The 56,016-nt window shown below is 59.9% G+C and carries 57 protein-coding genes and 2 pseudogenes (2 of these 59 only partly in view); 20 read left to right on the top strand and 39 right to left on the bottom strand.

Translation table 11 applies throughout. The annotated features are described in order from the left end of the window. From C5J24_RS12075 to C5J24_RS12085, 3 genes are all read left to right on the top strand, one after another. Positions 1-6, top strand: the 3' portion of a protein-coding gene (locus C5J24_RS12075; RefSeq protein WP_105403634.1) for an AraC family transcriptional regulator. The gene continues 930 nt to the left of window position 1, outside the view; 6 of the gene's 936 nt are visible here — the last part of the coding sequence; the start codon falls outside the window, past its left edge; it ends in the stop codon at positions 4-6. Between the two features lie 273 nt (positions 7-279). Next, a complete protein-coding gene (locus C5J24_RS12080) occupies positions 280-495 on the top strand; it encodes a hypothetical protein (RefSeq protein ID WP_105418135.1) in 216 nt (71 codons plus the stop codon). 89 nt (positions 496-584) lie between these two features. After that, positions 585-833 carry a hypothetical protein gene (locus tag C5J24_RS12085; protein WP_105403636.1) on the top strand — a complete coding sequence of 83 codons (249 nt, stop codon included), beginning with the start codon at positions 585-587 and terminating at the stop codon, positions 831-833. Between the two features lie 52 nt (positions 834-885). On the opposite strand, the gene C5J24_RS12090 is transcribed toward C5J24_RS12085, so the two are convergent. Beyond that, the gene (locus C5J24_RS12090; protein WP_105418137.1) at positions 886-1,635 is read right to left on the bottom strand and encodes an SDR family NAD(P)-dependent oxidoreductase; all 750 of its coding nucleotides are present in this window, start codon (positions 1,633-1,635) and stop codon (positions 886-888) included. A 97-nt stretch (positions 1,636-1,732) separates the two neighbouring features. Between C5J24_RS12090 and C5J24_RS12095 the strand changes: the two genes are divergently transcribed. Beyond that, on the top strand, positions 1,733-2,623 hold the full coding sequence (locus C5J24_RS12095; protein WP_105403638.1) for a LysR family transcriptional regulator: 891 nt from the start codon (positions 1,733-1,735) through the stop codon (positions 2,621-2,623). Positions 2,624-2,716: 93 nt separating this feature from the next. Here C5J24_RS12095 and C5J24_RS12100 read toward each other — a convergent pair whose 3' ends face one another. The 15 genes from C5J24_RS12100 to C5J24_RS32335 all read right to left on the bottom strand — a co-directional run bounded on the left by C5J24_RS12100 (position 2,717) and on the right by C5J24_RS32335 (position 16,253). Continuing rightward, positions 2,717-3,454: a hypothetical protein gene (locus C5J24_RS12100; RefSeq protein ID WP_342588857.1), complete on the bottom strand. Its 738-nt coding sequence runs from the start codon at positions 3,452-3,454 to the stop codon at positions 2,717-2,719. A gap of 44 nt (positions 3,455-3,498) precedes the next feature. Continuing rightward, positions 3,499-4,467, bottom strand: a complete 969-nt coding sequence (locus tag C5J24_RS12105) for an MBL fold metallo-hydrolase (protein ID WP_105418139.1) — start codon at positions 4,465-4,467, stop codon at positions 3,499-3,501. 343 nt (positions 4,468-4,810) lie between these two features. Beyond that, entirely contained in the window at positions 4,811-5,176 is a 366-nt protein-coding gene (locus tag C5J24_RS12110) for a response regulator transcription factor (protein WP_105403641.1), read from the bottom strand. Positions 5,177-5,206: 30 nt separating this feature from the next. Continuing rightward, positions 5,207-7,846, bottom strand: a complete 2,640-nt coding sequence (locus tag C5J24_RS12115; RefSeq protein ID WP_105418141.1) for a PAS domain-containing protein — start codon at positions 7,844-7,846, stop codon at positions 5,207-5,209. A 250-nt stretch (positions 7,847-8,096) separates the two neighbouring features. Next, positions 8,097-9,587 carry a mechanosensitive ion channel family protein gene (locus C5J24_RS12120; protein ID WP_105403644.1) on the bottom strand — a complete coding sequence of 497 codons (1,491 nt, stop codon included), beginning with the start codon at positions 9,585-9,587 and terminating at the stop codon, positions 8,097-8,099. Positions 9,588-9,610: 23 nt separating this feature from the next. Then, entirely contained in the window at positions 9,611-10,042 is a 432-nt protein-coding gene (locus C5J24_RS12125) for a CBS domain-containing protein (RefSeq protein ID WP_046627836.1), read from the bottom strand. Between the two features lie 132 nt (positions 10,043-10,174). After that, the gene (locus C5J24_RS12130) at positions 10,175-10,588 is read right to left on the bottom strand and encodes a cupin domain-containing protein (protein WP_046627748.1); all 414 of its coding nucleotides are present in this window, start codon (positions 10,586-10,588) and stop codon (positions 10,175-10,177) included. Between the two features lie 75 nt (positions 10,589-10,663). Beyond that, a complete protein-coding gene (locus C5J24_RS12135; protein WP_105403645.1) occupies positions 10,664-11,422 on the bottom strand; it encodes an SDR family oxidoreductase in 759 nt (252 codons plus the stop codon). Between the two features lie 53 nt (positions 11,423-11,475). Next, on the bottom strand, positions 11,476-12,261 hold the full coding sequence (locus tag C5J24_RS12140; protein WP_105403646.1) for an alpha/beta fold hydrolase: 786 nt from the start codon (positions 12,259-12,261) through the stop codon (positions 11,476-11,478). Between the two features lie 329 nt (positions 12,262-12,590). Further along, positions 12,591-13,241: a response regulator transcription factor gene (locus tag C5J24_RS12145; RefSeq protein WP_046627744.1), complete on the bottom strand. Its 651-nt coding sequence runs from the start codon at positions 13,239-13,241 to the stop codon at positions 12,591-12,593. Positions 13,242-13,450: 209 nt separating this feature from the next. Next, positions 13,451-14,167, bottom strand: a complete 717-nt coding sequence (locus tag C5J24_RS12150; protein ID WP_371674177.1) for an Rrf2 family transcriptional regulator — start codon at positions 14,165-14,167, stop codon at positions 13,451-13,453. After that, on the bottom strand, positions 14,118-14,867 hold the full coding sequence (locus C5J24_RS12155) for a sensor histidine kinase (RefSeq protein WP_172723931.1): 750 nt from the start codon (positions 14,865-14,867) through the stop codon (positions 14,118-14,120). The genes C5J24_RS12150 and C5J24_RS12155 overlap by 50 nt, the downstream gene beginning before the upstream one ends. 593 nt (positions 14,868-15,460) lie before the next feature. Then, positions 15,461-15,697, bottom strand: a complete 237-nt coding sequence (locus tag C5J24_RS12160) for a hypothetical protein (protein ID WP_105418145.1) — start codon at positions 15,695-15,697, stop codon at positions 15,461-15,463. 38 nt (positions 15,698-15,735) lie between these two features. Further along, positions 15,736-16,032: a hypothetical protein gene (locus tag C5J24_RS32330; RefSeq protein ID WP_105403697.1), complete on the bottom strand. Its 297-nt coding sequence runs from the start codon at positions 16,030-16,032 to the stop codon at positions 15,736-15,738. A 38-nt stretch (positions 16,033-16,070) separates the two neighbouring features. Further along, entirely contained in the window at positions 16,071-16,253 is a 183-nt protein-coding gene (locus C5J24_RS32335) for a hypothetical protein (protein WP_105403698.1), read from the bottom strand. A 553-nt stretch (positions 16,254-16,806) separates the two neighbouring features. Between C5J24_RS32335 and C5J24_RS12175 the strand changes: the two genes are divergently transcribed. The 9 genes from C5J24_RS12175 to C5J24_RS12215 all read left to right on the top strand — a co-directional run bounded on the left by C5J24_RS12175 (position 16,807) and on the right by C5J24_RS12215 (position 26,908). Continuing rightward, a complete protein-coding gene (locus C5J24_RS12175) occupies positions 16,807-17,376 on the top strand; it encodes an RNA polymerase sigma factor (protein WP_172723932.1) in 570 nt (189 codons plus the stop codon). 105 nt (positions 17,377-17,481) lie between these two features. Continuing rightward, on the top strand, positions 17,482-18,420 hold the full coding sequence (locus C5J24_RS12180; protein ID WP_105403700.1) for a FecR family protein: 939 nt from the start codon (positions 17,482-17,484) through the stop codon (positions 18,418-18,420). Positions 18,421-18,537: 117 nt separating this feature from the next. Next, entirely contained in the window at positions 18,538-21,030 is a 2,493-nt protein-coding gene (locus C5J24_RS12185; protein ID WP_105403701.1) for a TonB-dependent siderophore receptor, read from the top strand. A 58-nt stretch (positions 21,031-21,088) separates the two neighbouring features. Further along, entirely contained in the window at positions 21,089-22,066 is a 978-nt protein-coding gene (locus C5J24_RS12190; protein WP_172723933.1) for an iron-siderophore ABC transporter substrate-binding protein, read from the top strand. Then, positions 22,063-23,052: an iron ABC transporter permease gene (locus C5J24_RS12195; protein WP_105418151.1), complete on the top strand. Its 990-nt coding sequence runs from the start codon at positions 22,063-22,065 to the stop codon at positions 23,050-23,052. The genes C5J24_RS12190 and C5J24_RS12195 overlap by 4 nt, the downstream gene beginning before the upstream one ends. A 74-nt stretch (positions 23,053-23,126) precedes the next feature. After that, positions 23,127-24,098 (top strand): iron chelate uptake ABC transporter family permease subunit, encoded by a 972-nt coding sequence (locus tag C5J24_RS12200; RefSeq protein ID WP_245437550.1) that lies wholly within the window; start codon positions 23,127-23,129, stop codon positions 24,096-24,098. Next, positions 24,098-24,883 carry an ABC transporter ATP-binding protein gene (locus C5J24_RS12205; protein WP_105403705.1) on the top strand — a complete coding sequence of 262 codons (786 nt, stop codon included), beginning with the start codon at positions 24,098-24,100 and terminating at the stop codon, positions 24,881-24,883. The genes C5J24_RS12200 and C5J24_RS12205 overlap by 1 nt, the downstream gene beginning before the upstream one ends. A gap of 8 nt (positions 24,884-24,891) precedes the next feature. Further along, positions 24,892-25,947: a siderophore-interacting protein gene (locus tag C5J24_RS12210; protein ID WP_105403706.1), complete on the top strand. Its 1,056-nt coding sequence runs from the start codon at positions 24,892-24,894 to the stop codon at positions 25,945-25,947. Positions 25,948-26,305: 358 nt separating this feature from the next. Then, positions 26,306-26,908 (top strand): hypothetical protein, encoded by a 603-nt coding sequence (locus tag C5J24_RS12215; protein ID WP_105403707.1) that lies wholly within the window; start codon positions 26,306-26,308, stop codon positions 26,906-26,908. A 316-nt stretch (positions 26,909-27,224) separates the two neighbouring features. On the opposite strand, the gene C5J24_RS12220 is transcribed toward C5J24_RS12215, so the two are convergent. The 9 genes from C5J24_RS12220 to C5J24_RS12260 all read right to left on the bottom strand — a co-directional run bounded on the left by C5J24_RS12220 (position 27,225) and on the right by C5J24_RS12260 (position 34,513). Continuing rightward, on the bottom strand, positions 27,225-27,644 hold the full coding sequence (locus C5J24_RS12220; RefSeq protein ID WP_105403708.1) for a type II toxin-antitoxin system VapC family toxin: 420 nt from the start codon (positions 27,642-27,644) through the stop codon (positions 27,225-27,227). Then, a complete protein-coding gene (locus tag C5J24_RS12225; RefSeq protein ID WP_105403759.1) occupies positions 27,641-27,895 on the bottom strand; it encodes a plasmid stabilization protein in 255 nt (84 codons plus the stop codon). The genes C5J24_RS12220 and C5J24_RS12225 overlap by 4 nt, the downstream gene beginning before the upstream one ends. A gap of 220 nt (positions 27,896-28,115) precedes the next feature. Beyond that, positions 28,116-29,189, bottom strand: coding sequence for an ABC transporter ATP-binding protein (locus C5J24_RS12230; RefSeq protein WP_105418153.1), 1,074 nt, complete (start codon positions 29,187-29,189; stop codon positions 28,116-28,118). Positions 29,190-29,213: 24 nt separating this feature from the next. Continuing rightward, a complete protein-coding gene (locus tag C5J24_RS12235; protein WP_105418155.1) occupies positions 29,214-29,594 on the bottom strand; it encodes a cupin domain-containing protein in 381 nt (126 codons plus the stop codon). Between the two features lie 14 nt (positions 29,595-29,608). Beyond that, on the bottom strand, positions 29,609-30,700 hold the full coding sequence (locus C5J24_RS12240) for a Gfo/Idh/MocA family protein (protein WP_105418157.1): 1,092 nt from the start codon (positions 30,698-30,700) through the stop codon (positions 29,609-29,611). 2 nt (positions 30,701-30,702) lie between these two features. Beyond that, positions 30,703-31,530: a carbohydrate ABC transporter permease gene (locus C5J24_RS12245; RefSeq protein WP_105418159.1), complete on the bottom strand. Its 828-nt coding sequence runs from the start codon at positions 31,528-31,530 to the stop codon at positions 30,703-30,705. Continuing rightward, positions 31,527-32,447, bottom strand: a complete 921-nt coding sequence (locus C5J24_RS12250) for a carbohydrate ABC transporter permease (RefSeq protein WP_371674252.1) — start codon at positions 32,445-32,447, stop codon at positions 31,527-31,529. The genes C5J24_RS12245 and C5J24_RS12250 overlap by 4 nt, the downstream gene beginning before the upstream one ends. 61 nt (positions 32,448-32,508) lie before the next feature. Then, positions 32,509-33,762, bottom strand: coding sequence for an ABC transporter substrate-binding protein (locus C5J24_RS12255; RefSeq protein WP_105418163.1), 1,254 nt, complete (start codon positions 33,760-33,762; stop codon positions 32,509-32,511). Between the two features lie 85 nt (positions 33,763-33,847). Beyond that, complete coding sequence (locus C5J24_RS12260) at positions 33,848-34,513, bottom strand: GntR family transcriptional regulator (RefSeq protein ID WP_105418165.1); 666 nt, start codon at positions 34,511-34,513, stop codon at positions 33,848-33,850. Between the two features lie 131 nt (positions 34,514-34,644). On the opposite strand from C5J24_RS12260, the gene C5J24_RS12265 reads away from it, so the two are divergent. Both C5J24_RS12265 and C5J24_RS12270 read left to right on the top strand, forming a co-directional pair. Next, a complete protein-coding gene (locus tag C5J24_RS12265; protein WP_105418167.1) occupies positions 34,645-35,841 on the top strand; it encodes a Tm-1-like ATP-binding domain-containing protein in 1,197 nt (398 codons plus the stop codon). A gap of 100 nt (positions 35,842-35,941) precedes the next feature. After that, positions 35,942-36,778 (top strand): phosphoenolpyruvate hydrolase family protein, encoded by an 837-nt coding sequence (locus tag C5J24_RS12270; protein WP_105418168.1) that lies wholly within the window; start codon positions 35,942-35,944, stop codon positions 36,776-36,778. 197 nt (positions 36,779-36,975) lie between these two features. Here the strand turns inward: C5J24_RS12270 and C5J24_RS32340 are convergent. From C5J24_RS32340 to C5J24_RS12325, 11 genes and pseudogenes are all read right to left on the bottom strand, one after another. Next, positions 36,976-37,215, bottom strand: a pseudogene (locus tag C5J24_RS32340) (hypothetical protein); the annotation flags it as partial. Between the two features lie 298 nt (positions 37,216-37,513). After that, positions 37,514-38,419, bottom strand: coding sequence for a TonB family protein (locus C5J24_RS12280; RefSeq protein WP_105418170.1), 906 nt, complete (start codon positions 38,417-38,419; stop codon positions 37,514-37,516). Positions 38,420-38,504: 85 nt separating this feature from the next. Continuing rightward, a complete protein-coding gene (locus C5J24_RS12285; protein WP_105418172.1) occupies positions 38,505-39,821 on the bottom strand; it encodes a hypothetical protein in 1,317 nt (438 codons plus the stop codon). Between the two features lie 277 nt (positions 39,822-40,098). Next, a pseudogene (locus C5J24_RS12290) lies at positions 40,099-40,575 on the bottom strand (LLM class flavin-dependent oxidoreductase); the annotation flags it as partial. A gap of 68 nt (positions 40,576-40,643) precedes the next feature. Next, a complete protein-coding gene (locus C5J24_RS12295; RefSeq protein ID WP_371674254.1) occupies positions 40,644-41,537 on the bottom strand; it encodes an ABC transporter substrate-binding protein in 894 nt (297 codons plus the stop codon). A 109-nt stretch (positions 41,538-41,646) separates the two neighbouring features. Next, positions 41,647-42,585 carry an ABC transporter substrate-binding protein gene (locus tag C5J24_RS12300; RefSeq protein ID WP_105418178.1) on the bottom strand — a complete coding sequence of 313 codons (939 nt, stop codon included), beginning with the start codon at positions 42,583-42,585 and terminating at the stop codon, positions 41,647-41,649. A 31-nt stretch (positions 42,586-42,616) separates the two neighbouring features. Beyond that, positions 42,617-44,407 carry an amino acid ABC transporter permease/ATP-binding protein gene (locus C5J24_RS32625; RefSeq protein WP_105418180.1) on the bottom strand — a complete coding sequence of 597 codons (1,791 nt, stop codon included), beginning with the start codon at positions 44,405-44,407 and terminating at the stop codon, positions 42,617-42,619. Between the two features lie 9 nt (positions 44,408-44,416). Further along, complete coding sequence (locus tag C5J24_RS12310) at positions 44,417-44,959, bottom strand: GNAT family N-acetyltransferase (RefSeq protein WP_105418182.1); 543 nt, start codon at positions 44,957-44,959, stop codon at positions 44,417-44,419. Positions 44,960-44,978: 19 nt separating this feature from the next. Beyond that, positions 44,979-46,166 (bottom strand): M20 aminoacylase family protein, encoded by a 1,188-nt coding sequence (locus tag C5J24_RS12315; RefSeq protein WP_105418184.1) that lies wholly within the window; start codon positions 46,164-46,166, stop codon positions 44,979-44,981. Positions 46,167-46,228: 62 nt separating this feature from the next. Beyond that, complete coding sequence (locus C5J24_RS12320) at positions 46,229-47,566, bottom strand: LLM class flavin-dependent oxidoreductase (RefSeq protein WP_105418186.1); 1,338 nt, start codon at positions 47,564-47,566, stop codon at positions 46,229-46,231. Positions 47,567-47,589: 23 nt separating this feature from the next. Next, positions 47,590-48,585: an MsnO8 family LLM class oxidoreductase gene (locus tag C5J24_RS12325; RefSeq protein ID WP_105418188.1), complete on the bottom strand. Its 996-nt coding sequence runs from the start codon at positions 48,583-48,585 to the stop codon at positions 47,590-47,592. A gap of 335 nt (positions 48,586-48,920) precedes the next feature. Between C5J24_RS12325 and ssuD the strand changes: the two genes are divergently transcribed. Genes ssuD through C5J24_RS12345 form a run of 4 tightly spaced genes read left to right on the top strand, consistent with a single transcriptional unit; the run spans position 48,921 to position 52,788 of the window. Then, on the top strand, positions 48,921-50,093 hold the full coding sequence (gene ssuD, locus C5J24_RS12330) for an FMNH2-dependent alkanesulfonate monooxygenase (protein WP_105418190.1): 1,173 nt from the start codon (positions 48,921-48,923) through the stop codon (positions 50,091-50,093). Between the two features lie 51 nt (positions 50,094-50,144). Further along, a complete protein-coding gene (locus C5J24_RS12335; RefSeq protein WP_105418192.1) occupies positions 50,145-51,149 on the top strand; it encodes an ABC transporter substrate-binding protein in 1,005 nt (334 codons plus the stop codon). Positions 51,150-51,152: 3 nt separating this feature from the next. Next, positions 51,153-51,959 (top strand): ABC transporter ATP-binding protein, encoded by an 807-nt coding sequence (locus C5J24_RS12340; protein ID WP_105418194.1) that lies wholly within the window; start codon positions 51,153-51,155, stop codon positions 51,957-51,959. Beyond that, positions 51,952-52,788, top strand: a complete 837-nt coding sequence (locus C5J24_RS12345) for an ABC transporter permease (protein ID WP_105418196.1) — start codon at positions 51,952-51,954, stop codon at positions 52,786-52,788. Before C5J24_RS12340 ends, C5J24_RS12345 begins: the two co-directional genes overlap by 8 nt. Before the next feature lie 299 nt (positions 52,789-53,087). Here the strand turns inward: C5J24_RS12345 and C5J24_RS12350 are convergent, their stop codons facing one another. From C5J24_RS12350 to C5J24_RS12360, 3 genes are read right to left on the bottom strand one after another with little or no spacing between them, the layout of a single operon-like run. Continuing rightward, positions 53,088-53,927, bottom strand: a complete 840-nt coding sequence (locus tag C5J24_RS12350) for a type 1 glutamine amidotransferase domain-containing protein (RefSeq protein WP_105418198.1) — start codon at positions 53,925-53,927, stop codon at positions 53,088-53,090. Between the two features lie 53 nt (positions 53,928-53,980). Next, positions 53,981-54,283, bottom strand: coding sequence for a putative quinol monooxygenase (locus tag C5J24_RS12355; RefSeq protein ID WP_105418200.1), 303 nt, complete (start codon positions 54,281-54,283; stop codon positions 53,981-53,983). Between the two features lie 12 nt (positions 54,284-54,295). Then, the gene (locus tag C5J24_RS12360) at positions 54,296-55,087 is read right to left on the bottom strand and encodes an SDR family NAD(P)-dependent oxidoreductase (protein ID WP_105418202.1); all 792 of its coding nucleotides are present in this window, start codon (positions 55,085-55,087) and stop codon (positions 54,296-54,298) included. Between the two features lie 98 nt (positions 55,088-55,185). Between C5J24_RS12360 and C5J24_RS12365 the strand changes: the two genes are divergently transcribed. Continuing rightward, positions 55,186-56,016 carry the 5' portion of a LysR substrate-binding domain-containing protein gene (locus C5J24_RS12365; RefSeq protein WP_105418204.1) on the top strand. Its footprint extends 90 nt past the window's final position, so 831 of the gene's 921 nt are visible here — the first part of the coding sequence; the start codon lies at positions 55,186-55,188; its stop codon lies beyond the right edge, outside the window.

Genomic DNA, 56,016 nt, shown 5'->3' on the forward strand with positions numbered 1-56,016 from the left:
GGATAGACCGCAATCCCTCAACATTCCGAGCAACTCTGAAATGTCATCGACATCTCCTTTGCCGTATTTTTTGAGTATCAACAACCACACCTAAGGAGATCCGATGATGAATCGACAGTAATTAGCCCTTACCTATCGCCAAGATCCACCGACATTCCATTCGTGATGGTGTTCAGCTCAGGAAGCAGTCCTGTACTACTTTCAGAGCCGATGTGCACGCTATGATAAGCGATGGACTCCATCACTCGAATACGGATGTAAACTCAAAAGGAGAATGACATGCTGAGAGAAACCACTCTCTACGCTCTGTCCGGACTGCTCGTTTCGTCGGTCCTCGTCGGAACGCCCGTCGATTTCGGCAAGGAGCATCGTGAACCGTCTGGCCGGTCGGCGCTCACGACTGCTGCAGTCGCTGCCAACTCAAAAAAACCCGCCGCAGTTCGTCCTCATACGTCTCGCGACAATCGAAAGCCGGGCGACGAAGACATCAACTAACTCCGTATCGCAGCTCATGCAATCCACCGAAACAATCCGCAGGTGAGGTCGCAACCCAGCACCTCGGACGACTCTGAAGGAGATCAACCATGCCAACCCTCAAAACCACTTTCGCTCTCGTACTGATTGCCACAGCAGGCTTCGCCAGTGTTACTTACGCAGAGGGAGATTATTACGAAGGCGCCCAGAAGAATTCCGTCAGGCAACAGCGCCGCCCGCCGGTCGACCGGAACTATACCGGTTCGGTGTCGCACACAGCTCCCGTTTACGGCCGTCTCCCGGACGAGAAGACCATCGATAGCGGCGATTACTATGAAGGAATTCAGCGTCCAAACTGAGGAACTATAGTCGTCCTGAGCAGCCAACCCTGGGGTTGGCTGCTTCAATCCTTCAGGCCACCGTCATGCCGCCATCGACATGCAATTCGACGCCGCTGACGAAACTTCCCGCTGCCGAAGCGAGGAACAGGGCCGCGCGGGCGACTTCTTCCGGACGCCCCATCCGCCCCGCAGGGATATGGGATGCCATGTAGTCCACGAACGCCGGGCGATCGGCTTTCGAAATGCCCAACTTGCCGAGGATGGCGGTTTCTACCGGTCCCGGACTCAGCACATTCACGCGGATCTTCCGTTGCTTAAGCTCGATCGCCCAGTTCTTCGCGAACGCGGAAACGGCCGCTTTAGAGCCGGCATAAACGATGTGATTTGGCAGGACCTTGGTGGCGGCGAGCGAACTCGTGACGATGATGTTGCCGCCGACCCGGATCAGCGGGGCGATCGCTTGCACGCCAAAGAAAACACCGCGGGTATTGGTGGCAAAGTGCCGGTCGTAGTCGTCCGGTGTAACGGTGTCAGAGGCGGCAAGGTTGATGACGCCGGCATTAGCCACATAGATGTCCAGCCCGCCAAAGCGCGTCTTCACCACGTCTGCAAGCTTTTGATGATGTTCCAGATCGGCGACGTCGCCGACGAGGCCAAGTGCGCCGTGGCCGATCTCGCCGACCGCCTGATCAACGATATCCTGACGTCGGCCGGTGATAATGACCTGAGCGCCTTCCTCTGCAAACAGTCGGGCAGTTGCCTTACCGATACCGCTATTGCCGCCTGTGATTACGGCGACCTTGTCTGCAAGACACTGCATTTTGTTTATCTCCTTTTCTTTCGGGGATGAGATAAATGCTAGCGGTGCGAGCTATTAGCCCCCTGTCGGGCACATGATCTGTGCCACGGAGATGTAAATGCCGAACCTGCTGGATGAGACGTCGGGCCTGATGGCATTCGTGAGGGCCGTGGAAGCAGGTTCGTTTACGGCGGCGGCGCGCGATCTCAGCACAACACCATCGGGGGTTTCGAAAAGCGTGGCACGGCTGGAGAAGAAGATCGGTACGCGGCTTTTCCTGCGCTCCACTCGAGCGCTGACCCTAACGCAGGACGGGCAGGCGTTCCTTGAGCGCGTCGCTCCTCTGCTGCGCGAGCTGGATGCGAGCGATGAAACCATTCGACCGCAAGCGACTCCCTCTGGCAGACTGCGGATCAGCATGCCCGGCGAGCTTGCGCCGCTGCTACTCCCCCGTCTGTTCGGCACGTTTGCGAAAGATTATCCGGACATCCAGCTCGATCTCGGGCTGACCGATCGTTTCGTCAATCTAGTTCGGGAGGACTACGATGTCGTCCTGCGCGCCGGCGCGCCGATGCAGGAGGACCTGATCGTCCGCCGCCTGGTGGATCTACCAATGGCGATCGTCGCCTCCCCGGCTCTTCTTGAAGTGACCAGGCGATCAGTGGAAGACCTCCCCGACCTGCCTTTTGCGCGCTACACCATGAATGGTGCGGTGCAGCCTGTCCGACTTGCGGACGGCACGACTTTCATTCCAAGGGGACGGGTCGATTGCGACACAGGCTCGGCCCTGATCCATGCTGCATTGAGCGGGCTCGGCGCTGCCTATCTTCTGCGATGCCTCGTTGTGGACGAATTGCGAGCCGGCACGCTGGTCGATCTCGCACCGGAAATCGCACTTCCAAAGCTGCCGCTTAGCCTACTGCATGCTTATGGGCGGACTGTTCCGGCGCGTGTAAGACTATTTGGCGATTATATAGCCGGTGAGGCCAGAGCCCTCGCCAACCTGTAATTTGGGCGGGAGATAACCGCTGTCCCGCCCGGTCCTTCGTCGCCGTACTAGATGGGCGTAGTGCCGTTCTGCACCAGGCCGCAAGAATGCCAGTCACTCGTCGAAGGGAGCAGCTGCAACGAGATCGACCGAGGAAGGAACCGTATAGCCCGGAACGAAACGCTCACCGAAGTCCCGCACGAAATTGTCATAGGTGGTTTCCGGCTGCGTTTTCGCGATGTGGCAGAAACAAGAGGTCATTTTTCGCTTCATTCCGAGCCGCGGGAATTCGGCAACGATCGTGCGCACGTCAGATGATGGGATGAAGCTATATTTCAGGCCGACCACATCAAAACAGATGCCGGTAGTACAAAGGCCCACTTCGGCCTCCTTGTAGAGCCCGATCGAAGGCGTCGAGTTGAGCGCAACGCTGTCCCAGATCAACTGGGCGCGCCGTCTGTTGAGCCCCGCGTCCGTCGCAAAATCTCGGGCAAGATCGGCTGCCTCCACTTCGAAGCGGCGAGGCCCCGCAAATCGATCGTTGAGGGTGATGTCATGCAGCAGCGTGCCCACGGCGAGCACTTCGGCGTCATGGGCTACATTCTGCAGTTCAGCGAGCTTTACCGCAAAAAGCCACGAGCGCATGACATGATTGAAGAGATAGGGCTCGTAGGCATGGTGCGCGTGCTCTATCGCGCGCTCTACGAGCCGGCTGTGAGGAACCGAAATACCCGCAACTATGCGCGTTTCCATCGCAGTCATGTCATCACCCTTTCTGCAACTTTTGCGGTAGTATTGATGATCGCGCCGTGCACGCATCCGTTGATGCGATATTGCGACGGAACGCTGCATGCGATCTTCTGAATGTCGGATCGCATGCAGTCGCCGATAGGCCGTTAGTAGTCCCAGAAAACCGGAACCCAACGGAAGGCGTCGCCGTCGACTGCGACATGCCCGACCGACGGGAATGGCATATGGGTGGCTACCAGCAGTTCGCCCGTCTCCGCCAGCTCCCGCAAAAGCCGAACGCGAACGCGAGCAGCTTCCTCGGGGTCATGCTCAAAGCCATTGAACCAGCCGGGGTGTTCGAATCCGACCGCAAAGACGGCATCGCCTGCAAACATCAGCCGGTCTTTCCCGGAAGCGACGCGGACCACGCTATGCCCCGGCGTATGGCCACCGGTGCGGGAGACGACGACGCCCGGAGCCACCTCTTGTTCCTCATCGAAAAGGCGCAGCTGGTTGTGGTATTCCTTGGCGAACCGTTTGGCCGTCGCCCGAAGCGCATCCGGGAAGCCGGGAGGCATGTTTACGCGCGAGAAATCAGGTGCTTCCCAGAATTTAACCTCGGCTGCGGCAACGTGAATCCGCAGGTCGGGACGTAGCCGCTCCTTCACGCCATCGACGAGCAGCCCGCCGACGTGATCCATGTGCATGTGGGTCAACACCACGTCGGTCACCGACCCGAGATCGATGCCGGCGCTTTCCAGTCGCTTGACCAGCTGCCCGGCCCGCGGGAGGTTCAATTCGGGATCCAGCCCCAGGCCGGCGTCGATGAGGATGACCTGTGTGCCGCTGCGCACGACAACCGCATTCAGCGCCCAGTCGAAAGCTTCCTGCGGCAGAAACATACTGTCCAGCCAGACAGCGCGTTCTGCGGCGTCGGCATTGTGGCCCAACATCTTGGTCGGAAGGGGCAGCACGCCATCGCTGATTACCAGCACTTCTATCTCGCCAATGTTCACCGCATAACGCGACGGAACAAGTTCTTCAGTTGCCGGCCTGCCGGAGCGTGAAGTGTTCTCTATATTCATTTTTGTCTCCGGCCGATCCATCATGGGGGGATTTGCTTCTGCCTGCGTCATAGCGCGCTCCTGTTGTGCGGGATTGGAACGTGGGGGGCACGAACCATGCGAAGGAGTGTATTGGGGCGCTTCATGGCGGTCGATTGAGCCTAGGGAGAGGGAGGGCTACACCCAAGAACAGGGCATGCTCTCCCGTTCGTCTATGAGAGCGAGGATTAAGTTATGGCTTCGCCGTCATGAGGATCAAGACGCAGATGTTGTGAGGACAGAAGTTGAACGAGCGGTAATCGCTGATTTAACAAACAGACGCTCCAGGCCGATGCCTGGGCCAATCGGACCGGCCACGTCTACGGTGAGACAGCCGTGATCTCGTGACCAGGAAAAACGATTGAAACCCCAGCCCTCAGCCCTGCCGCTCGCCCAGCGCGTCACGAACGGCCGCAAGCAGAGCATGTCCATCAAAGGGTTTTCGCAGAAAACCGCCAATGCCTCTGGCTCGGTCTCTGTCCGTTATCTCGTGCCGCCCGGTGACCAGGAATACGGGAAGTTGCGGGTTCTCCCGCCTGGCAAGGTCGCGCAGTTCGAACCCATCGGGACCGGGCATGCCGATATCGGTGATCAACACATCCACCCCCTTAAGACCGGAAGCGAGCAATGCCTCTCCCGATATGAAGCTGCGGATTTCATATCCGGCCGACTCCAGGAGTTCCACCAATGAAGCAAGCACCCTTGGGTCGTCGTCGACGATCGCTACCACAGGCTTGTTCATATCGTCTTACCTCCTGCGCCGGCTAATGGATCATGGCATCTTCGCTACGTCGAGCGGCAGTGTGAAAACGATTTTCGCGCCGTGCGGTTCATTCTTTTCCGCCCATAACTGCCCGCCATGCGCTTCGACGATCGAGCGGGAAATTGCGAGGCCCATGCCCATGCCCTGGTCCTTGGTCGTAAAGAAGGGCTCGAAGATCTTGTCAGGGAACTGGATACCCCGGCCCCTGTCGCTGACCTCTATCCGCACCATATCGCCCGCCCGAAAAGCGCGGATCTGAAGGACACGTTCGTTTGGCACGGAAGCCATCGCATCCATGCCGTTGCGCATCAGATTGACCAACACCTGCTGGATCTGCACCCGGTCGAACGGAACGAGCCGAAGACCACTCTCGCCTTCGATATCCATCCGGATGCGCCGCCGCGCTGCCTCCTCCGCAAGCAGGTCACGCGCCTGTCTGACGACGGCGCCGAGCTCAGTGCTATCCCGTTTGTCCGTCGATTGCTTGAAGAGAGCGCGAATGCGGCTGACGACATCGGCCGCGGAATTGGCACTATGGACGATGCGATCCAGCGTTTTCTGGGCACGCTCGATATTCGGCGGCTCGGCCGTGAGCCAGCGCTGGCAGGCGCTGGAATAATTCATGACGGCTGCAAGCGGCTGATTCACCTCATGCGCAATAGACGCCGACAACTCCGCTAAGCTTGCCGCCTGACTGGAGCGGGCGAGATTTTCCTGGGCACGGCTAAGCTCCTCCTGCGCGCGCACCTGATCCTCAATATCGAGGCAAATGCCATTCCATTGCACAATCTCGCCGTCGCCGTTGCGCATGGCTGAGGCCCGGGTCTCCACCCACCGATACACACCGTCGAAGCGCCGCAGCCGATGCCTCAGCAAATACGGATCGCCGGTAGCAAGCGAATGAGCATACTGCTCCTTCACGGACGCAAGGTCATCAGGATGGATAACAGCGTCGAGCGTCCCGTCCAGCCGGGATTTTCCCAGATCATCCGTGTCTTCGAGGTTGAAGCCGAGATATTGGCGAAGACGCTGGCTGCGATAGATCGGCTTGCCATTTGGCAGAGCGCAATAAATCAGCGCAGGCAGCGTTTCGACCAGCTGTTGGAGGTGCTGCTCGCTTTCGCGCAACGCCTCCTGGCTGGTTATGAGATCATGGATATCGGAACTCACGCCATACCATTGGATGATCGTGCCTGCTTCATCGCGCGATGGTTCCGCCCGCGTTTCAGTCCAGCGATAGGTGCCGCCGGCTCGGCGTTGGCGGTATCGCCTAATGTATGGGATGCCTGTTCTCACCGAATGCAGAAAGGCCTCGCGGGCCGCCGCCCTATCATCGGGATGCACAACGCCAAGCGAAGCCGAGCCATCCGGTGCCGTCATGTCTTCAAGCCTAGCCCCTGTCACCTCCGTGAAGCGCTTGTTCACAAAGGCTGGCGTTCCATCCGCCATCGTACTCCAGATCAATGCCGGCACGGTGTCGATGAGCTGCTGCAACTGCCGTTCGCGTTCTCGGAGAGCCGCCTCGGTTTTTTTATACACGTCAATATCCAATGCTGTTCCATACCATCCGGTGATACGCCCTTGCCCGTCGCGCGTCGGGCGGGCCGCGGCCCGATGCCAGACAAAGGCGCCGTTGGCGCGCAGGACCCTATATTCGAAATTCCAGTGCTCGCCCGTCTTGAGCGCGCGGCGCAGCGTTTCTCCTGCCCTTTCGCTGTCGTCGGGATGCGCGCCGCGCTGCCAGCCTTGCCTACCGCCTTCGAGGAAAGGCTTTCCGTCCAGGAGAACGTTGAGGTCCTCAAGCGTCATCGCGATCGAGGTCTGGGCCGTGGGGGTTGCGTAGGTGAATTGCCCGATGGTGTCGATCGCCCACGCACCACCATAGAGTTTCTCGATGGCAAGCGCGGCTTGAACCGCGTCGCCCGTCTCGCCGAACGAGCTTGCCATCGTCCATGGCTCGTCTTGCCGCGCCACTGCCGGGTCGACATCGACGCTGATGCTGTAGTCCGGCTCCACGAGGAATTCGATCCAGCGGTAGCTGCCATCCTCCTGGAGCTGCCGATAACTGCTAACCTGAGGAATGCCGTGAAAGAAGGCTCGCGCCGCTGCCTGCTCCACGGCTGGCCTGTCGTGTGGATGAACCGCGTCCATTGATAGACGTGGATCCTGCGCGGGTTGATCGGCAAGTCGGTCGTCGCAGTCGTTCGGGCGCGACGGGACGGCTATATCGATCACCGTGCCGTACCATCCGGCTACCGAACCATCCCTGTCGCGTACCGGCTGTCCCGTGCTGCGCGCCCAGACATACACACCAGTCGCCCGCAGCATCCGGTGCTCGACGTTGTAATGCTCCCCCGTCCGCAAGCAACGGCGCCATGTCGCAGCTGCCGCATCGTAGTCTTCAGGATGGATCACATGTTTCCAGCCAAGCGTATGTTCCTCCGGCTGCGCATTGAGGCTTTCCAGGCTCGTGCCGAAAAAGGCGAGTGCCGCCGGCGTCACATAGATAAAATTGCCGCCGGCATCGGTTGCCCAGGCATTGCCGGTGATCCGCTCGACGATCTTTGCCGCCTGTACGGCATCGATATCGGGGGAACTTGCCGATCCCCCACTTCTACCCATCCCCGAAGCTCCGGCGGACTTCGACATGTCTCAACCCGATCCCATTTCATTTGAGATCACCATGGTTCGCTTGACACTATGCCACGGCCTCTCCACCAGGGACGGTATATGGGAGCTTGCAACAAAAACACCTGTTCCGAAGGATAGGGCGAAGATCCGCGGGCCGATTCAGCTTACGACTGTGGCTAAGCATACCGTAACCGCCAGCAGATATCCGATCCAAGTGCGGCGCAAAGAGGCAATGCCGGGGTCTTGCGGCCCGCCGTGCTCTCCATATTCAGCTGCTGAAGATCGTCCGAATTGACTTCAGAAAAGCGGTGGCAGTCCGCTCGTGTTTCTCTTCTGCAAGCCGTAGATCGCCGACGTCGCCAGAACCCGAGGATAGCATTGCCGCGATCTCCTCGGCTATTGCCGGTCGTTCGGCGATCAGCTGCGCAAAACTCTTCTGGTCGATCTCGTAAGCAGTGACGCGCGTCAGGGCCTGCAGCGTGTAGGCCTCCTCCGTTCCCACCAGAAGGCCGGTTTCCCCAAAGAAATCGCCCGAGGAAAGGCGTCTTTTTTCCTGCTCCTCGTGCTGCATCGATACGACGCCGGTGCGGATGATCATCATCCAAGGTAGCGCCTGTCCCTGGGCGACGATGACGTCACCCTCCCGATATTCGCGCTCGATTCCCGACTGAGCCAATTTCTCTCTTTCGGATCGCGTCAGCCTGGAGAGGATCGGATTTTCATCGACAACCTCCTGCAGTATCGCTTCAGGAGGTGCAGAGATTTCCTGCAAGTAAGTTCCGTCCATGATGGCGATCGCCGAGGGCGGCATCGCAAGATGCAGCCCGGACGATCGGCAATGACGGTAGACTCGATCGATCACCTCGTTTTGAGCCCTTATTCTCAGAAGTGGATTGCTCACGCGGAAAAAAAGACGGATTTCCAGCGCGGTGGCATCGAGGCCGCCGAACGAGACCAGTGGCGGTGGCTCGCGGATGATCGAATTGCAGCCGGCCAGAACCGTCAACATGGCCTCCTCGACAATTGAGGGTGCGTGCGTCGGGACCAGCCGTACTGTCATCTTTAGGAGATGCGTTTCATCGGGCCGGCTGACATTGGTCAGCTTCAGCTTTGCAAGGACACTATTAGGCACCACGACGATGTTGTTGGCGCCCGTCAGAATTTGCGTCGAGCGCCAGGTGCTTGCTGTAACTCGTCCTTCCGTGCCGTCTTCAAGGAGAATCCAGTCGCCTAGCGCAAAGGTACGCCCGAGATTAAGGGCGACACCGGAAAAGACGTCGCCGAGTGTATTCTGAAGGGCAAGACCAAGCGCAATGGCGATGACGCCGGACGTCGCGATCAGCGTTCCAACAGGAGCGCCGAAAACAAAAGCCAGGGCGGCAAGCGTGACACACATGTAGACGACACCGACGACAATGTCCTGCAGCAGGCGGGCCTCGCGGGGCCGACCTTCCAATACAAGATAGATGCGCACGAACCCGATGACGGCCCAGGAGAGATGGAGCCACCACAGCAATTGGCCGAAAACGATGAACACGGCACGCTCGTCGCCGATCCGCAGGCCTTGAGATTCACCGAGCGGAATATCTTCGAGAAAGAGGACGGAGGTCATGGCCGTGAAAAAGACGATCTGCACCACGAGCCGCAGGTTGGAGTGTAACGGACCGATGAGCTTCCAAACGGCCATCCCGGTCAAACCTAGAATGATCAGCCATGCGAGCGGCGCGGCGGCGATTTCACCCACATATGCCTGAAGCATGATGATCGTCCCGTATTCGGAGGTCAGTAGCCGATGCCGGCGATGTAATTCGCCAGCATGTGTTCCTGCAACTGCTCCTGCTCGAAGAGAACCTTCAGGGCGTCGCGGATATCTAGAACGCCGAGCGGCTTTGCGTCTGCGCCAAGGATCGGCATGTTCTGGATGCGGGTTTCCACCATGACCTGCCATGTCGCCTGTAGTTCATCTGCCGGGCTGCAGGAAATGATGTTGCGGCTCATCAGCGCCTCGACGCTTGCATTCGGCTCGCGGTCGGCAAGATGGCGAATAAGATCGGATTTGCTGAGTACCCCAGCTGCCTTTCCGTGTCCCTCGCTGACGACCACAAGTCCAATCCCCGGGTTGGAAAGCGTCAGGGCGGCGGCCTGCAGTGTGGCGGCGACATCGATCACCATCAGGCGGGCCGATGTCATGGGATAGAGCTTTTCGATGCGCATGATTTCCTCCTGACGGCGCTCGCAGGCACAGCCGGACATGTCGGTATCAACTGTAATCGGAACCGGAATGGCGCCGGCTAGGGGCGCCGTTCCGTCATTTATTCAGGCGAGAACCGCCTTTCCCGTTCGAGTTTACTTTTCGTAGGTCGTCAGATTGGTCTCGTTCGTGTCGACGACGAACACGGCAAGGAGGCGAGCACGCTCCGTCTTGCTTGCATTTTCGCTAACGGCGTGATGGTCGCCGGGAAACTCGGAAAAGTTCTCGCCGGCATGGTAGACCGTCACCGGCCCACCATTGACCCTGCTGGTTATCGCTCCTTCCAGAACCGTCGCGTAAATGAAGGCGGACTTGGGATGCGTGTGAGCGGGCGAGGAGCCGCCGGGCGCATATTCGACAAGCACGCCCTTCATGCTCTTACCGGGCACGTTGGGCAGTGGCTGGTCGTAGACCACCGTTACCTTCTCATCGCTGTGGTCATCATCCGCCGAAACCGCAGCCGCGGAGGCAAATACGAGAGCCGTCGCGCAAAGAAATGTCCTGATCATCTTCGTCTCCTGGGAAATGAGGCTTGCCGGCCCTGAGAGACCGGTGAAGCCGGGAGGAATTTGCGAGTGAGCCGCTTACTTTTTCTGGGCGGCAGGGGACTGGAGCCAGTCCTCGAAGCGAATCGCGCCAAGGCGAGCGCCGGCATCCGGAACCAGTGTCCGGTCGTCGATCTCGACCTCGAAATAGCGGGCATGCGGATCGGCGAGGATGGTTCTCGGATCATTGGTGGCCTTGAGGTAGCGCTCAATGAATTCATTCATTGGTGCGCGCTCGGGCCCGGCGATCTCGATCATACCGTTCGCCGGTTTAGCTAGAGCGGCGTCAGCCATGGCGTCGGCGACATTGTCCGCTGCGATCGGCTGAAAAGCGCCCGTCGGCACGCGAACACTCGTTCCTTCGGTTGCCGACTGGGCGATGGCACCCACGAACTCGAAGAACTGGGTGGCATGGACGATTGTGTATGGCACTCCTGAGCTGCGGATATGCTCTTCCTGACGCAGTTTGGCTCGGAAATATCCCATCGCCTGCATACGATCTGTGCCGACCACCGACAGCGCGACATGATGACGAACGCCTGCGGCCTTTTCCGCCGCAAAGAGGTTGCGACCAGCTGCATCGAAGAATTCCATTGCGACGTTCTCGTCGAAGGACGGCGAGTTCGCCAGATCGATAACCACCTCGGCACCGGCCAGAGCTCCGGCAAGACCTTCTCCAGTCACTGTGTTCACGCCCGAATTTGGAGATGCGGCAAGCACCTCATGTCCCTTCTTGCGAAGCCGTTCGACGGTTTTCGAACCAATGAGGCCCGTGCCTCCAATTACGACGATCTTCATGTCCTATCTCCTGGTTTCAAGTTTGATATTGAGTTGCGGGTCTGCTGCCGGCGTTATTCCGCCGAAGCTGCTTCCTCGATTAGAGAGGCTATTTCCTTGGGATGTGACACCGTCAGGGCATGCGAACCGCCCTCGATGACGACGGTCTTCAACGCATGCGCGCGCTTGGCCATGAAGCTCAGCACGGCTGGCGGGATATTGCGATCTGCGGAACCGTAAATGGAGTAGGACGGCAGCGTCTTCCAGGAGGCGGCGCCCGACGGTTCGGCCAACGCGGCCTGAGTGATTGGGCGCTGGGTGGCTGCCATCAACCGCGCCTCGTCTTCGGCCACATCGGCGGCGAACTGATCGTGGAAGCGGTCCCGTCGAATGTAGAGGTCCTGCCCGCCGCCCGGCAGCGCAGTCGTAGTCAAAGCGTCCGCCAGCGTGCTGCCGGGATATTTTCCCGAAAGGCTCGCGCTTGATTCACCGGCCTCCGGAGCGAAAGCGGAGACATAGACCAAAGCCTTTACATTCGAATTTCCGTTCGCCGCTTCGGTGATGACCGGCCCGCCGTATGAATGACCGACCAGCACCACCGGTCCCGAAATCGAGCGGAGGACACTTGCGACAGTCGCGGCATCGCTGGCGACGCTGCGGAGCGGGTTGGCAGCGGCGATCGCCGTATAACCGTCCCTGGCAAGCGCGCTGATAACACCGTTCCAGCTCGACGAGCCGGCGAATGCGCCGTGCACCAGCACGATCGTCGGTTTGGCGGGCGGTTCCGCGGCATGTGCGAATGCTGCAACTGCCGTACCCACCATTGCGGCAAGCGACAGAGTTTTGATGATATCGCGCATCTTACGTCTCCTGTTAAAGCCTCTTCGACTGGTCAGGAGAATGCGCTACGCCGGGCCGCCAGCCTATCGAACAGAGGCATCGACCATCTAGTCCCAGAGTACAGGTAGGATAGATCGGGTGATTAGGTTATCCCGCCTGAACTCAGGGCAACCGCCCCCGTGAAAAGGGAGGGCCTCATGCCTCGCCAATAATCGGCGGCTAAAGCTCGAAGACAATCCCAGCTTTCCGGGTTGTGTCAGATGGCGAAGGAAGGGGCGTACGGCGCTGACGCGCCAAGACCAATGCCTCGGGGAGCAGCTTTTGGCTGTGAGGACAGTATTGCGCAGGCTCAAGCCTGCGGCGTCTCGCGAAGACTGGAAGGCAATGAATCCCAGGCGCGAATGAGTTCGCCGATAGAAATAGTCCGCATCTTACGCATTACATTGCTGCGGTGGAGTTTTACCGTGATCTCGCTGATGCCGAGCTCGAAAGCGATTTGCTTGTTGAGGCGGCCGCGCGCAACTTCACGAAGCACCTGACGTTCGCGCGGCGTCAGCGTCGCGAACCGGCTGGAATGCTGATGGATGTTCTCCGCCTGCGCCCTCTGCTCCACGTCCCGCTGAATGCCCGCAATCACGGCGTCCAACAACGTCTGGTCGCGAACCGGTTTCGTCAGGAAATCGACGGCGCCGGCCTTCATGGCTTGCACCGTCATCGGAATGTCGCCGTATCCTGTGAGAAAGACAATGGGTTTCGTAATTCCGCGCGCCGAGAGTTGATGCTGCAAGTCAAGACCACTCGCGCCGGGCATTCGGACATCTAGCACCAGGCAGCCGGGCCGATCGGGGAGACCGGCGCTCAACAGTTCCCGGGGCGACGGGAAACAGACGACATCAAGCCCGACAGATTCCATAAGTTCCTGAAGGGAGTTGCGAACGTCTTCGTCGTCGTCGACGACGAGGACCAATGGACTATCCGCAGTGACGGTTAAGGTGTCCATCGGATCACCTCTCGAAAAGGCGGGAAACAGGCTTCACGAAGCGTCTCCCGCCAACCGAATCGTCTCCCGGCTGAATGGGCAACAGCGAGTGAGAAGCAGCGCTGCCTTCTAGGACGATTGTATCCTTCATTGCTCTACATCCCCATCTACCCGAGCGGCCGCGTTTTCAGCCCGCCAGCCGCAACTTCACGTCCTGCTTCGCCTGCAATTCAGGGCAACGCTCCATCTTCCGCAGCAGGCCCCCGGGTCCTGGTCCTTGCCCTGTCGACAAGCCATTTGCGAACATCGTCGGAGAACGCTGGCGGCGCCTTGCGCGCCAAATCACCGGCAATATCCGCCAACGTCTGGCTCGCGAGCGAATCTCGCATAGCTTTCTCAGCACGCAACATCACCGCATGGATCGCGCATACGCCTTTCGTTGCCCATGACGGTGGCCGCTCCCGATATACAGCGCAGCGGCTACGAATCTCTTGGCAGTCAAACAAGGGCTTTCTGCCTTCGATCGCGTCAACAACCTCCAGAACGGTGATATCTTGGGGCTGCTTTGCAAGCAGATATCCTCCTTTGATGCCCTCGGATGCGGTCACGATCCCCGCCTTCTCCAGCTTCGGAAATACCTTCGCCACAAAGCTAGGCGAAATCCCCTGAAAGTCAGCCAGATCGCGACTGCTGAGCGGCGCTCCCGGCGAGCTTGTCAACCACAGGAGACAATGCAACCCGTATTCCACACCTGCCGTTATGTGAGCCATAACGCGGACTATACTTGTCCGCGTTATGGCTGGCAAGCACTGATTTGAACTGCCCCGAAGCGGAACTGCGGCGGCACGGAAATCAATAACCGCTGAAGAGGGCAACGTCTGGCTTCCGCCTAAGCCATCATCGGCATACGCCAATCGGCAGATACATTGTGACCTGAGTGCCGGCATTGAGTTTACTTTCAACTGCGATATGTCCCCCCACTTCCTCGACGAACCGCTTGACCACGGGCAGGCCGAAGCCGCCAAGCCCCGTCGCTCTTGTTGTGAAGAAGGGCTCGAAGGCGCGCTGCAGCGTATCTGCGCTCATGCCGAGGCCATTGTCCAAGATCTCTATCTCGACAGCCGCCGTAGATCCGCCTTTTGCCGCTCTTCGCGCGGCAAGTGCGATAGTCCCGCCATCCGGCATGGCATCGCGCGCATTCGTCAGCAGGTTCATAATGGCTCCCAGCAGATTGATCCGACTGCAGGTCAGGGGCGGTAAATCCGGCTCCACCTGAACGTCGAGCTGAATTTCGGGCTCCCAGATTTTCTCGACCAGCTCCCGAAGCTCGCTCAGGCAGCCACCGATGCTGACAGCTTCCACCGAGGCCGCTCCCTCGCGTGCCCGACGGAGGGTCTGCTCCACAAGCGTTCCGGCGCGTGCAAGAGACATTCTCGCGCTGGAAACGATGGGCGGCAGGCTCGGATCGGCCGCCAAATGAGCGTTGCGGGAGAGGATGTTCAATGCTGATACCGCAACCTGTATGAGATTGCCCAGATCATGAACCGTGCCGGGGATGGAATCGGGCGGGTGACCCTTAGCGGCGGCACCGGCAACAGAAAGTGGAAAGTCGTTCTTGGCTTGCAAGCCTATTTCGCTATGCGACATGAGATCCTCCATGGGCGCAGAACAGGCCCAAATCGGTCAGCAACTCACCGCAAACTAAGGGATGGCAGCGGTGGGATCGATCAAGCTAAGGATGGGACATGGCCATACCGATAGATAGGTTTTCGCGGGGGTGGTCTTGTCTCGAGCAGGATGGCTCGGAGCAGTAGGCAAATATGCTGGGTCAATCCGATCGATCTTAGATACGCACCGAAGGATTAGCCGCATCCGCCGCAAGCAAGGTTCAATTGTCCGTATAATTGGGCAGCGGCGCGGTCCGCATGGCCTCGCGCTCGTCACAGCGACTACAAAGTCTCGCAATCCATGACCTCGAATGACGAGGTCATGTTGCTGTTGGTTGCTATCTAGCCGGCGATATAGGATGTCAAGACGGGATCGGCGACCGAAGGGTCCGCACCCCCCCGGCCGCCGGCTCGCCAACGCTTTTCGCGGAGTTCAAGTAGCGCGAAACCACGGAGCAGTTACAACTAGTCAATGCGGAGGCCTTGCCCAATCCGGACCATTCTCACCTGCCGCTTTAAGGCGCCGGCGCATTCTCTGGCGCAGGAGTCTGCGAATTCGCCGTCAGTCGGACTTCAGGCATGCAATCGTGGTTTCCCCCAATCCAGGCGGAGTTCGCGCGTCAACGAATTGGAATAGAGAGCCAACATTCCGCGTGCCGCCCGGTCGCCTTGAAGGGACTCGAACCTAAAATCTCCTTGGGATTGAACATGGGAGGCGAAGCTGTATCCAATGAAGTTGATGTTGATCTTGCCGTCCAGGTGGCGCTTCGGCTGCTGGCCTCGACGGGACAAAACCAGGAATGCGGACATCCTCAGTCACCTCAAGCCGCGCCCCTCTCCACGATCGATCAGCCCGTTCGCTCGAAAATCAGGCGGACCAAAGTTCCATCGCTTGCAGCGGCATTGATTGTCGTCGCAATCAGCCGGAGCGGTCCCCGCGCGACGAGCGCTTTCGGCTGAGGGTGTTGTCCGGGACCGGCGTCGAAAAAGGCAGAGCATTGATGATCGGTGTCGAGCACGGCGATGAAGGATGTTGTGACGACAGTTTCGCCGCAAGCGGCGCATCGGAGAATGTACGATCCGAAACGGACAACGGATTCTGTGTCAGCCCGTCCGCACGACACGCAGGCCAAAATACCGTTCATTGCATCACTTGCACCTGGCGACGTTGCGTCTGTATGGCTCATGAGGCGGCGGCTAGAATGATCGCAATAACGAGCAGCAGCGGACCCATCCACTTGAAATGACGAACGACCGACGGCCGACGGGCCGGATTGCTTGATAGCGACAGATAACCAAATCCGACCCCCGTCATCCAAAGGCCAGCGCAAAACATGATGAATTCGTCAATGTACGCTGCTACCATGCTTCTCTGCCTCAGGGTTGTTGAATGTGGCCAAATTTTCGTCGTTGGCCATCGCCACCAGGTCTTGTAAATCATGACGGCGGAGCCGCTCGCTTTGCGGATTGTCGAGAGGTTCAAGTGGCTTCACCCGCGTGAGACCGGCCAAGACTACCTGAGCTAACGCCGTCAGAATGCTGTCTTAGGTCATGAATTACCACCGCCCTGGTCTATGTAAAAGCATAAACCCGTTTTCGCTTGGCGGAAACGAGCAACCTCCCAGCGTTCAGATGCCTTGGGTCTAAAAACTCGATACCCCTAACCGCGCGCTCTGGTGAGGGAGTAGCATTCCCCGCTATTCGGGACGCCGAGCCTTTTCCGAGGCAACATTCCGCTGAACGTCCCTAGCCGAGGCGGATGTTCAAGATTCGAGATGGAAATCGGGGAGTTCTTGCGGCTCTCTGGTATCTGGCCCTCGCCCCGTTTAGCCCCTGGAGGCGATGCCAGGCTCGACAGTGATGTTCGAAGAAGCGTGGCCTTGAAACGCCTACCTATTCGCTCTAATGAATGGCGAAGGTTGAGCATCGGCCATATTTCGGTGGTACAGGCAGTTCAGGAAATGACGGATTCGGTGCTCTCGGACGGCAATGATCCCCAGCGGTTCCTCGCGGGTGTCATCGAACGATGCTACGGAGAGCTCCGACGCTATGCGCGACGGAGGGTTGGCGACGATGCGGTGGCGGACGAACTTGTCCAAGAGGCTTGTCTACGGCTGGTGACGACTGGCAACGACCTGCCGTTCAATCCACGGGCCTATCTCTACCGCATACTCTCGAATCTCGTTACTGATCACCATCGCCATCGAGTGCGCCTCCAGAGAAGTTTCATCGACGCTGGCACCCTGGATGCTGCCGATGATCGGCCGGATGCGGAGCGGGAGGTCATCGGCCGGCAGCGACTGGCAGTTCTCGCACAGGCCGTTGCTGAACTTCCGCCGCGATGCCGCGAGTGCTTCGTTCTTCGGCGCTTCGAAGGGTTGTCCCACGCCGAAATCGCCAATCGGATGAGGATCAGCACCAGTGCTGTGGAGAAGCACCTGGCAGCGGCAACGGTCCACTGCGCTCGGCGCGTAAAGGCAAATGACTAAATTTGCACCCGACCTGGGGCTTGGCTCCTCCAGAACGTCTTCTGTTTTGGTTGGACTAACTCATTGTCTCATTGTCTCTGGACGTTACAAGGCTAACCGTTGTTCATGACGGATCTCAACGACAAGGATATGCTGGAACAGGCGGCCGAATGGTTCTTTCGGCGCGATGGCGGCCCTCTCTCGGTAGAGGATGAGGTGGCATTCCGTTCTTGGCTTGCGGCCTCAGATCAACACCGCGACGCTTATTCAGAAATTGCCGGCACTTGGCGGGACCTTGGAGCGGCTCAGCTAACCCCGGCCTTTCTAACGCCGCCTCCGCCTGCGCGTGACTTCCTGCGACCGATCGCGGCCGGCTTCACGTTTCTCTGTCTCCTTGGCCTTGGCATTTACGTCCTCGACGTTCCATCGACATTGTTTGCCGATGGCTATACGGCAATTGGCGAATTCCAGGTCCTGGCTTTGCCGGACGGCTCAACAGCCGAAATGAACAGCGGCACGGCTATTACAATTGCCTACTCTTCTGGTGAACGCAGAATCCACCTTAAGAAGGGTGAGGCTGTCTTCACCGTGATTTCCGATCCGCACCGACCTTTCATTGTGGAGTCCGAGGGAGGCGAGGCAACTGCGCTCGGCACCGTATATGGTGTTCGAAACGATGACCGCGGCGGTGTCGTGACGGTAATCGAAAGCCATGTTGCCGTTTCGGGCAAGCCTGCCGGAGCATCCGTCGAACTCGGCCCGGATGAACGTGTCCGTTACGAAGATGGCCATCTTGGCTCCATCGAGAAAGTGGATGCTGCATCCGAAACGGCATGGAGACGGAGAAAGCTGATCTTCGTCGACCGGCCGCTGGGCGAGGTTATCGACGAACTCAACCGCTATCATAAGGGAGTGATAAGGATTGTCGATGGGTCCATCAGAGCGCGACGGGTCAGCGGCGTGTTTGAGACAAGCGACATCGTCAAGATCATCGAGGCGCTGGAAAAATCCTTTGGATTCAATGACACACGGCTGGGAAGTCTCGTGATCTTGATCCATCGCTGAATTTTTTTGAAATATCTTGATTTCCTTACTCCGGTTTTTCTCTGGGCAAACGTCTTAGACCGCGAAATCATCTGATTGCCTGTTGTCAGCGGTCAGAGATGTGTCCAGGGGGTCTACATGAATTCTCACTTTGCGGCGTCTCACCGCTCCACGCGCAGGCTGGCGGTATTTCTTGCGACGACGGTATTTTTGCCGGTTGTCACGGTTCCTTTCGTCGGCATCGCCGCTGCTCAGGAGCGAGCCGTGACGGTGCGGTATGAAATCGCAGCCGGGCCCCTGCCCCAGGCATTAAACCGCTTTGCAGACGTGGCGGGTTTGCAACTTATCTACGATGCTGCGGCCACACGATCGTTGCGGACAGATGGCTTCCGGGGAGAAGGCGCAGCGCCGGAAGTGATCGCCAAGCTGTTGTCGGGGACTGGACTAACCTGGCGGTTCACCAGCAGAAACAGCGTGACGATTATCGGCCCATCGGAGACGGCAAGCGGCGCGTTTGGCTCCGACGACGCGACCGTCCTTCAGCCCATCATTCTAAGCGGCGGCCAGTCGAGTGAGGATTCCTACAATTTGGATTCCAGCACCACGGCCACCCGTATCTCCGCCGATATTCAGAAGACACCACGTTCGGTAAACGTCGTGACACAGCGACAGATGATCGACCGGGGGGTATCCGATCTCGAAGAAGCAATCGCCTATTCGCCAGGTGTCGCCACCGGACTCTACGGTAACGATGATCGCTACGACCAGTACGTGATCCGCGGTTTTGAAACCCAGAATGTCGGTACCTATCGAGATGGCATGCCGTTGCGCACATTCGGCTGGGCGGCATGGCGGACCGAACCTTTCGGGTTGGAGCGCCTCGATATTCTCCGGGGGCCGACCTCCGATCTTTATGGGTCCAACGAGCCGGGGGGCCTGGTCAATGCCGTGACCAAACGTCCGAGCTTCGAGCCAGGCAATACGGTCTTTGGCCGTCTTTCCAGCTATGGAGGAATGGAGGCCGGCATCGACAGCACTGGCCCGATCGGCGATGATTTCGCCTATCGCTTCGTCGGTGTGGCCAACCGATCAGGCACAAATTATGACGAAGTCGATCGGGGACGTTTCTACGTGGCGCCTTCGTTGACGTGGAAGCCGGAAGACACAACCAGCCTCACTCTTTTCGCAGAAATTCAAAAGGACCATGTCGGAGACAGCTGGTCGGTTGTGCCGGAATACGGATCGCGGCGCCACAACCCGCTTGGGCATTTCTCGCCGGATACCTACACCGGACTTGCAGACCACAACTCCGTCAAAACCAGGCAGACCACCGTCGGCTATGAGTTCGAGCATGAGTTCGAAACGGGCATCACCTTCCATAGCAAAGCGCGATATGCGCAAAACGACTGGCGGATGCGAACCGCGGTTCCGGCCGCTTTCGTCTCGCTGCCTGCACTGTTTGGTGTACCTGGAGCAGATCCGAGTTCGGTTGACACCGCGTTGCTCAGCAAGTTCGATCTAGACCAGAAGGCCTACCAGGCGAGTTTCGATAACAATTTATCTTACGAATTCGAGTCCGGAGACTTGAGCGGCACTATTGTGGCAGGCTTCGATCATTACCTTGCCCGTTCCGATGTGGATTATGCCCAGGGATATCTGGGAGAGCTGAATCTCTTCACGGGTGATCTGACAAACTTCCTGTCCGGGCTTCCCACCCATCTGCCTGCCGTTTTGAACAATGACATAGATCAGACGGGTGTGTATCTGACGAGCCGGAGTGAGTTCGACAACCTCGTTTTCAGTGGCGGCATCCGGCATGATTGGGTCACGAGCTCAACAGAAACGAGTGCCGGAAAGATCACATCCGAAGGTCAGGTGACGTCCGGCAGTTTCGGCATTGCCTGGAATTTCGATGATGCATGGACCGTCTATGGCAACGCTGCCTACTCCTTCAACGTTCCCCCCGCCGGCATCACGGCAAGTGGCGCGGCCCTCGACATGGAGACGTCACGTGCCTACGAAATCGGCCTGCGTTACAAGCTGCCGGAAGACCGCGGTCACTTTAACGTGGCCCTGTTCGACACAACAAAGCTGAACGCCACTTATAACGACCCGACCGACTTGACTGGAATAACAAAGATCCAGGCAGGCAAGGTTCGCTCAATGGGTGTCGACGTCGACGCGCTTCTTGAGCTTAGCCACGGCTTCACGGTTCTCGGCTCCTACACGTATGTGGATGCCGAGGTGACGAAGGATCCGACGCTCCAGGGCAAGAGGCCCGCGAGGGCGCCTGTCCATTCGGCCTCCGCCTGGGTCAAACATGATGTGCAGGCGCCTGCGCTTGAAGGTCTCAGTCTTGGGATCGGGATACGGCATGTCGGCTCATATTTTTCGGATGCCACCAACGCCTATCATATCAGCTCCGCTAACCTTCTCGATGCATCGATCAGCTATCAGCGGGACGGCTGGAGCCTCGTTCTGGCCGCGCGCAACCTCGCCGACAAGAAATACGAGGCCGAATGCAATGCCGCCACATTCGCTACGGCGGTAGGCCCACTGGCGGACTATGCCGGTAGCTGCACCTACAACGAGGGGCGACGGGTGACGTTCACCGCGTCGCGCAAATTCTGAACCAATGCATCCAGCGAAGCGAAGGCACCTCTGGGTGTTAGATTATTCGGGGCACCCGATGCAGGTTTTGAGAAGATTGATAGTCCTGTCGACGCTGTTATTGACCGCGAGCAGCGCGTGTGCGGAAGACTTCCCGCGCACGATCGAGCATCGCTACGGGTCTACGGTCGTGACGACAAAGCCGGTTCGAGTGGTCACACTCAGCTACATCGGGCACGACTTCGCGCTGGCATTGGGGATCAAACCGGCAGGCTTGCGCTACTGGTACGGAAACAACCCAAAGGGCGTCTGGCCTTGGGCAGAGAAAGCTCTCGGAGACGAAGTCCCGGTTGTCTTGAGTGGTCAGATCGATCTCGAACGAATCGCTGCGCTGCACCCTGACCTCATTGAGGGCATGTGGTCAGGCATGACCGAAGCCGAATACCGATTCCTGTCGAGAATAGCGCCCACCTTGCCACCGGCGGCCGACGGCGGGGATTACGACATGCGCTGGCAGGAGATGACCAGAGTTTTCGGTTACGCGACGGCTCGCGAAACGGCCGCAAAGGAGATTATTGATCGACTGGAGGGGAAGTTCGCGGCCGTTCGGGCGGCACACCCCGATTGGCATACGAAGACAGCGGTGATGGCGTCTATACGAGGGCCCGAAACCTTCACGTCGCGCGATGTCAGAAGTCGCTTCCTTGCCGCCCTTGGCTTCAGAACGCCAGACGCGGTCGATGCGCTGGCGGTGGGGCGGAGTTTCTATGTGCGCTTGTCTCCTGAAGATCTGACCCCGATCGACACTGACGTACTGATCTGGCTGAATTCCGGAAAAGGGCGCCCTGAGTTCGCAAGCCAGCCGCTTTATCCCTTTCTCCGTGCTGTCAGGACTGGGCGTGAGGTCCATGCTGACGTCCTGCTTTCTGCCGCGCTTTCACATTCCAGTCCGCTCAGCCTCGACTATGCGCTTTCGAGCCTCGTTCCGGAGCTTGAGAAGGTGCTGGCAAGTACTTCGCCCTCAAACGCTGCTAGCGCCGGGGGCCAAAACCCATGAAGAGCCGGCCGCTGTTACTCCTCGCGTTGCCCATTTTCCTGATATTGTTCGGTCTGACACTCTCACTCGGCCCTCGGCCTATTACGTTTAACGAGCTGTGGAATGCACTCGTTGCCAGAGATTTTAATCGGCCCGAAGATATTGTCGTGTGGTCGTTGCGAATACCGCGGCTGGTGGCAGCCTTATTGTGCGGCGCGGCCCTCGGAGCGGCTGGCTCCGTCATGCAGACAGTTACCCGAAACCCGTTGGCAGACCCTGGGCTGCTTGGAATCAATGCCGGAGCGGCTTTCGGTGTGGTGATCTTCATTGCCGTTGCCGGCGATGCAATAACATTGGCAAGATCGGTGGCCGCCATGGCGGGCGCAACCTCGGGTGCCTTGGCTGTTCTGGCGCTTGGAGCCTTTGCGGGCAGCAGGCCGCACCCCATACGTCTGCTTCTCGCGGGTGCTGCCGTCAGCGCGTTCTTCCTGGCGATTGTGCGTGGCTTCCTTTTGCTGAGCCAGCAAGCGCTCGACACCTATCGTTTCTGGGTCATGGGCGGGCTTGACGGGATATCCATGGCAGCCATCGGGACGTTGTCGCCACTGTTCGCCGTAGGCCTCGTCCTCGCGGTGGCTGCCGGATTGATGCTGAACGCCTATGTGCTCGGCGAGGATCACGCCAGGTCGCTTGGCGTCGATATTCGGCTCGCCTACCTGCTTGGACTTGCCGCCGCCGTTTGTCTCTGCTCGGCCGTTGTCACGCTGGCAGGCCCTATCGGCTTTGTCGGACTGATCGCGCCACATCTTGCCATGGGGCTGGTCGCCGGGGACGAGCGTATTCGGCTATTGGTGTCGGCTCTTCTGGGCGCCACCATCCTCCTGGCTGCCGATATCGCTGGACGTCTGCTGTTTGCCGGCACGGGCATGCAGGCGGGGGTGATGGTCGCCGTGATCGGCGCACCGGCTCTGATCCTTGCAATCCGGAGAGGACGGGTAGGCGTATGAGAAGGCCAACTGCTGTGACGTGGCGATGCTTTGCGTTTTCCGGGAGGGTTAACCCGCAGACGCTTGTCTTGACCGTGCTGACGCTTGCAATCCTCATGTCTGTCTCCGGGCTTGCTCTGTACTTTGGAAACTATCCGCTGACCACGGCGGAAATATCGACCATTCTCTTTCAGCAAGGGGATGAAACCCCCGATATCGTCATTTGGTATCATCGTCTGCCGCGCCTTCTCGTCGGGATCGGGGCTGGCGCAGCTTTTGGCGTCGCCGGCGCACTGATCCAGGACATGTTGCGCAATCCGTTGGCTTCTCCAGACATCGTCGGATTTAGTTCCGGCGCTGCCACCGGAGCGCTTTTCACCGTTATGCTGACCGGAAGCAGTTTTTGGGTCTTGCCAGGAGCCATGGTTGGCGGCGTGTTGTCCGCAGCGTTCGTTCTCGCGCTCGCCTGGAACAAGGGGCTGTCGTCAGCGCGTCTCGTGATTACAGGTTTGGCGCTGAGCCTCTTCCTCATGGCTCTCGTCGATATCATGATGGCGCGGCTAGATCCCTTGACCGCCGCAGACATCATGAAATGGCTCGTCGGCGCGTTTCCCAGTCCGGAATGGGGTGACGTAGTCCTGATCTTTGGCGCATTGATCATACTTGGGCCGTTCGCGCTATGGCAGGGATTTGCACTGAAGAGCCTGGCACTAGGCGATGACATTGCCACAGGTCTAGGGCTCAACGTCTCGACAACCCGATTGAAAATCCTCTTTCTGTCAGTTGGCCTCACCGCATGCGCCGTCGGTGTAGCCGGGCCCCTGCCGTTCGTCGCCTTCGCAGCCAATCCAATCGCCCGCAGGCTTTCAGCTGCATCCGGTGCGGGCAACGGCTCGCCGCTTTTGGGAGCCGCGGCGGTCGGGGCGTGCCTGACGGTCCTTGCCGATCTTGTCTGCCGTTCTCTCCCTATTGGGGCCGATCTTCCGACCGGGGTCTTCACTGCGATGATCGGAGCCCCGCTATTGATGTGGCAACTTACCCTCGAAATCCGCAAGGGAGTGATTTGATGAAAACCGCCACCTTTCCACTGTCAGCTGGAGGCCTGACACTGACGCGGCCGGTCGGCACTGTGCTCGACGACATCGGTCTTGCTGTGCCAAGAGGAAAGATCAGTGTCGTCATCGGTCCCAACGCCTGCGGGAAGTCAACATTGCTGCGTTGCCTCGCCCGGCTTTTGCGGCCGGATGAGGGGGAGGTGTTGCTTGAAGGAGACCCCATCGATCGCCAGAAGTCGAAACAGGTTGCAAGGCAGCTGGCGATCCTGCCGCAAAATTCGACCGTCCCGGAATATCTACGCGTATTCGATCTGGTCGCGCGGGGCAGAACTCCATGGCAGTCACCTTTGTCACAATGGTCCCGCGGAGATGCTCTGGCGGTCGAGCGAGCCCTGGCGCTGGCCGGTGTAGAGGCGTATTCACTTCGGCCCCTGTCGGAACTGTCCGGCGGACAGCGCCAACGAGCCTTCATCGCAATGATATTGGCGCAGGACGCACCAATCCTCTTGCTCGACGAGCCGACAACGTTTCTGGATCTGCCCCACCAGATCGAGCTTCTGGATCTGGTGCGAAAGCTGAATCGGGAGAGTGCCAAAACGGTCGTCATGGTTCTCCACGACATCAATCTGGCCGCACGTTTCGCCGATCATGTATTTGCACTCAAGGATGGGAAAATACATCGCGAGGGCGCGCCGGGCGATGTGATCACGGAGGCGACGATGCGGCAGATTTTTGGGTTGGATTGTCTCGTCATACCCGATCCGCTGCATGGTTGTCCGCACGTGATTCCTCGGTGAAAGGGCAAATGATGTCGGTCATGGAGCGGAATCCACATCCTTTCATCGCGCATGCGGTATTTCCGGGCATCGGGTTCGAGATCGTAAAGTCGATCATTCTACGTGAGGCACAACAGCAAGGTCTGCCCATTGTTGAGGAAAATGGCTGTGTTGGTTGCCGCACGGACCTTGGCGAAATCCTCGTATGCGCAGCATCCGATGGTCTCGAAATGACGGTAACGGCTGCACAGAGCGATACCCTCCAGCTGCTGCGCGACGAGATCGGGGAGCATCTGCTAGAGGTCGCGCCGGAAATAGCCCGTGTTCTGTGCTGGAAAACAGTAGACGGTGCCGGTGTATCGCCGCCGGGTTTCCGTCTCTGCAAGGTCGTCTCGGTCAACCCTATTGGGTCGGCTTTCCTGCGTGTGCGGCTGTCGGGTCGCGACCTCCAGCCCTTCACTGGGGATGGCATCCACTTTCGGCTTATACAGCCACCATGCAGCGGGCCGCCGGCCTGGCCCTATATTGGCAATAACGGCCGGACCGTATGGCCGACAGGAGACGGCGCGCTGCATCGCCCCGTCTACACAGTCCGGAACGCAGATCCGGACGCGAGCTGGATCGAGTTTGATGTGTTTAGGCACCTCGGCGGCCGCACCGGCAAGTGGGCTGAGACCGCTCCCGCGGATGATGTCGTTGGTATCATGGGGCTTGGCCGAGGAAAGCTGATCCAACGCCCCCAATGGCTGATCGTAGGTGACGAGGCAGCATTTCCCGCAATCGCAAGGTTATTGGAAGCACAGGCAGTGGACATAACGGGCTCTGTTTTTCTTCTCGAAACCGTGCCCGGATCCGCCGAATATCCCATTCCAACTCCGGCGGGCGTCAGCCTGACGAGGCTTTGCGTGGATGCGATCGGCGATTGGTCTGCCGTAATGGCAGCCCTCCCGCGGTTGCCCCACGATCTGCCAAATGTCTGTGTTTGGTTCGCTGCTGGGAAAGATATGGCCGACGACTTCAGGAACCTCTCCATCATCCAATCTCGCCGCCCGCCTGATCTCCACATTGCGGCCTACTGGTCATAACCTGCATTGGCAGGACGGCATTCCAAGCACTCCCACTGCAAGCAAGGTGCGGCGGTTCAAATGCGCGCCCCGCCTTGTGCCAATAATACGCTCAAAGTTCATCAACGCTGGCATCATATGATCCGGCTTTGCAGGTAAAGGCCGCGATAGAACACCTCCATGTTCGACCATCATCTGATCCGTTTTTTCATTTCCTGTTACCCCACCAAATCCGACGTAGGGAATTGTGTCCAACTATCTTTATTCGCCCTGAGTGGATCACGGCGAAGTGGAAAAACCGATCAAATCGTGCTGAAAATCAACACACGGTCAAGGTGCGTGTCAAACAGCACTGACGTTGATGGAAAGGTACTACCACATGGTTTTCAACATGACGTTTGGCATTCGATTCATCCGCATCCTGACAAACCTGTTGCGTCGATCGGCGTTCATGGCCGCTATCTGCATCTCTCTCCCAGCACACGGAATGGAAGATCCCGTCAGCGGACTGAAGATCAATCTCGGCAGTGGATTCGTCATCAAGCGCGACTCTGCAAAGGACCCGGTATATGATGTCCTTTTCGGGATCGACCCCGCTTCCGGGCAACCGCCGCCAGTCGGAACATCAAGCTATCTCTGCGGGGTTACGTTTCGCTCCGATCCCCAGAACGTCGGTTTCACTCAGCCTCAGATCAACGCGATGATCCTTGATGAGAAATGGAGCGAACAGGCCCGCAGATCGCTCTCGGCTAGCATCGAGCTGGAGACCGCCAGCGCTTTCGAGATCGATGGCATTTCCGGAGTCGAGTTCATCGGCGTTCCTAAAACCGGTCCTGACCACGCGAACGTTCGGCTGATGATGTCCATGCTCGAAACCCCCAAAGGACGCACAACCGTTACCTGCGCTACCACCAAGGCGAGTTTCAATGATGTCATGCCAATGTTCCATAGGATCCGAGATGCCATCAGCCCTCCGCGCTAGGAGCGCCTCCTGAGCTCTCACAATTTGGTCGAAGCCTTCATGAAAGCAGCAAGCCGCAGGCAGATTATGACCTGGTGACCTGCGGTCGGAGGGGCCGGGTCGGTGAAGTTCGCGCTGACCTCTCCAGGATAGGTTTCACGAGCCCGCGAATTGGCATGGAGCAGGAACGCGCTCACTGCAGTTCTGAATCCGCAACCTTCATGGCGGCGGAATCCTACGGCACGATACATATCGGGAGCGAGAACTTCGGACCAGATAATCAGGCGGCCCAAGGTCTTGAGGGATCCGAACTCACGGCACCTACATGCACACGTAGTTATCTGGACCAGGGATTAATAACTTTCAGCCCAGCAGCCTCGAAAGGGCTGGTATCACGAGTGGCGATCGCGAGGCCGTTTGCTGCCGCTGTGGCTGCAATGTAGCCATCAGCCGTGCCAATCGCTCTCCCAGATACCCGAGCGCGTGCCATCAGTCCGGAATAAGACTGAGAAGCAGCCAGGTCGAAGGACAGGATGCGCTTGGAAAAGTGGGGCAGCACTTCGCCCTCAAGGCGGTCGCGAAGGATAGTTTGCCGTTTCCCCGAAGGCATAGCAGCGATCCCGAAGCGAAGTTCAGCAATCGTTATCGCGGATAGGAAAAGCGTTTCGATAGCTTGGGCGTCCAACCAGGCGGTTACTGCCTCATCAGGTACCGGTTTCCAAGGCTCGGATATAACGTTGGTGTCCAGCAGGATCATTCGAAGGTCATCGGTTGAGCAGGTGTCTTGTCGCGAGTTTTCTCTATGGCTTCAACGTCGCCGTCGGAAAGCCCGGCGTCGCGACCAATGGCAGACAGCAAGGAACCGAGCTTTATACGTTCGGGAGGACGGACAGCGGCTTCAAGAATGTCGCGGATCTCGGCCTCGGTGCTCCGGCCATGATGAGCGGCTCGAACGCGCAGAGCACGATGTGTTTCGTCAGAAAGGTTTCGAATGGTGACTGCCGGCATTGATATCACCTCCGTAAAAATGATGGCCTTGATATCAAATATACAGAAATGACCCAACTTTTCAAGACGTTCATTGACGAGGACGAACATCCCGTCAGTTTAGATATCCCGCCTTGAACGGATGTGAACCGACGACTGGTTTTTCACAACTGAATATCAATGAACTGCTCCGCCATCGCAGGTTTCAGCACGCCGCTTGCGCCGTCCGTTCGGTTCCTTGCTATCCCTCTGTACGCTGGCCGGTGGCCGCGTCGAAAAGATGAACATCGGCCGGGCTGACAGCAAGGTTTATCGTGTCGCCGGGACGCAAGGGGACGCGTTCGCGTAGCAGTATCGTCAGATCCTGATCCTGCGCCCGGACGGTTACCTGCGTCTCCGATCCCGTCGGTTCGACGATCGCGACACGTGCGGGAATGCCACCTTCCGCGACTAAGACGAGTTTTTCCGGCCGCACACCGTAGATCAGCTCGCGATCACTGGCCGCAAACCTCCGGTCGGGCGGAAGCGGCAGAGGAACGCCGCTTGCAGTCCGGAATATCTTGGGATCGTCGGCCTGAATACGGCCTTTGATCAGGTTCATGGGTGGCATGCCGATAAAGCCGGCAACGAAAGTCGTCGCGGGATTGTCGTAGATATCAAGCGGCGTGCCGACCTGCTCGACCATGCCATCGCGCATGACGACGATGCGGTCCGCCATGGTCATCGCCTCCGTCTGGTCATGGGTGACATAGACGGTCGTGATTTTCAGCCGCTGATGCAGTTCCTTTATCTCCGCCCGCATCGCCACGCGCAGCTTGGCATCGAGATTGGACAGGGGCTCGTCGAACAGGAAGACCTTTGGATCGCGAACGATGGCGCGGCCCATTGCCACGCGCTGGCGCTGGCCGCCTGAGAGATGGCGCGGATGGCGGTCGAGATAGGGTTCCAGCGCCAGAATTCTTGCCGCATTGTCGACCCGCCAGGCGATTTCGTCCTTGGCCACGCCGCGCAGTTTCAACGAAAAGGCCATATTTTCGGCGACCGTCAGGTGGGGATAAAGCGCATAGTTCTGGAACACCATGGCGATGTCGCGATCCTTGGATCTCAGGTCGTTGACGAAGGTCCCCCCGATGGAAAGCCGGCCGTTGCTGATCGATTCCAGCCCGGCTATCATCCGGAGCAAAGTGGATTTTCCGCAACCAGAGGGGCCGACCAGCACTATGAACTCCCCGTCCTCGATGGCGATGTCGACGCCGTGGATGACCGGCAGGCTGCCGTAGCTCTTCCTGATATTCTGCAATGCAATCGAAGCCATGCCTCTCCTCCTCCCGGGCGACCTTCAGGCCGTTCCCTCGCCTTCATGGTTCACGGCGGTGCGCTGGCCGGACGAAAACATGATCAGCGCGAACAGCGGCTCGGAACCGAGCGCTCGCGCCCAGTGGCGGATGTTGCGGGGAATGCGGATGGCATCGCCCTGTTGCAACACATACAGCGCGTCGCCGAGCTTGTGTTCGCAACTGCCCGAGACGACATAAAGGATTTCCTCGCAATCGGGGTGCGAATGCAGCTGATTGCGTTCGCCCGGATTGATGCGGCAGGTGCCGAAGGTCATCTCCGCACCCGGTGCGCCTTCGCCGGTGATCTTCCAGTTCAGTTCGCCCCAGGATGTCCGCACGAACTCGCCGCCCGCCTTCCTGAAGATGATGTCGCTTTCCGTCATGTGCGGCTCCCGGATCAAAGATTGATGGTGACGCCGGCATCGGCGCGTCGGTAGAGTTCGAAGAGTTTCATGATCTCGCGGGCGACCTCGAGCGTTCCCTTGGTGATGGGGCGCCCGGACTGGATCGCGTCGGCCAGGTGCAGGATCTCCGGCACGTAACCGAGATAGAAGAGATTGTTGTTATAGAGCTGTCCAAGCGAATGCTCCGGCTCGTAGACCAGGGCCGCGTTGGTGTCGGGCTGGATAAAGCTCGTCGCACGGCCATAGCTCGGCAGGTCCGCCTTGCGGAAATAGGTGAGCTTGCTGCCGTTCTCGACGATAGCATTGGCGCCCTCGCCGATGATCTCGACGCGCTCGAACATGCTGCCGCCGGACTGGCCGGCTGCGAGATGCAGCGTGCCGATCGCGCCTGAGCGGAACTTCATGTTGGTGACGGTCGCCCCCGTGGCCGCCCCCCACTCGTAGCTTGCCCGCTCGATCTCTCCGCCGAGAAAATTGAGGATCGAGCCTGGGTGGTAGATGTGGTCGAGGAAGCTCTGCATCTTGACGAGGTCGCCGCGCTCGCCAGGCGCCGGCAGGCTCTGGGGGTAGCGAACGTTGATCGAGGTCAGGCTGCCGAATTCGGGCGAGCCGATCAGGTCCTTGAGCTTCTCGATCGTCGGGAAGAAGGTTTTCTTGAGGCCTGTCATGACCATGCGCCCGGCAGCGGAGCTGGCCGCCATAAGCCGCTCGATCTCCTCGACGCTGGCCGCGGTCGGCTTTTCCATCCAGACATGGCAACCCGCCTTCAGCGCATCCAGCGCAAGGTCGGTTGCCTGCACCCGCCCGTCTGGGTGGTAGGCCGTGACCAGGAATACCAGGTCGGGTTTTTCCTTCGCCAGCATCTCGTGGTGATCGCTATAGGCTCTCTCCGCGCCGAACAGCCTGGCGAACTTGGCCGCGCGGTCGACGTCAAGATCGCAGATGCCGAGCAGTTCGACCGGCGCATAGCGCAGGGCCGGATAAACATTGCGATAGGCATGGCCGCCGGCGCCGATGAAGCAGGCCTTGATGCGGTTGTCGAATTCGAAATTATAGCGGATTTCCCGCTGGACATGATGTGACATGGTCAGCCCTTGATTGCACCCTGTGTCAGGCCCTCGGTAAAGCGGCGCTGCATCAGGATGTAGAGAATGATGACAGGCAGGAAGGAAATGACGGTGCCGGAAAACACCAGCCGGTATTCGGAAGCGTAAGTGCTGGCGAACCTGACCAGGCCGAGCGGAAGCGTCTGCACCTCGGGACTGATCAGCACGATCAGCGGCAGGAAGAAATCGTTCCAGGTGGATAGCGCGCTGATGATCACCAGCGCCTGGATTGCCGGCGTCGAGATCGGCAGCAGCACCTTGGTCAGGATCTGCAGATGCGATGCCCCGTCGATCTTGGCGGCCTCGATCAGTTCGTCGGGCACGCTGATGAAGAAGCTGCGCATCAGGAAGATGCCGAAGGGAATGCCACTGCTGACCTGCGCCAGCACGATGCCCGACAGCGTGTTCACCAGGTTGAGGCCGAACAGCACCTGATAGAGCGGGACAACGATGGCCTGGACAGGGATCGTCAGCCCCAGAATGAAAGTGTAGAACAGCCATTCCCGGCCGGGAAAGTGGATCTTCGCCAGGGCATAGCCGGCGGGCGCGCAGGTCAGCAGGGACAGGAGCACGACGCCTGCAAGATTGAGCAGGCTGTTGCCAACAAGTTCCCCGAAGCCGCCGATCTGCCAGGCATCCTGATAGTTGCGCCACATAAGGTCGGCGGGCCAGGCATAGGGATCGGCCTGGCCGATCTCGGCCTCGGTCTTGAGACTCGACACGATGAGCCAGGCAAAGGGGGCCAGGGTTAGCAGCATGACGGGAGCGAGGCCGAGCACGACCGGCCATTCGCGGTGACGGATACTCATTTCGAAAGCCTCGCACGCCAGCGGTTGAAGACGAGGGTAATGACGATCGCCAGCAGGCTGAGCAGGATGCACAGCACCGCCGCTCGCCCGTGATCCTGCGACTGGAAGGCCAGCCTGTAGATGTAGGTGGTGATCAACTCGCTCTGATAGAACGGCCCCCCATTGGTCATGACAAAGACGGTCGCGAAGCCTTTCAGGCCGTTGATCATGGCCAGCGACACGACGAAGGTGGTCACTTCCCGCAGCCCCGGCAAAGTGACGTACACGAGCTTCTGCCAGGCTGAGGCACCATCGACCTCCGCAGCATCGTAAAGCGAGTGGTCGATGTTCTGCAGGCCGGCAATAAACAGCAGCATGTAGAGGCCAAAACCCTGCCATGAGCTTGCGACGTTGACGGAGAAAAGCACTAAAGCCGGATCCGAGAGCCATCCTTGCGTGAAGGCGCCCAGCCCTAGTTCCGTCAGCGCGGTGTTGAGAAGACCGTAGAACGGATCGTAGATATTCGCCCAGATGACCCCGACCACGGCCAGCGACACCAGATGCGGCAGGAAGAAGGCGGTGCGGAAGAACACCTGAGTGACCTTCAGCCGACTGATGGCGAGCGCCAGCGCAAGCCCAAGGCCGCCGGCCAGCACCACATGGTAGATCAGCCAAAGCAAGGTATGCCAAAGGCTCTGCCAGACGATGGGATCGGCCGCTGTGGCCGCATAATTGTCGAGGCCGACGAAGCTGGAGGCCGTGTTGAAACCGGCCGAACTGTTGAAGCTCAGCCAGAAGGTGGCAGCAATCGGCAACAGGCTGAAGATCGCGTAGAGCACCAGGCCAGGCGCCATCAACCATAGCGCGCTGCCGGTGTCGTGGCTGTCGAAGCGGCGGGGTACGGACCCTCCCGCCTCGACTGTTGCCGTTTCGGCTATTGCCGAACGGTTGCCAAGGGGAGCAACAGTGCTGCTCCCGGGCGTTTCACGATTGATCACGCTATTTCGCCTCTGCCATTTTTGCCTGGATCTGCTTCATTCCGGCCTCGCCGGTGACCTGCCCGGAGATCAGTCCCTGGATCACCTGGAAATAGGTGTCGAGCACGGTGGCAGGCAGGTAGACGCTGGGATTGTAGCCGACGCCTGCGGCTGCGGCCGCGAAGATCTCCTTGAGCACGGGGGTCGGCGGCTCAATGCCGGTCAGTTCACGCGGATAGATCATGGTGCTGGCCGGCGCCTGGGCGCGTTTCTTCATCACGGGGTCGGACAGCATGAAATCGATCCATTTCATCGCCAGATCAGGTTGCTTGGAATTGACCGGCACGAGCCAGCTCCAGCCGACGCCGCCGGTCGGCATCGCCTCGCCCGGAATGTCCGAGGGCATGGGCGCATAGCCGGCGTTGACAAGATCGTATCCGGCCTTGCGTGCATTGGCGGTGAACCAGGGACCGGCGACGAACATCGCCGCGCGCTTGTTGAACCACAGCCGCGAGGCCCCATCGAGATCGAGGCCCGCCATCTCCTTCTTGATGAAGCCGGACTCGACCAGCTTTTGCAGACGCACGGCTCCGGCCGCGACCTTGGGATCGTCCCAGGCGATTTCCTTGCGCAGGGCCTTGCCGATCGTCTCCTTGCCGCTGGCAGACTGCAGCAGGTTGCCCAACAGGTGGCCGGCGCTGCCGGTTGTGCGCGGACCGATGGCGATCGGCTGCAGGCCCTTGGCGTCGATCGCCGTCAGCAGGGTCTCGAACTCCTTCCAGGTGGCGGGAACCTTCCAGCCGGCCTGGGCGAAGAGATCCTTATGATACCAGATGCCCAGCGCATCCAGTCCGTCGGGCACTTCGTAGACCTCGCCGCCAAACTGCCCCTTCAGCTCGGCATAGAGCCAGGGATAAATCTGGTTCTTCCATCCGCGCTTCTCGTATTGCTCGGTCAGCGGCATGACCTGCTTGGCGTTCCTGACGATGCTGATGCGGCCGATGCCGGAATTGGTCAGGATAACGTCCGGCCCGACATCGGACTGGATCGCGGATTGTACCGCACCATTGCTGATCGTGCCGGTCGGCGGCATGAACTCGACTTTTACGCCGGGATTGGCCTTCTCGAAATCCGCCTTGATGCCGTTCCAGAGTTCGGCGACCAGCGGTTCGGTGATCTGCTCCGGCCCCCACATTTTCAGCGTCTGGGCATTGGCGACGGCGCCGCTGACGAAAATGGCTACTGCCGCGACGCTGCCTGCAAGAAATTTCAGCATTGTTTCCTCCTCTTGAGCGAGCCACGCGTGGACCGCCTCCCGTTTGTTGGACAAAGGGGACCTCCCTCCCCTTTCCGTCGCCCGGTTATGACGCCGGGGGTTCCTTCTTGAAGCGCGCGAGCACCGCTTGCTGCACGTCGCTGATATGCGCATGCATCAACGCCTTTGCCTGCGGGATGTCGCGCGCCCTGAACGCCTGCAGGATCTGATCGCGTTCCTGCGCGGCGCGTTCGGCGAACTCCCTGCTTTCATTGGCGATAGCGCGGCAAATCTGGATCTGCAGGGCGAGCCGCGACAGCGTTTCGATGAGAGGCGCGCTGCCCGAGAGTTCGGCGATAGTCTCGTGGAACTCCCGGTCGCGGGTGCCGTAGGTCTCGAGATCCCCGCGCCGCAACGCCGCAACGGCCTCGTCCAGAATCCGCTCGAAACCGGCGATGTGGGCATCGCTCATCTGCGGCACCGCCAGCTCCACAGCGAAACATTCCAGCGTCTTGCGCAACTCGTAGAGATCCCCGACCTCCTTTTGGCTGAAGCTCCGGACGAAGAAACCGCGATAGGGCTTGATCTCTATTAGCCCCTCCTTTGCCAGCGTACCGACCGCCTCGCGAAATGGGGTACGACTTACCTGGAGCCGGTTCGTCAGCAGCTTCTCGTCGATCGATACTCCGCTCGGCAGCTCTCCCGATACGATCAGCCGAACGATCTCCTCGTAGATCCGCTCTCGAAGCGTCTGGTGGTGCCGAGCATTCATGATTTCATTTCCGTCTGGATTTCGATAACCAAGTATGCAATATCCAAGATAATATACAATATGCAAAGTGCAGTTTTCTAAGAAATCCGCTTCGCCGTGAGGAGACGGCATAAAAAACGGGAGGAATAACAATGGGAAAGGTCTATATCGTCGGCACTTGCGACACCAAGTTCGCGGAGCTGGATTATGCCAGGAGCGCTGCCAGACAGGCCGGCGCCGAGGCGATCTTGGTCGATGTCGGCACACAGGGTCCACATCCGGGCGCCGATATCGCTGCAAAGGAGGTGGCCGCACGCCATCCGTCGGGCGCTGCCGGGGTGCTTGAACAGACCGATCGCGGCAAGGCCATCTCCGCGATGGCCGAGGCGCTGACCGTCTTCCTGCAGGAATGCAGCGATGTCGGTGCCGTTCTCGGACTTGGCGGCACCGGCAACACCGCGCTGGTCACCCAGGCCATGCGTGGCCTTCCCGTGGGACTGCCGAAGCTGATGGTGTCGACGGTGGCATCAGGCAACGTCGCGCCCTATGTCGGGCCTAACGACATCGCCATGGTGTATTCTGTTGTGGATATCGCCGGCCTCAACAGAATATCCCGCAAGGTGATCGGCAATGCCGCTCATGCGGCGGCTGGTATGGCTCTGCACACCCCGGCTCTCTCGGCAGACGACCGGCCGAGCATCGGCATGACAATGTTCGGCGTCACCACCGCCTGCGTCACGCAACTGCGGGACATGCTGGGCCAAGGCCATGAAATATTCGTCTTCCATGCCACCGGCGTCGGTGGCCAGTCGATGGAGAAGCTGGTGGATTCCGGCCTGCTGCAGGCGGTGATCGATGTCACCACGACAGAGGTTCCGGACCTCCTGCTCGGGGGGGTGTTTCCCGCCACCGAGGATCGGTTCGGGGCCATCATCCGCACAAAAATTCCCTATGTGGGCTCGGTCGGGGCCGTGGACATGGTGAATTTCGGGGCGAAGGAGACCGTGCCGGGCGTTTTCCGCGACCGCCGGCTGCATGTGCACAATGCCCAGGTGACGCTGATGCGCACCACGCCGGAGGAGAACCAGCGCGTCGGCGCGTTCATAGTCCAGAAACTGAACCGTATGGAAGGGCCTGTGCGCTTCCTGCTGCCGCTGAAGGGCGTATCTGCAATCGATGCGCCTGGGCAACCGTTTCATGATCCTGCGGCGGACGAGACCTTGTTTTCGACCATCCGCGCGGGCTGGCAGGCAGCGCCGAACCGGCAGTTGGTTGAGATCGATGCCCATATCAACAGCTCTGAGTTCGCAGCCGCACTTGCTGCCAATTTCCACGACATAGCCGCCTGAGAATCTCCGCTCTTCTTCGAAATTCTCTCCGTTTCGTTTTACGCAATTCCGGCCGCAGCCCAATGCCCAATTTTGCTGGAATTGCCCTGAGGAAAAAATCATGACACGCCATTCACGCAACGACATCTTAGACCGCCTTCGTCGCAAGATCACCGAGGGCAGACCGATAATCGGAGGCGGCGCCGGCACCGGCCTTTCAGCCAAGAGCGAGGAAGCCGCCGGCATCGACCTGATCGTGGTCTACAATTCCGGCCGCTACCGCATGGCCGGCCGGGGATCCCTCGCCGGCCTGATGGCCTATGGCAATGCCAATGATATCGTGCGGGACATGGGGCGGGAGGTGCTGCCCGTGGTGCGCCACACCCCAGTATTGGCCGGCGTAAACGGAACCGACCCGTTCATGCTACCCGACCTGTTCCTGGACGAACTGAAAGCCATGGGATTTGCCGGCATCCAGAACTTCCCAACGGTCGGCCTGATCGACGGCACGTTCCGCGCCAATCTGGAGGAGACGGGGATGAGCTTCGAACTGGAAATCGATATCATCGCGCGCGCCCATGCGAAGGACATGCTGACGACGCCCTACATTTTCGGAGAGAGCGACGCGATTGCCATGACCAATGCCGGGGCGGACATCGTCGTGTGCCATCTTGGGCTGACCACCGGCGGCGCGATCGGGGCCGAGACGACCGTCACGCTCGACGAATGCGTCGAGCGCATCGATGCCTGGTCGGACGCGGCCCGCTCGGTGCGGGACAACGTTATCGTGCTATGCCACGGAGGCCCGATTGCCATGCCGGACGACGCTGCCTATGTGCTCTCCCGCTGCAAGGGCTGCGATGGGTTTTATGGTGCGAGCTCTATGGAGAGGTTACCTACGGAACAGGCGATCAAAGCACAAGTCGAGGCCTTCAACAGTTTAGCTAGTAGAGGGTAGCCTCCCGCCGGGAAGCGATCTCGCCGCGCCGATCGGAAGGTGCCGATGAGTGCAATATGATTTCAAGGTTGTATCAAAGGAAGGTGCCAACGGGGATGGCCTTACGGCAAAGCAGACGCCGCCGCCATCCCATTGGACCGATGTTCAATGCCGAGCGCTGCTTGCGCTTCCGCGCCATGAAGGCGGCCATCCGACACTCAAAATGATGATTTCCCGGACGTGCCCCCAAGGCTGGATAATAAGCGGGGATATGTCGGCGCGAGCTTCCTCAAGATCGCGGCCGCTTCTGCATCACGGCCAACCACCAGGGGGAATTGGAGCGACCCGATTAACATTGCCTGTTCTGAAGCTATTCCCGCCGCGTCGGCTTCATCAATCCATGCGAGACATGCTGCTGCATCGGTTAATCGTCTCGCGCCCACCCGTACGGCCAGGTGGTGAAACAGCACCGACGGTTGACCCCGTTCGAAAAGGCATTAAGTGCCTAACTTTGCTTGCAAACTCACAACGAGGCGGCGGGCGTCATCGGCGCCGATCGTGACCCCACCCCAATCTCCTTTTCATCTTAGTAAATCAAGGCTTTACAGGACCGATCACAGGGATCAACCTTCGGTGCTGATTCACATCCTGCTCAAACCTCACCCCGGGATGGTTGATGCGCCGCGAGGAGCCGTGTCGTCTTGCGCCGTGACATTGAGTTGACGGGCGGCCTGCGCGGCCTCTCGCCTCGCGCGATCAAGGTTTCGCCAGCCCAGTGCCTTCTGCAATCTTCTGAAACATCGCTATCGCGTGCGGCATCGCCTTAGCCGTCGTCCAGCATGAAACGGTAACAGTTCCCTGCGGTCTGACCATTGTCGCCTGATACTGCCTTCGATCGGACATATGCCTATCGAAGAGAGCCGGAGTGGTGATGGTGGCGATCCCCCTCACACCATCATGGTCAAAAACTATGGTGCTTTCGACCTTCCCGAACAGCAAGGGCTCCCGCCTCGCTGCCGCCGTGATTTTCTTGAGGATGACATCGTCGGCATTCAGCTGACTTTGCGTCATGTCGCGTTCGGAGGGGCGAGCATCGAAGCCGACGGTGCAGACCGTTCCATTCGCGTGGGTCGACGAGGGTTCATTGGTCCTGCTCCTGACGTCGATGTAAATCTCCGTATCATTTGGGCGCCGGGTCTGAGATATCTCAAAGGGTTGAGGCAGCTCCAGCCTGAACCCCAAGGCCTCATAGACCGTCTCACCCTTGCTCCTGGTATCAGGCGGCGGCGGTCGTTCTCCCAGGTCGATTTCGATAGACAGGATCACCTCCTCCTGTTTCCCCTTCATATCGCGGGAGAACGGCGGCAGACGGCCGGTGCGTTTTGCCATCCGCAGCACGGCCTCATCGATCGACTTATGGCCCGATGACCGGATGACCGTCATTTTTGCGATCGTGCCGTTCCTGCGCACGATAAGCTTCAGTTCAGGATGCCGCATGCTCGTCAAATCCGAACCGACTGCGACCGCGAGATTTTCGACAAGCCGCCTTTTGACTTCAGCAGCCCACTCCGTTTTCGTGGCGGGCGGCTTCTCTTCAGCGCGGAGTATGGAAGCCATGCCGAAAACGCTCAGAAACAAGCAACCGAAAAGGATCCATCTCATCGTGTTCGCCTTGCCTCTTGAGGTGGTCGGCAGTCAGCGGTGACGATTTTAAGGTTGGCGCATCGTAGGACATACTTCTCCAGCATCAGCAGGCCCATTCGAGCCTCATCTCCTTGAGGTCGATCTGGGCGACACCGTCGCCGAAATTGAAGCCGCCGAAGACCTCCGAGATTTCGATGTAGAAGGGCGAGAAATCGGGATAACCCTGCATCGGAAACATCGTGCCGCCAAGATGGGCGTGCCAGTCCTGAAAGCGCTCCAGCCCCAATGCCTGACCTTCTTCCGAATAGGCGGCGATATAGCCGCTGAACTCGTTTTCGTGCCTGAATTCGCGCGCTGGCTTTCCGACATTCGGGTCGCCCTCGCGCAAGGTGATCTCGATCGGCCAACCGTAATCGAGCGCTTCTGTTCCCGGCAGGTTCTTCCAGCCCCTCGCGGGCCGCGCTGCGGCCAGAAGCTCGTTGACGGCAAGTCCGCCGGGCGAAAAAACGCTTTTCGCCTGCTGCTCGGCCACCGTTCTCGGTAGGTTGAATTCGCCGAAATAATCGAGCGGCGATTTCGAAAGCCAACCGGGAACAGGAGCGCCCTCGATGGCCGGCGGTGCGCCGAGCGGTACTGCAAACTCCTCTTCCGTCAGCCAGAAGAGAACGTAGTGGTTGTCCATGAATTCCATGTCGAAGCGGCGCTGATCGGCCCGGCGCGCGCCTCCGGTGTCCACATTTCTGCTTGCCGGCGGCGTTTCCCATTGTTCGTCGACAAAGAGCGAGATCGCCACACACTCATCGCCGAGCGTGCGGTATTGCGGCGGCAGTTTCACCGTGAAGGCGTGGCGAAGCGGCATACCGTTGGTGGTGCTGACCGGCCATCTCCCGGCATCGATGCTCGGCGGGCGGCCGTAGCACCAGCCGCTACTGGGACGGCGGGCGAGATCGACAGGATCGGTCATCGTCAGGTCATAGGCCTCGGTGAGGCTGGGATCAGCATATTTATAGGGCCGCTCCGGATAGACCGCCGTCGGATCCGTGAGACTGATGATCCTGACGACACCCTCCCTGATGCCGACCCCGAGCGTGAGCGTATCCGACAGGTTCGTCTTCAGCATGGTCCAGCCATATTTCTCCCTCTCGTCCGAGATGCGCTCGACACCGGGATAAAGCCGATGCAGCTCTTCGGCGGGCATTCCCATCCTGACGCCATGGATAGCGGGAAGTTCGAAGGGGGCGCGGAAATGAACTTCGCCGAGCCTGCCATCGGCGGTAATGCGCGTGCCGAATTCCTCGATATGCAGATGGCCTTCCGCCTGTAGGCTCGGCTCCTTCCAGCTCGTCCCCAAGGCCGCCTTCAGCTCCTCCACAGATAAACCCGGCTGCATCGGAGCCAATCTCGCATTGTCTATCGGCATGCGCGTCCTCTCTCGCTGACCGTCCCGCGCAAGAGATAGGACGGGTTGGAGACAGGGCAATGACGTACCGGGAGGTTGGAGGCTTAGCGTGGCGGGGAAGGTGCCCAGCCGTTCACCCGGAAAAGCGCAAGGCGCGGGTAGCTGACCTCGTTCTTCCTTGACGTTCGCGTTCGCCGATCATCCAGCTCCTTCCCCATGGTTAGAGTGCCTCGCCTTGATGGAATCTAAACCAGTGAACCCTTGCTCGGATGAGCTAAGCGCTTGATAAGCAGTTGTTCACATAGGTTTCGCCGTTGCCGAGGGAATTGCCTTCGAGATTGGCGAGCAGGCGTTCGACCGGTGCATAGGAGAAATCGAAGCTCTGCCAGTCGCCGTCGAAGACGAGCGGCGCCACGAGTTCGGCATGCAGCGGCGGTCCGGCGCTGACGCCGACATTCGGGCGTCCGCCGGACAATGCATCCGCCATGGATATGTCCTCGGCAAGCCGGAACGGGCTTTCATAAGCGAGTTGGATGACGGCCGACCCGAGCTCTATCCGTCTCGTGCGCTGGCTGGCGGCAGCAAGGAATACCGCCGCGGACGAAACGCCGTGTTCCAGATGCCGCTGGCGCACCCAGGCGCTGTCGTAGCCCAGCGCCTCCCCCGCTTCGAAGAGCTTGAGCGAAGCTTCAAGCCCGGCGGCTGGGTCGTCGTCGGGATAATTGCCGGGCGTCAGAAAACCGATATGGCCTATATTGAGCGAGGATGCTGTCATGGTTTCGTGGGTGTCATGAGGAGAACGGCAAAACCGCAGCCATCGCCGCGGTCCCGCAAATGGAGCTATCAGCTTTTCGGCAGGCCGGGCGGATTGGTGCGGGATTCCGGCAGGGCTTCTTCGGAAAGTTGCCAGCGGGCGAGCACTTTGGCGTAAGTCCCGTTCCTGATCAGGTCATTGGTGGCAAGCGTCAGCGCATCCGCCAGGCCGGATCCCTTGCGGGTGGTGATCGCGACGTCGGAGCGCTCCGGCCAGCCCGCCGAAAGCGTGCCCACGCGCTTGATGTTCTTGTCGCGGGCGGCGATGTAGACGAGCTGGGCATGCGGCTGGACGATGACATCCACCCGGCCGGAGCGCAGCGCAACCAGCCGGGCCGCGTCGTCGTCATGATAGACGAGCTCGATCGGCTTCAGCCCCGCCTTGACGTTCTCATCGCTCCATTTCAGGAGAATGCGCTCCTGATTGGTGCTGGCGCCGACCGTTATGCGGAGACCCGCCGCATCCTTCGGCTGCTTGATCTCGGTGATGCCGCTATCGGCCTTGACGAAGAAGCCGTGCAGGCCCTGGCGGTAGGTGGAGAAGTCGAACTTCTCCTTGCGCTGCTCTGTAACGCCGACATTGGAGATGACGGCATCGTACTTGCCGGAAACGAGCCCGAGCGGCCAGTCAGGCCAGGCAACCGGCACCAGTTCCAGCTCGAGGCCCAGGCTGTCGGCAATCGCCAGCGCATAGTCCGGATCGGCGCCGACCACGGTCTTGGCATCTGTCGCATATGTCGCGAGCGGCGGTCCGCCCGGCGACACGGCGACCGTGAACTTCCCGGGAGTAACGAACTTGAAACCCGGGGGAATGGCGGCGATTGCCGCTGAATCCTTCTCGGCGCGCACGCGACCCGACTGATCGGGAGACAGGTCGAATATGTCCGCGGCAGCAGCGGCGGTGACGTTGATGGCGGAGGCCATCAGGCTTGCGGCCAGGAGGCCTGCGGTTTTTCTGAAGAAGGTCATAATGGGCTTCCATGGGGGGTTGAAAAAGGGGCGCGGCCGAGAGGGAGAGACCGCGCCAAACGGGTCACTTCCTGGGGAGACCAGGAGGATTGGTGCGCGCCTCCTTCACCGCCTCGGCGGAGAGGTTCCAGCGGGAGAGTACCTTGGCGTAGCTGCCGTTCTTGATCTGCTCGTTGAGCGCAACGGTGACTGCATCCGCGAGCCCCGAGCCCTTCTTCGTGGCGACGGCAATCTCGGCGGTCTCTGGCCAGCCGCCGGAAAAGCCGCCGACAAATTTCGTGGTCTTCTCCTTGGCCGCCTTGAAGGCTGATGTCGCATTCGGACCGAGATAGGCATCGGCGCGACCCGACTGCAGCGCCACGGCCAGCACCGCTTCGTCGTCGAAATACTGGACTTCGCTGGCAGAGAGCCCCTTGGCCTTGTTCGCCTCGATCCAGCGCAGCAGGATCTGCTCCTGGTTGGTGCCGGACGAGACGATGACCTTGAGGCCTGCGACATCCTCTGGCTTGGAGATGCTCGCCACCTTGCTGTTCAGCGGCACGTAGAAGCCGAGGAGGTCGTTGCGGTAAGTCGAGAAGTCGAACTTCTCCTTGCGCTCCTCGGTCACCGTGATGTTGTGGATCGCCGCATCGAATCGGCCGGAGACCACGCCGAGCGGCCAGTCGGCCCAGGCGATCGGTATCAGTTCCAGCTGCAGGCCGAGGCCATCGGCCACCAGTTGTGCGATGTCCGGCTCGCTGCCGACCGGCGTCCTGTTGTCGGTGGCGTAAGCGGCGAAAGGCAGGCGGCCGGGGACGGAAGCGACGGTCAGCTTGCCGGGCGTGACGAACTTGTAGCCGGCAGCGATGAGCTTGATCGCGGCCTCGACCTTCTCCGCTCGCACCCTCCCCTTCTGTTCGGGCGAAAGATCGACTTCCTGCGCCTGGGCAAGAGTGCTGAGAAGACAGGAGAGCGAGAGAAGACCGCCAACCGCAAAACCCCGAATTTTCCATTTGTACGACATGCAGGATGTTTCCTTGTAATCTTTTGATTGTTTAGAGAACTTTTGCGAGGAACTCGGCCGTGCGCGGATGCTCCGGATGGCTGAAGACCTTCTCCGGCGTGCCCGTCTCCAGGATCCGCCCCTGTTCCATGAAGACGACAAGGTTGGAGACTTCACGGGCAAAGCCGATTTCATGGGTGACGATGATCAGCGTCGTGCCGGAGCGGGCAAGTTCCTTGATGACATCGAGGACTTCCCCCACCAGTTCCGGGTCGAGCGCTGACGTCGGCTCGTCGAAGAGCAGAACCTTCGGCTTGAGCGCCAGCGCCCGGGCAATCGCCACCCGCTGCTGCTGGCCGCCGGAAAGCTGGCGCGGATAGGCATTGGCCTTGTCCGAAAGGCCGACGCGGGCAAGAAGATCGAGCGCCTCGGTTTCCGCTTGCTCCCGAGGAATACGGCGCACGGTGACGGGGGCTTCGATGACGTTTTCGAGCACGGTCAGATGCGGGAAGAGATTGAAGTTCTGGAACACCATGCCAACTTCGACACGGCGCTTCAGGATGTCCTTCTCCTTCAGCTCGTAGAGGGTCTCCCCATCCTGCCGGTAGCCGATCAGCTCGCCGTCGATGGCGATGAAGCCGCCATCGACCCGCTCCAGATGGTTGATCGACCGCAGCAGCGTCGACTTGCCTGAGCCGGACTGGCCGAGAATGGTGGTGACGCTGCCAGCCGGGACAGAGAGGGTCACCCCGTCGAGCACCTTCAGCTGGCCGAAACTCTTCGAAACGCCATGGATCGTCACCTCGCCGCCCCGGCTTCTGAGCGGTGCGCCTTCGGTGCGACGCTGAACGGCCTTGACGGCGGTTTCCGCCGCCTGCGGTGCTGCTGCAGCCACCTGCGGCATGAAGCGGCGATAGAGACTGGAGAAGATCGACGGGGGCGGATTGCGCAGCGCGCCACGCGCATAATGCCGTTCGATATGGTGCTGGATGATCGAGAGCACCGTCAGGATGACGAGATACCAGACCGTCGCCACCATCAGGAGCGGGATGACTTCCAGATTGCGGCGATAGATGATCTGGATCGTGTAGAACAGTTCCGGCAGCGCCAGGATGTAGACCTGCGACGTCCCCTTCGCGAGACCGATGATGTCGTTGAAGGCGGTCGGCAGAATAGAGCGCATCGCCTGCGGCAGGATAATCCTGGAGGCCTGGCGGGAACGTGGCAAGCCAAGTGCCGAGGCCGCTTCGAGCTGGCCCTGATCGACAGAGAGGATGCCGCCGCGGATGATCTCGGAGGCAAAGGCCGCCTGGTTGAGCGTCAGGCCGAGGACCGCCGCGGCAAACGGGGTGATGAGCTGGGTGGTGTTCCAGCTGAAGAAGTTGATCCCGGTATAGGGCACGCCGACCGTGATCGTCTCGTAGAGATAGCCGAGATTGTTGAGAACCAGCAGCAGCACGATCAGCGGGATCGAACGGAAGATCCAGATATAGGTCCAGGAAACCCCCACCAGCAGCGGTGAGCGGGAAACACGCGCCAGCGCAAGGCCTGTGCCGAGGATGAACCCGAACAGCGCACCGAGGACGGTCAGAAGCAGGGTGCGACCGAGCCCCACCAACACGGGCTCGGCGAAAAACCATTCTGCGAAGACATCCCATCCCCAACGCGGATTGCCGAGGACAGAGTGCAAGGTCGCGGCGATGACCAGCAGAGCGAAGACTGTGCCGGCGGTCCGCGCCTGATACCGCGCGGGGACGATGCGATAATGGGAATAATCCCCCTTGACCGCTGTGGGTCTTCGAGGAGCCGTCTGGATATCATTGAACTCGGTGGTGATCGTCATGGTCGTCCCTCAAGCCGCGCCGTGCAGCGTCGCCGCCACGATCGTCCTGCGGGCCGCATATGTGCCGAAACCGAGCGATTTCTCGAATGGCAGCTTGCGGATGGTCTCCGGGTCCGCTGTCGTATCGAAAAGCGCGGAGTAGCCGTTCGTGAGGTACAGGCCGACGGCTTCCGGCTGGCGGAAACCCGTCGTCAGGTAGACGCGGAAATATCCCTGCCGCACCGCCTGCTCTTCCAACTCGACCAGAACCTTGCGGGCAAGACCTTGTCGGCGATGTGCAGAATGGGTCCAGACGCGCTTGAACTCGACCGTTCCTTCATCCGCATGTTTGATGAAAGCGCCGCCGGCGATCGCCTCGCCATCGCGCAAAAGCAGGAGGAAATTGCCATGCGGCGGAGCGAAGGCATCCGGCGTATAACGGTTCATCTCCTTCGTCGCGCCTTCGGCGTCGTAGAACGCGCCGTAGCGGCTGTCATATTCGAAGGTCAGTTCGTCGATCAGCGGCTTCGCCAGCGGATCAAGCGGGGTGGTGTAGAGGAAACGTTCGCTCATGATGCACTCCTTTGGCCGATCAGGACAGAAAGGTTTCGGCGGGATGCACCCAGAACCGCGCTGCGGGGGCGATGATCTCGTCGTTGAAATTGTATTGGGGGCTGTGGAGAGGGGTGCTGTCGCCGTTGCCGACGAAAAGATAGGACCCCGGCCGCTCCTGCAGCATGTAGGCGAAATCCTCGCTCGCCGTGCGCGGCCGGAAGTCCCGGGCGACCTGTTCCGCCGGGAAGATTTGTTCGGCAACACGGCGCGCGAAACGCGTCTCGTCCACATGGTTGACCACCGCCGGGAGACCGCGTCGGTAGTTTACTTCGGCGTGTGCGCCAAAACTTTCCGCCTGTGCGCGCGCCAGAGCCGGCACGCGCTCCTCCAGTCTGTCGCGGACGGCTTCCGAATACGCGCGTGCCGTCAGCTTCAGCTCGACGCTTTCCGGGATGACGTTGGAGGCGGAACCGCCATGGATCGACCCCACCGTCAGGACGGCCATTTCCAGGGGATCGACATTCCGGGCGACGATGCTCTGCAATGCGGTGATGAAGGAGGCCGAGGCGAGCACCGGGTCGACAGCCTCATGCGGTGCTGCCCCGTGCCCGCCCCGTCCGACGATGCGGATCAGCGCCTGGTCCACTGACGCCATCGCCGGTCCCTCGACGAAGCCGAACTGCCCAGACGCAACGCCCGGCCAGTTGTGCAGGCCGAAGATCGCATCGACGGGAAACCGCTCGAACAGCCGGTCTTCGATCATCTTGCGGGCACCGGCACCGACTTCTTCCGCCGGCTGGAAAATCAGCGTCAGCGTCCCGGAGAACACGCCGTGCTCGGCGAGATAGCGGGCGGCGGCGAGCAGGATCGTCGTGTGGCCGTCATGGCCGCAGGCATGCATCACCCCGGGATTATGGCTGGCATAGGAAAGATCCGTCGCTTCGGTGATGGGTAGCGCATCGATATCCGCACGGATACCGATGCGCCTGTCGCCCTGCCCCCGCTTGAGCGTCGCGACGACCCCGTAGCCGCCGACACCCTCCGTCACCTCGTAGCCATAGGAGAGGAGGTATTTGGCTATGAGCCCGGACGTCCGCCGCTCCTGAAAGGAAAGTTCGGGATATTGATGCAGGTCACGCCGGATGGCGACGAACTCGTCGATCAAGGCAAGGATCGCCCGTTCGGCGTCGTCGCGATGACGCGCGCCGTCAATATGGATATTCATCGTTCTTGCTTTCCGAAGGTTGGAGCCGCGCGATCTGCGCGGCCATTTACCCTTTCAGGGACTCAGGCGCGGGCCTTTGCCACCGACTGCTGTCCGGCCGTATAGACGCTCTCGCGCCGTGGCAGTCCGAGATGATCGCGCAGTGTCCTGCCTTCGAGATGCGGATCGAAATAACCGCGCTCCTGAAGGATCGGGATGACCAGCCGGATGAAGTCATCCAGCCCTTCCGCGATAACAGGGAAGCCAAGAATGAAACCGTCCGCCGCGTCGTTTTCGACCCAGTCGATGATCTTGCCGGCGATGGCTTCCGCCGTGCCGACAAAACCTTCGCGCGGGGTCGCCGCCTCGAGTGCCGCCTCGCGCAGCGTCTGACCCTTCTCCCTGGCGACCCGCTTGATGCGATCCGTGGTCGAGCGAAAACTGTTCTTGCCGATGTCGCCCAGTTCGGGGAACGGCTCGTCCAGAGGATAGACGCTGAAATCGTGGTGGTCGAAGAAGCGGCCGAGATAGACAAGCGCATCGTCGATCGAAATGAGGTTGCGGATGATCTGATACTTCTCTTCCGCCTCCGCCTGTGTTTCACCGACGACCGGGCCGATGCCCGGGAAAATCTTCACGTCATCCGCGGAGCGCCCCTGCGCCACCGCCGCCTGCTTTACTCGCCGCGCGAATGTCTGATTGTCTTCGAGGGAGACCGCGTTGGTGAAGACCGCGTCCGCGTGCTTGCCTGCAAGCCCGATCCCGGCATCGGAGGAACCCGCCTGGAAGATGACCGGCTGGCCCTGCGCCGAGCGCTGGATGTTGAGCGGACCTTCCACCTGGAAAAAGCGGCCCTTGTGGTCCAGCCGGTGCAGTTTGTCGCGGTCGAAAAATTTCCCGCTGTCCCGGTCGCGCACGAAGGCGTCGTCGTCCCAGCTGTCCCAGAGACCTTTGACGATCTCCAGATATTCCTGCGCCATCTCATACCGGAGCGCATGTTCAGGATGCGATCGGCTGTAGTTCTTCGCGGTGCCTTCGAGCGGCGTGGTAACCGCGTTCCAGCCGGCGCGGCCACCGCTCAAGAGATCGAGCGAGGCAAACTGGCGAGCGACCGTGAAGGGGTCGCTGTAGGAGGTCGATACCGTGCCGGCAAGGCCGATCTTCGATGTGACGGTCGCAAGCGCCGAGAGGATCGTCAGCGGCTCGAACCGGTTGAGGAAGTGCGGGATCGACTTTTCGTTGATGTAAAGGCCGTCCGCCACGAAAGCGAAGGCAATGCCTGCCGCTTCGGCCTTCAGAGCCGTCGTCTTGAAGAAATCGAGGTTGACGCTGGCGTCGACGGGGCTCTTCGGATGGAGCCAGGAATTCATGTGCCCGCCCGCGCCCTGAAGCATGATGCCAAAACGGATTTTCTTGCTCATCTTGTAACCCTCCTTGGGGAAAATCAGGCGGCCGCGGAAAGCGGCTTGCGGGCCAGAAGCTCGACCGAGGCCAGCCTCTCATCGGTACTGACGGCCGGCGGCTCCAGAATGAATTCCTCGATGCCGTGCACGCTCGACAGGCGCGACAGCTCCTCATGGAGGTTTTCCGGCGCCCCGTGCAGCACGCTCGGCTTGCGCTCCTCGATGCGGTATTCCTTGGCGCCGGCCTGCCTGGCGAATTCTTCCGCCTGTTCCCGGCGCCCGAGGCTCACGGACTGGCCGTTGTCGAGAAATACCTTGAAGACCTTCAATTCAGATATCTGTGCCGCGGCGTGAGCCGCATTTTCCGACGCGTAAGCCGCAAGCGCCAGAATGGCCGACCTGCCGCCGCTCTCCTTCCGAAAAGTGTCGAGGCTGAGCCGCAGGTTTTCCGGATCTCCGTTGAGATGTCCCGCAAAGACGAAATTCCATCCATGCGCGGCGGCAAGCCGCGCGCTGTCAGGGCTCGCACCCAGAAGGAAACGGTCGGCGGTTACCGGCGGTTTCGGCCCCGAAAAAGCCAAAGCCTCGTCAGGTTCGCCGGCGACGGCGTTGTCGAGAAACGCCGTGAGCTCCGACAGCTGGGCCTCGAAATCGGGTTTGGCGGCGCGATAGGCCTGGAGAGCGGCCGTCGCCCTTGGCAACCCGCCCGGTGTCTTGCCAATGCCGAGATCGACGCGTCCCGGCGCCAGAGACGACAGGACGTTGAAGACCTCAGCCACCTTGTAGGGACTGTAATGCTGCAGCATTACCCCGCCCGAACCAACCCGGATGCGGGACGTGTGGGCGAGAATCCACGAAAGCAGCACTTCCGGCGCTGAGCTGGCGAGCTCGGCACCGCCGTGGTGTTCCGCAACCCAGAAGCGGCGATAGCCAAGCTCCTCTGCCCTTTTTGCCAGGTTCACCGTGTTGGAGAGGGCCGAAACGGCGCTTTCTCCGGCCGGAACGGGACTTTTGTCGAGAAGGCTCAGAGCGTACATCGGGGACCCCACGGATCATCACTAAACGTACCACTATTTGTCTATTGATTTAGTAGATAATGAAGGTCGATATTTCTGATTGTAGCGACAAAAGCGGAAAATCGTTTTCCGCTGCGGCGAGGCCGGCTGCCGCTCGCAAGCTCGTCCGGTGGCTGCGGGAATACTGACCAGCGTCCCGCGCCGGCGTTCTACGAGCAACGCCGGAAATGCCGTTCGCTTTATGCTCTGGGGGATGAACATCCTGTGGCCGAACGGCGAAGAGAAGAGAATAATCTTCCTTCTCTATCGAATGAGTCGTCATTAGCCTCGGACTTCTGAGAGGTTAGGAGAAATCGATGACGAATGCCGCAAGCTTGGAACCGCTGAACTTCTTCTGGTTTATTCCGACCCACGGCGATGGTACCTATCTCGGTACGGATCGCCTGAGCCGCAGGCCGGAGTTTCGGTATTTCAAGCAGGTCGCAATCGCTGCCGATGAACTGGGTTTCGAAGGGGCGCTGCTGCCGACCGGCCAGTCCTGCGAAGACTCGTGGATCACCGCGACCGGCCTTTCCGTTGTCACCGAGCGGCTGAAATATCTCGTTGCACTTCGCCCCGGCCTCACCTCCCCCACATTCGCAGCTCGCCAGACGGCCGCGCTCGACCGCCTCAGCAACGGGCGGCTTCTGCTGAACGTGGTGGTTGGCGGCAACCCGACGGAGCTTGCCGGCGACGGCATCTTCCTTGGACATGACGAACGTTACGAGCAGGCGGGCGAGTTCCTCGACATCTGGAAGCGGCTGCTGGCAGGCGAGACGGTCGACTTCAAGGGAAAGTATTACGACCTCAAGGGTGCAAGGTCTGATTTCCCGACCGTCAGCCAGCCGCATCCACCGCTCTATTTCGGCGGCTCGTCCGAGGCCGGCCAGGAACTTGCCGTCAACGCGACGGATATGTACCTCACTTGGGGTGAGCCGCTACAGCAGGTGAAGGAAAAGATCGAGTCTGTCCGGGCCAAGGCCGCTCGGACTGGCCGAAAGATCCGCTTCGGCATGCGCATCCATTTCATCGTCCGCGAGGACGAGGACGACGCATGGCGTGCGGCGGAAAACCTGATCAGCAACATCTCCGACGACCAGATCGAGCGCAGCTGGCAACGCTTCCAGAAGGAAATGGATTCCATCGGCCAGCGCCGGCAGGCCGCGCTGCATGGCGGCCGGCGCGACAAGCTCGTGGTGGCGCCAAACCTGTGGGCCGGCGTCGGCCTCGTGCGCACCGGAGTCGGCACGGCACTGGTCGGCTCGCCGCAGCAGATCGCCGACCGGCTGCGCGAATACCAGGCTCTCGGCATCGATACCATCATCGGTTCCGGTTACCCGCATCTGGAAGAAGCCTACCGCGTGGCCGAACTGCTCTTTCCGTTGCTCGGCATTGACAAAAGCCGCCGGCAGGGACTGCGCGGCAGCGTCGCGAACGAGTTTGCAGTCGGCAACTACGGCGGCACGAAGCTCGCCAGCGCGGCCGGCTGACCTCTCATCGCAATCGAAACAATCATATCAATCCCTCGAAAGGGTCGATCCATGCTCAAGTCACTGAAGCTCGCCGCCGCTGCGGCCCTGGCGCTTACCGCGCTGCTGCCCTCACCGAGCGCCTATGCCGAAGGCCTCATTCGCATATCGCAGCAGTTCGGCACGCTCTACCTGCCGCTGCACGTCATCCGCGACCAGAACTTGTTTGAAGAACACGCCAAGGCACTGGGACTTGACGATGTGAAAGTGGAATGGGCGCAGCTTTCTGGCGGCGATGCGATCAATGCCGCGCTCCTGTCCGGCTCGATCGATATCGCAGCGGCGGGTATCGGACCGTTCCTGACGCTCTGGGGCCGTACCGACGGCGCGGTGAAGATCGTCGCCGGCCTTGCCAACCAGCCAAACTACCTGATCACCAGCAACCCGGACATCAAGTCGCTCAAGGACTTCAAGGCGACGGACAAGATCGCTCTTCCGGCCGTCGGCGTTTCGGTGCAGGCGCGCATCCTGCAGATCGCTGCCGAAAAGGAATTCGGTGCCGGCAATCAGGGCAAGCTCGACAACAACGCGGTAACGCTCGCGCATCCCGATGCGACCGCAGCGCTGCTTTCCGGTTCGACGGAAATCGCTGCCCACCTGTCCAATACGCCCTTCCAGGAACAGGCGCTCAAGGACCCGAAGATCCACAAGATCCTCTCGTCCTACGACGTTCTAGGTGGGCCGGTAACACCGACCTATCTCTACGCCACCACCGAATGGCGCAAGGAAAACCCGAAAACTTTCCAGGCCTTTCTGGGGGCGCTGAAGGAAGCGACCGCCTGGATCGAAGCGAACAAGAAGGGAGCCGCCGAAACCTATGTCCGCGTCGAGAAATCCAAACTCGATCCTGCCTTCGTTCAGTCGCTGATCGAGAGCCCTGAAAGCAAGTTCACCATTGTCCCAACCCGCTCCTACGCCTTTGCCGACTTCCTCTACCGCACCGGAGCCATCAAGAAGAAGGCCGAGAGCTGGAAGGATTACACGTTCGAAGAACTGCACAACGAAAGTGGAAGCTGATCCATGCTCGCACGAGACCCTCTCCCGATCCCAGTCTTCGAAATCAATCGCCTCACGCTCGAATACTCAACCTCGGCTGGAATCGTGCGGGCGGTGGATGATGTTTCCTTCCGCGCCGGCAAGGGAGAGCGGATCGTGCTGCTGGGGCCTTCGGGCTGTGGCAAATCCTCGATCCTCAAGGCGGTCGCGGGCTTCCTGAAGCCCGCATCCGGTGCGATCAAGGTACGCGGCCGCGAGGTCAAAGGTCCTGGACCGGATCGCATCGTCGTCTTCCAAGAGTTCGACCAGCTGCTACCCTGGAAGACCATACGCCAGAATGTCGAATTCCCGTTGCGCGTGGCGAGCAAGCTCTCGAAAGCGGAAATCCGCGAGCGAACGGAGACGGCCCTCGGGAAAGTGGGGCTTGAGCGGGTGATCGACAGCTACCCCCACACGCTCTCCGGCGGAATGAAGCAGCGCGCTGCGATCGCCCGTGCGTTGGTGACCGATGCGGAGGTGCTGCTGATGGACGAACCCTTCGCGGCGCTGGACGCGCTGACCCGCAGCCAGCTGCAGGGCGAACTCCTCGATCTTGCGGAGGAACTGGGCTTCACATTGCTGTTCGTTACCCACTCGATCGAAGAAGCCATCCTGATCGGCACCAGGCTGCATCTGTTGAGCCCCCATCCCGGACGCACGATTACCAGTCTCGACACGCATGAATTCGGCCGCGAGGATGTCGGTACGGCCCGGCTCGAAAGTCTGACACGCGAGGTGCACGACCTCCTCTTCCTGCCTAAAATCCGTAAGGGCGTGCTCGAAAATGTCTGATCTTCCTCTCGTCGCCGTTCCGGAGAAAATTTCGGCCCTGTCCCGCATCCGGGCCTCCGCCGGGAACTCGGCAGTCATCCGGAAAATTCTGGTGCTGGCGCTCCTCGCACTCATCTGGGAGCTTTCGGCGCGCTATAGCGCCAAGCCCATCCTCTTTCCAAGCTTCATCGAGACGATGAAGGCTCTCTGGGAGGCGCTGGCTACGGAGAATTTGCTTGCCGCATCCTGGGCATCCCTCTCCGTTCTCCTCAAGGGATATGTGATCGCGGTCTTGCTCGCTTTCGTGTTCGTGTCCCTGGCGGTCGTTAGCCGTCTTATGCGGGAATTGCTGCAGACGCTGATCACCATGTTCAATCCGCTGCCGGCGATCGCTCTGTTGCCGGTCGCAATGCTTTGGTTCGGCCTCGGCCAGAAGAGCCTGCTGGTCGTGCTCGTCCACGCGGTGATGTGGCCGTTTGCGCTCGCGACGCTGACGGGTTTCGAAAGCGTGCCGGAAACCCAGCGCCTCGTTGGCCGCAACTACGGCCTGCGCGGCCCGTCCTACGTGATACGGATCCTCATCCCGGCGGCACTGCCTTCGATCCTCTATGGCATGAAGATTGCCTGGGCGTTTGCCTGGCGCACGCTGATTGCCGCGGAACTGGTGTTCGGGGTGAGCTCTTCGTCCGGCGGACTCGGCTGGTTCATTTTCCGCAATCGAAACGAACTCTTCACCGACAAGGTCTTCGCCGGGCTCGCCATGGTGATCATCATCGGCCTCCTGGTCGAAGGGATCGTCTTCCGCATCATTGAAAACGTCACCGTACGCCGTTGGGGCATGCAGCGATAATGGCTTCATCGGGTGAAAGCGGATCGTCCCCCCTTCGGGCCTGGGACGACCTTTTTCGCCCGACAAGGCGCGGATGGGGGCGCGAAGAGGCCGCTGAGCGAACCCCGATCGGTAAAGCACTGTTCCGGACGGGCTTCTTCGCCTTGATGAGATTCGAACCCGCGCATCAGGTCAAACAAGCGTTACATCGCACTTTGTAGAACGTTTCCTCGAATTCACGGCAGACGAAAACAAGGCGCATAGGCCGGCGGATAACATTGTGTGACGCCCCGCTGGCCTCGCCACGACTTATAACAATGCTACTTCAATCGGCTCAGCATCTCCTGAGCCACCGCAGGAGCGGACGTGGGGTTCTGACCCGTGATCAGCTCGCGATCTGTAACGACATGCGCCGAGAAAGCTACGTCAGCCTGGCTGAATTGGCCGCCTGCTTGCGTGAGTGCATCCTGCGGGTAGAACTTCATCTCGCCTCCACCCAGAAGTCCCTTGGCCATTTCCTCCTCCCGGTTGCTGAACACCGTGAACTTGTAACCGGCATAGATCCAGTCCGTTTGAGCCTTTGCGGTTCCTGCCGTCTCGAACTTCGTCACAAACTCTTGTGCGTCCGGCAGCGTTGAGAGAAGCGCGATCGGGCCATGGCAGGCCAGCGCGGTCGTCTTTCCGTTCACGTGGAAATGCGTTAGCAGCTTGCCGACTTCAGGATTGACTAGAAGATCCTGCATGGGTGCGTGGCCGCCGGGCACATAGACGGCGTCGAAATGGTCGTAGCCGATCTGCTCGACGCGTGCGAGGCTGATGACTGGCGACTTGTCGCTCGACATCAGGCCAAGTTCCGACAGTTGTGCTTCGCTGGCCTTCATCGCGGCTTCATCACCTCCAAAATACATCTTGTCGATGGATGTCCGGTCGACGGAAGGCGCCATACCTTTCGGTGTGGCGAAGGTTATATCATGGCCAGCGTCGAGCAGTGCCTTCACCGGCTGCATCAGTTCATTGAGATAGAAACCGGTCTTGAATACCTTTCCGTCCTTCAGGTCGAGGCGATCGGAATCGGACAGGACGATCAGCACGTTTCCGGCATGGGCGTAGGTGCTGGTGCCGAGTGCAAGAATGGTGGCGAGGCTGCGCAGAATTTTCATGGTTGGTCTCCAAGTCGGGACGTTTGATGTGATGATGAGAAGGCGTGCGCTGCTTAGCCTGCGACCTTTGTCAGCCTGTGCAGGGCGAAGTCGGCGAAATACTCGCCCACGCCGCTCGCCTGAAACCGCTGCATGGCTGCACCCTGCATATGGGCACGCCATTGGTCCTCGCTTGCCCAGGTTTCGACGAAGATGCGGACGCGTCCATCATGGAGCGACTGGTGCAGTTCGTAACGAAGGCAGCCATCTTCAACCAAGGTCTCCGTGACCAATTTTTCCTGGGCAGCGCGAAGGGCCGCCTCCTTGCCGGGCCTTGCCGTGGTGATGGCGATGATGGTCAGTGGTGTGTTCGACATAGCCGATATCCTTCAGGCGATGGTGTTGACTAGGCCGCCTTCGGCACGCAGAGCAGCGCCGTTCGTGGCTGATGAACGGGGGCTGGCGAGATAGGCGACGAGGTTTGCCACCTCTTCCGCTTCCACCATGCGCTGGAGGATCGAAGCTGCGCGGGCGGTCGCGAAGAATTCGGCCTCGATCTCCTTGATCGGCGCGGAAGGGTCGCTTGCCTGGCTGCGCAGGAAAGCCTCGATGCCTTCCGAGCGGGTCGGCCCCGGCAGGACGGAATTGACCGTGACATTGGTGCTGCGTGTCAGCTGCGCCAATCCGCGCGAGATTGACAGTTGCGCCGTCTTGCTCGTTGCGTAGTGGATCATGTCCTCAGGGATGGCGAGGCCGGACTCACTGGAAATGAAGATGATCCGGCCCCAGTTGCGCTCCAGCATGCCTGGCAGATAGGCCCGCGACAGACGCACGCCGCTCATGACATTGACGTCGAACAGATGACTCCAGTCCGCGTCGGTGATGTCGCCGAAGGCCTTGCTCTCGTAGATGCCGAGATTGTTGACGAGAATATCGATCGATGGTTCCGCATTGGCAATGATCGCCGAACCTTCAACGCTAGCGGCGTCTGCCAGCACTCCCGTAATGTTCCGCCCGCCGGATGCCTTGACGGCGGCGACCGCGCTATCGAGCTTTGTGCGGTCGCGTCCGGTGATGACGACACGCGCGCCTTCTACGGCAAGCGTGCGGGCGATTTCGAGGCCTATGCCCGCGGTGGCGCCGGTCACGAGGGCGGTCTTCCCGTTCAGTTGCAGATCCATATCCGTGTCTCCAGATTGTTGCTGGAGGAAACTTATGATTTAAGCTCAATTCACACTATTGCCTGCAGAAGACATGCACCTGTGAATAAGGATCATCAATGCCGCGCATTCTGATGGAACGTTCCGGCGAAATGGAAGTGTTTGCCCGCGTCGTTCAGGATGGCGGCTTCTCCGCCGCCGCCCGTAACCTGGACATCACACCATCAGCGGTCAGCAAGTTGATCGCCCGTCTTGAAGCAAGGCTTGGCACACGCCTGCTGGTACGAACGACCCGCGCACTCACGTTGACAGAAGAAGGCGAGGCCTATCATCACGCCGCGCTTCGGATTCTGCAGGAACTGAACGAGGCGGACCAGGAAGCAGCAGGTGGCGCAGTCCGTGGACGGCTGCGGATCAACACCACAATACCGTTCGGCACGATGTTCGTTGCACCGGCCATCCCGGAGTTCATCGCGCGAAATCCCGACCTGATCGTCGATCTTTCCTTTACTGACGGGATTGTCGATCTGGTGGCGGAAAAGACCGACGTAGCTATCCGCATGGGAAACCTGCCGGACAGCGGCCTGATCGCCCGCAAGCTGGGACAAAGCCGGCGCGTGGTCTGTGCTTCACCTGACTATCTGGCGCGCCGGGGTTCGCCGGAAACGCCGATGGACCTCGCGCAGCACGACTGCCTGACCTTCAATTTTCGGCGAGCAAGACCGTCCTGGCCGTTTCGTGACCGTGACCGGAACATCGCACAACCGGTCAAAGGCAGCATCGTCGTCAACAACGGCGAGACGATGAAGCAGATGGCGATGGCCGGCGCCGGCGTTGCCCGCGTAGGCCTGTTCCATGTGGCCGACGACATCGCAGCGGGGCGGTTGATTCCACTGCTCGAAGTCTTCAATCCAGGCGATCTTGAACCGGTGCATGCAGTCTATGTTGGT

The sequence above is a fragment of the Neorhizobium sp. T25_27 genome (assembly GCF_002968565.1).
In the GTDB taxonomy this organism is placed as follows: domain Bacteria; phylum Pseudomonadota; class Alphaproteobacteria; order Rhizobiales; family Rhizobiaceae; genus Neorhizobium; species Neorhizobium tomejilense.

Bases quoted from the DNA above. Each gene is read 5' to 3' on its own strand.
- C5J24_RS12105 (WP_105418139.1), bottom strand. From the start codon at position 4,467: ATGACGCAGGCAGAAGCAAATCCCCCCATGATGGATCGGCCGGAGACA.
- C5J24_RS32625 (WP_105418180.1), bottom strand. From the start codon at position 44,407: ATGACGATCACCACCGAGTTCAATGATATCCAGACGGCTCCTCGAAGA.
- C5J24_RS12350 (WP_105418198.1), bottom strand. From the start codon at position 53,927: ATGAAAATTCTGCGCAGCCTCGCCACCATTCTTGCACTCGGCACCAGC.
- C5J24_RS12225 (WP_105403759.1), bottom strand. From the start codon at position 27,895: ATGCCGGCAGTCACCATTCGAAACCTTTCTGACGAAACACATCGTGCT.
- C5J24_RS12140 (WP_105403646.1), bottom strand. From the start codon at position 12,261: ATGCGCGATATCATCAAAACTCTGTCGCTTGCCGCAATGGTGGGTACG.
- C5J24_RS12135 (WP_105403645.1), bottom strand. From the start codon at position 11,422: ATGAAGATCGTCGTAATTGGAGGCACGGGCCTCATTGGTTCGAAAACC.
- C5J24_RS12295 (WP_371674254.1), bottom strand. From the start codon at position 41,537: ATGGCCTCCGCCATCAACGTCACCGCCGCTGCTGCCGCGGACATATTC.
- C5J24_RS12285 (WP_105418172.1), bottom strand. From the start codon at position 39,821: ATGCCGATAGACAATGCGAGATTGGCTCCGATGCAGCCGGGTTTATCT.
- C5J24_RS12180 (WP_105403700.1), top strand. From the start codon at position 17,482: ATGACGGATCTCAACGACAAGGATATGCTGGAACAGGCGGCCGAATGG.
- C5J24_RS12360 (WP_105418202.1), bottom strand. From the start codon at position 55,087: ATGGATCTGCAACTGAACGGGAAGACCGCCCTCGTGACCGGCGCCACC.
- C5J24_RS12230 (WP_105418153.1), bottom strand. From the start codon at position 29,189: ATGGCTTCGATTGCATTGCAGAATATCAGGAAGAGCTACGGCAGCCTG.
- C5J24_RS12300 (WP_105418178.1), bottom strand. From the start codon at position 42,585: ATGTCGTACAAATGGAAAATTCGGGGTTTTGCGGTTGGCGGTCTTCTC.
- C5J24_RS12160 (WP_105418145.1), bottom strand. From the start codon at position 15,697: ATGTCCGCATTCCTGGTTTTGTCCCGTCGAGGCCAGCAGCCGAAGCGC.
- C5J24_RS12190 (WP_172723933.1), top strand. From the start codon at position 21,089: ATGCAGGTTTTGAGAAGATTGATAGTCCTGTCGACGCTGTTATTGACC.
- C5J24_RS12155 (WP_172723931.1), bottom strand. From the start codon at position 14,867: ATGTCGCATAGCGAAATAGGCTTGCAAGCCAAGAACGACTTTCCACTT.
- C5J24_RS12125 (WP_046627836.1), bottom strand. From the start codon at position 10,042: ATGCGCATCGAAAAGCTCTATCCCATGACATCGGCCCGCCTGATGGTG.
- C5J24_RS12210 (WP_105403706.1), top strand. From the start codon at position 24,892: ATGATGTCGGTCATGGAGCGGAATCCACATCCTTTCATCGCGCATGCG.
- C5J24_RS12310 (WP_105418182.1), bottom strand. From the start codon at position 44,959: ATGAGCGAACGTTTCCTCTACACCACCCCGCTTGATCCGCTGGCGAAG.
- C5J24_RS12205 (WP_105403705.1), top strand. From the start codon at position 24,098: ATGAAAACCGCCACCTTTCCACTGTCAGCTGGAGGCCTGACACTGACG.
- C5J24_RS12150 (WP_371674177.1), bottom strand. From the start codon at position 14,167: ATGCCGGCACTCAGGTCACAATGTATCTGCCGATTGGCGTATGCCGAT.
- C5J24_RS12255 (WP_105418163.1), bottom strand. From the start codon at position 33,762: ATGCTGAAATTTCTTGCAGGCAGCGTCGCGGCAGTAGCCATTTTCGTC.
- C5J24_RS12260 (WP_105418165.1), bottom strand. From the start codon at position 34,513: ATGAATGCTCGGCACCACCAGACGCTTCGAGAGCGGATCTACGAGGAG.
- C5J24_RS12090 (WP_105418137.1), bottom strand. From the start codon at position 1,635: ATGCAGTGTCTTGCAGACAAGGTCGCCGTAATCACAGGCGGCAATAGC.
- C5J24_RS12110 (WP_105403641.1), bottom strand. From the start codon at position 5,176: ATGAACAAGCCTGTGGTAGCGATCGTCGACGACGACCCAAGGGTGCTT.
- C5J24_RS12095 (WP_105403638.1), top strand. From the start codon at position 1,733: ATGCCGAACCTGCTGGATGAGACGTCGGGCCTGATGGCATTCGTGAGG.
- C5J24_RS32330 (WP_105403697.1), bottom strand. From the start codon at position 16,032: ATGAACGGTATTTTGGCCTGCGTGTCGTGCGGACGGGCTGACACAGAA.
- C5J24_RS12220 (WP_105403708.1), bottom strand. From the start codon at position 27,644: ATGATCCTGCTGGACACCAACGTTATATCCGAGCCTTGGAAACCGGTA.
- C5J24_RS12215 (WP_105403707.1), top strand. From the start codon at position 26,306: ATGGTTTTCAACATGACGTTTGGCATTCGATTCATCCGCATCCTGACA.
- C5J24_RS12120 (WP_105403644.1), bottom strand. From the start codon at position 9,587: ATGCTTCAGGCATATGTGGGTGAAATCGCCGCCGCGCCGCTCGCATGG.
- ssuD (WP_105418190.1), top strand. From the start codon at position 48,921: ATGACGAATGCCGCAAGCTTGGAACCGCTGAACTTCTTCTGGTTTATT.
- C5J24_RS12270 (WP_105418168.1), top strand. From the start codon at position 35,942: ATGACACGCCATTCACGCAACGACATCTTAGACCGCCTTCGTCGCAAG.
- C5J24_RS12085 (WP_105403636.1), top strand. From the start codon at position 585: ATGCCAACCCTCAAAACCACTTTCGCTCTCGTACTGATTGCCACAGCA.
- C5J24_RS12355 (WP_105418200.1), bottom strand. From the start codon at position 54,283: ATGTCGAACACACCACTGACCATCATCGCCATCACCACGGCAAGGCCC.
- C5J24_RS12245 (WP_105418159.1), bottom strand. From the start codon at position 31,530: ATGAGTATCCGTCACCGCGAATGGCCGGTCGTGCTCGGCCTCGCTCCC.
- C5J24_RS12325 (WP_105418188.1), bottom strand. From the start codon at position 48,585: ATGTACGCTCTGAGCCTTCTCGACAAAAGTCCCGTTCCGGCCGGAGAA.
- C5J24_RS12320 (WP_105418186.1), bottom strand. From the start codon at position 47,566: ATGAGCAAGAAAATCCGTTTTGGCATCATGCTTCAGGGCGCGGGCGGG.
- C5J24_RS32335 (WP_105403698.1), bottom strand. From the start codon at position 16,253: ATGGTAGCAGCGTACATTGACGAATTCATCATGTTTTGCGCTGGCCTT.
- C5J24_RS12115 (WP_105418141.1), bottom strand. From the start codon at position 7,846: ATGTCGAAGTCCGCCGGAGCTTCGGGGATGGGTAGAAGTGGGGGATCG.
- C5J24_RS12185 (WP_105403701.1), top strand. From the start codon at position 18,538: ATGAATTCTCACTTTGCGGCGTCTCACCGCTCCACGCGCAGGCTGGCG.
- C5J24_RS12240 (WP_105418157.1), bottom strand. From the start codon at position 30,700: ATGTCACATCATGTCCAGCGGGAAATCCGCTATAATTTCGAATTCGAC.
- C5J24_RS12345 (WP_105418196.1), top strand. From the start codon at position 51,952: ATGTCTGATCTTCCTCTCGTCGCCGTTCCGGAGAAAATTTCGGCCCTG.
- C5J24_RS12100 (WP_342588857.1), bottom strand. From the start codon at position 3,454: ATGCAGCGTTCCGTCGCAATATCGCATCAACGGATGCGTGCACGGCGC.
- C5J24_RS12130 (WP_046627748.1), bottom strand. From the start codon at position 10,588: ATGATCAGGACATTTCTTTGCGCGACGGCTCTCGTATTTGCCTCCGCG.
- C5J24_RS12315 (WP_105418184.1), bottom strand. From the start codon at position 46,166: ATGAATATCCATATTGACGGCGCGCGTCATCGCGACGACGCCGAACGG.
- C5J24_RS12235 (WP_105418155.1), bottom strand. From the start codon at position 29,594: ATGACGGAAAGCGACATCATCTTCAGGAAGGCGGGCGGCGAGTTCGTG.
- C5J24_RS12340 (WP_105418194.1), top strand. From the start codon at position 51,153: ATGCTCGCACGAGACCCTCTCCCGATCCCAGTCTTCGAAATCAATCGC.
- C5J24_RS12195 (WP_105418151.1), top strand. From the start codon at position 22,063: ATGAAGAGCCGGCCGCTGTTACTCCTCGCGTTGCCCATTTTCCTGATA.
- C5J24_RS12335 (WP_105418192.1), top strand. From the start codon at position 50,145: ATGCTCAAGTCACTGAAGCTCGCCGCCGCTGCGGCCCTGGCGCTTACC.
- C5J24_RS12145 (WP_046627744.1), bottom strand. From the start codon at position 13,241: ATGGACACCTTAACCGTCACTGCGGATAGTCCATTGGTCCTCGTCGTC.
- C5J24_RS12265 (WP_105418167.1), top strand. From the start codon at position 34,645: ATGGGAAAGGTCTATATCGTCGGCACTTGCGACACCAAGTTCGCGGAG.
- C5J24_RS12080 (WP_105418135.1), top strand. From the start codon at position 280: ATGCTGAGAGAAACCACTCTCTACGCTCTGTCCGGACTGCTCGTTTCG.
- C5J24_RS12280 (WP_105418170.1), bottom strand. From the start codon at position 38,419: ATGAGATGGATCCTTTTCGGTTGCTTGTTTCTGAGCGTTTTCGGCATG.